The organism is Segatella copri (assembly GCF_019127135.1).
In the GTDB taxonomy this organism is placed as follows: Bacteria; Bacteroidota; Bacteroidia; order Bacteroidales; family Bacteroidaceae; genus Prevotella.
In genome coordinates this window covers 1-53,524 of record NZ_JAHOEA010000027.1, presented here as the reverse complement: position 1 = coordinate 53,524, position 53,524 = coordinate 1, and the positions used below count along the sequence as shown (strand labels likewise).

Genomic DNA, 53,524 nt, shown 5'->3' with positions numbered 1-53,524 from the left:
TCGTCATCCCCTGCCAGCAGAAACAGGCCCTCATGAAGGTTTCGTTCGTAGGCTACAAGACGATCTGCAAGCTGGTACCTATTGCCCGCATCGGAAATGTGAGGATGCAGGCGAATTCATACCTGTTGAAAGGTGTGACCGTTGAAGCCGCAAAGGTTGTAGAAAAAGTAGATAGACAAATCATCTTCCCTACAAAAGAGCAGGTGAAAACGGCTTCCAATGGTTATGATCTGTTGGACAACTTGTCTTTGCCTACCATTATCGTAAATCGAGCAGAACGCAAAGTTCTGTCATTAAAGGGCGGAGATGTGCAAATACGCATCAACGATGTCAAGGCTAGCATGCAAGATGTATTGGCTTTGCAGCCGGATGAAGTTACAAAGGTGGAATTCATCAATGTTCCAGGACTCAAATATGGAGACAGCAATCTGGATGCAGTCATCAACTACCAGGTCCGCCGACGTTATGCCGGTTATGTGGGTGGAGTTTCTACGATGCAAGGCACCAAGGCAGGTTTCAATAATAGCGACGGTTATTTCAAATACAATGTGAAGAAATCGGAATTCAGCATCAACTACAGTTTCTCCTATCGCTCGGTAGAGGAACGAAGCTATGAGAGTCTCGGTACTTATCATCTGCCCACAGGAGAAACTCTACATCGCAATTATTTAGGTTATGATTCTCCGTTCCTATACACCACCAATAATGTACAGTTGGGTTATAATCTTAGTGAGCCAGACAAATATACATTGAATGTACGGTTGAATTTCTACAATCACAACAGTCCTGTGAGAGGCATGAACCAGCTTTATCAGGAAAGCGGCAAGGCAAATCAATATCTGCAAAACAACAGAAAAATGCTGGAGCAGATTCCATCTCTGGACATTTATTATTCGCTCAACATGCCCCATGACCAGAACCTGGCTCTGAACCTGGTGGGTACTTACATCGGCACAGATTACCAGTATCGTATGAGGGAATATACGTTCAACAAATCGCCGGATGAATCTGTAAAGAACGCTCCGCTGACCGATTACAGTTATGATGCAACTGGTAGAAAGCGCTCTCTTATTGGTGAAGGAACATACAGCAAGAACTGGAAACAGATGGCTTTATCGGTAGGTGGACAATATAATATCAGCCACACAGATAACATCTATGTGGGAAGCAGTAATGCTGATACGGAATTGAAGTACAGCAATCTCTATCTTTTCACCCAGCTACAGGGACAGCAGAAGTGGTTCAGTTATCAGGTGGGAGTTGGCGCAACCAGGTCTTCCATCCATCAGGGGGAGAACGGATACAGCAAATGGCTGTTTCGACCACAGGTAACTTTACAGGCAAAGGCTAGCGACCGTCTGAGTTTTAAATGGAGCAGCAAAATCACGTCAGACATCCCAAGCCTTTCCGACTTGAGCGAGTTGCGCCAATATTCCAACAGCTTTGAGGCGCGTGACGGCAATAGCGGTCTGAAGCCATTTACCGGCTACAACAATACCTTGTCGGCTTCCTGGAACATTCCGCTGATGTCTGTGTACCTGGAGGGAAACTGGACGTATTACGACAAGCCTATAGCTACTTCTATCTTACCCGAAAAGCGGGAGGATGGCTCTTATCTCTTTGTGAGCAAACCTAAGAATCAGAAGAGTCATGATTACAAGCACCTGCTGTTGACTCCTGAAGTTCACCTCATCAAGGATCATCTGGATTTGAACCTTATGTGCGAGTATCAGAATGTTAAGACAAAGGGTTTGGATTATTCCCACGAGTTCAATTACTTCAGTTATGGAGCAGAAATTCGGTACATGACGGGCAATTGGAACATTGGCTATGGTGCCTATAAGGTGGAAAAGAGTTTTTGGGGAGAAAAGACAAACGGCGGAGAGCCGACCTCCAATCTTGCCGTAACCTACAGTTATAAGAACTGGCAGTTTGGCGTTCTCGGATTATTCGTATTCTATCCTCATGGCTGCGTGTATAAGGATGAACTTTTCAACAAGTATGTGCAGCAGAAGAACAAGGTACGCCTTGCTGACCAGGGCAACATGCTTGTCTTTGCTGCCAGCTTCAACTTCAGCCATGGCCGCAGATACCATACAGGCAGCCGTAAGCTGAACAATAGCGATAGAGATAATGGTATCAGATAGAATAGTTTTATATTTTCCTGAAATCACAAATAAGCAAAAGGCTGAACTTCCTAACCCGAAGTTCAGCCTTTTTGCATGTCATCAGTAATCCAAATACGCATTCAATCGTTTATAGACGACAAGCATCATTTTTAGGGCAATTTTGTGCTGGGACGATTACCCTTCTAAGAGAAGAAAATAATATTTCCAGTTAGGAAAATAAAAATCTCTAACTGGGAAAATATTTAGGATGAAAATGACTCAAAACAGACAGCTGAGACTCACTTTCCGGTTTTTCCGGCTCTAAATCGGGCAATAGTCTCAGTTATCCCGTTTTTACTTGCATTTTTTAGGAGAACATGATTTTGTATTTCAGCAAGGTCTAAATCTACTTTAAAGCAAAAAACAAAGCAATTTTGAGGGTTTGGGAGACCTAAAAAGAATGCTTTTGTAAAATCTTTCGAATAATCTATAGGGCTGAGACCGAAAATAAAAAACTGCGAAACCTTCATAAGTCGTTGCTTTCTAAGGAATTAGATTATCGCCTCTTTTCCTTTTACTTGCTTCCATAGTCTCAGTCTCAGAATCTCAGTTGTTTTTCAAGCACCCCCTCTTCTTCTTATATACTTATATATTATATATATAATAATATATAATTAATTAATAATCAATAAGTTATAAAGATAAAGAAAGAGAGATCGGAAGAATGGTACCCCCTTTATTTATAACTGAGACTCTGAGACTGAGACTCTCTGCTCATCCCGAACAAAAAAGCAGAAGTCTGCCAGCATCCCTGCCAGCAGACTCCTTTTCTATAAACCGAACCTAAATTTTACACTTTCTTTTTCTAGGAAATGCAATTACAATGTAAACCTAAATATAACCTATTACCTTGATGAAACTTCTAATACGCTTTTCTCTATTATAACGCTTTGCAAATGAATACCTTCTTAAGACTATTCAGCAACAGCCTGCTGCTCTACAGCCTTGTCCGCAACAGTCTGCTCTGTAGACTCCTGCTTGGCAGAATCCTCAACGCTAGCCTGAGAACTGATAGCTGTGCCTTCTACTGTTGAATCGGCTGGAGCTACTGTATCAACTGGAGCTACTTCAGAATTACCCATCATTTTGCTAGAAGCAAAAACATTACTTACTGAAACCATTACCATAGCTGCGATAGCTGCAAAAACGAACTTCTTCATAATCTTATCTTTTAAACTGTTATTACTAATATTGTTATTTACTTTCGTTGTGGATTCGTTATCGAACCCGCTATTCATTATCACAAGATGCGTGCCAGAAAATGAGCAAGCCGACTACTTCGCCTGATTATCAACTACTTATCATTTCCGTGTTAAAAACAGAGAGTGGGGAAAATGGGGAATGAGTGGGGAAAAAATCCACAAAAAAATGGGGATTCCGTTCCAGATAACTTCCATTTTCCCCAAGAAACAGTTTTGTTTCACCCCGAATCCCGGATTTCTTTATTGCTTCAGATTCATTCCCAGCCATACAAGAGAGCATGGTTATCCCAAAAGAAAGCACAAAAGCTAGAAAAATGAAACAGATATAGCCCTCAAAAACGCTCCTTTTTGGAAGATATATCCCTTTTTCAAGTTATACGGAAGATTGATGATTGCGTTAACCACTTGATAATAAACCTTTTAGAAGAAAGCAGATTAGAAAATCTTCCAGATTCCAAATCTTCCAATTATTTTTTCTGCATATCCCTCCTACCCTCCTTTTTATATATATTTATATATATTATATATATAATTAATTAATAATCAATAAGTTATATAATATAAAGAAGTAAAGAGAAAGGACAAGCGAAAGATGCATACCCTCTTAAAATTAATTGGAAGAACTGGAATCTGGAAGATTCAGCAGGTTAACTGGAACGCTAGAATTTTATTAACTATCTGATAATAAGCCTTCTAGAAGAAAAGAAAGCGTTCCAGTTCCAGGAAAATCCCCTTTTCTCTAGAAGACAAGACCTATCCATTTGCTTTTCCACTTAAATACTCTCTTCGATTATGCATGTAACTGAAACCACAAGGATTAGATAAAAAACAGATAAATTTCCTTTTCAAAAGGAAATAATTGCTGATTTCTTTCCTTTTTAGAAGGAAACTTTCTACGTTTGCAGCCGATTGTAGGAATCGACTATGATGGAATAGGCATCTCGTTCTGCGCCGTGATGATTTCCTGCAAGTTTGCCCTGCGGGAGAAGCGGAAGTGGATGCGCTTATCCATATTCCCAAAGGAAAGCAAAAAAATCCTTAAATAAAGCAACTTTTAGAATTATTTCGAAGTATAGTTAGAAATATTTTCGTATTTTTGCAAAGTATACTTTAAAATATTTCTGTATGGACAAGCAAATTATTAGAAATATCATCATCGACTATAGATAAATGCAGAGGATAACGCATAAGAGAATCAGAATTTCCTGGCTGCTGCTATTGGTTTACCTGCCGATGCTGCTGGCCGTTACGTTTCACCACCATGGTGAAGCGCAGGGAACTCATGCAGATTTCTATTGTGCCGATTGTGCCCATCATGTTCATCACGACAGCCATCTGACAGCCCTGCAGAATACCATGCACGACTGTGTGCTTTGCCAATTGCAAAGCACTCCTTATCTGGCTCCATCCCTCGTGGTTTGGGTTGCCATCGCCGTGCTCCATCTCTCCCCTCGCCGTGCCTTCTGCTCTCCTTGCCTGTGCAGGGCGAAGGGGGTAAAATCTACCCGTGCTCCACCTTATTCTCTGTTTTTATAAATAATTGAATATTAACAGAATAAGGTAACAAATAACATAATGAGAACAATATTGAAATCAATATTGCTGATGAGTCTGTGCTCATCGGCAACAGCCCCTGCTATGGCTATAAACAGAGCAAATCATGATAAGAAGGAAGCAAACATTCATGAAGAAGAGGCAAACGATTCTACCAGACACCAGCCGCTGACGGAATCGAGCGTAAAACTGAACGAAGTGGTAGTAACAGGATTGACGGGCAGCCAGAAGTTGAAACAATCGCCCGCACCTATCTCCTTTGTTTCTGCCCGCCAGCTCGAAATGCAACCTTCTACCAACATCATCGACGCCATCGCCCACCAGCCAGGCGTTTCGCAGATTACCACGGGAAGCGGAATTTCAAAGCCCGTGATCCGTGGCCTGGGCTATAACCGCGTGGTAGTGGTAAACGACGGAATCAGACAAGAAGGACAGCAATGGGGCGATGAACACGGAATAGAAATCGCCCCCGCTTCGGTTCATTCCGTAGAGATTCTGAAAGGTCCGGCAAGTCTCATGTATGGATCGGATGCGATGGCAGGCGTCCTCATCTTCCACTCCGCTCCTACCCTTGCCAAGGGCGACATGAGAGCAAATTTCTCAACGGGTTATCAAACCAACAACGGACTTTTTGATTATTCGCTCAACTTTGCCGGCAACCAGGGCGGATTTGTATGGAACACCCGCTACAGCGGAAAGATGGCGCATGCCTACAAGAATAAATACGATGGTTATGTATTCGGTTCATCACTCAGAGAGCAGGCATTCTCGCAGCTTCTAGGCTGGAACTACCGCCAGGGACATTCGCATCTCACACTCGATTATTATCATCTCACTCCGGGCATCGTAGAGGGAGAAAGAGATGAGAAAACGGGCGAACTGGAAGTTCCCGATGGCTACGATGCCAAGAGTTACGGCAAACCGATGCCTTATCAGCAGATTCATCATTACAAGGCTATACTTGATAATTCCTGGTTCCTGGGCGATGGCAATCTGAAGTTCCTCCTGGGTTATCAGCAGAACCGCCGTCAGGAGTTTGAGGAAGAAGAGAATCCAAAGGAATGCGGACTCGATTTCATGCTCCATACCACGAATTACGACCTGCATTATCTCTCGCCGGAAATGAATGGCTGGAAGTTCTCTACGGGCATCAACGGCATGTGGCAGCAGTCGGTTAATAAAGGTTCTGAATTTCTGATTCCAGCCTATCATCTCTTCGATTATGGTGTATTTGCCACGGTGAGCAAGGAGATAGGCAAACTGAACCTGAGCGGCGGCATCAGATACGATCATCGCCATCTGCACAGCGAGGCTTTGAGAGAAGAGGATGATGCAGAATCGAATGATTCTTTCCGCTTCCAGTCCTTTAAGCGCAGCTTTGAAGGAGTAACCGGAAGCATCGGATTGGCTTATGAAATCCTGCCTGATTTCAATCTGAAGCTGAACCTGGCAAGAGGATTCCGTGCTCCAAACATCAGCGAATTATCATCGAATGGTGTGCACGAGGGAACCCAGCGATACGAATTGGGAAATACCAGTCTGAAGCCAGAAAACAGCTGGCAATTCGACCTTGGTCTGGATTATTCTTCGCCTATCATTTCGGCAGAGCTCTCGCTGTTTGCCAATCGCATCAACCATTACATCTATAGCGAGAAGTTGGCAGATGAGAACGATCAGCCTGTCCTCATCGACGACACGCCAGCCTATCAGTTTACTTCGGGCGACGCCCGCATTCTGGGTGGTGAGGCGAGCATCGACATCCACCCTGTGGAGCATCTGCATATCGGCAACACCTTCTCGTATGTCAACTCGGTTCAGTTGCATCAGCCATCCGAATCAAAGTATCTGCCATTCACCCCAGCTCCTCGCTGGGTTTCGGATGTAAGGTATGAGTTTGTCTGCGACGGCAAGACTTTCGACCATCTCTTCGTAAAGCTACAGATGGATTGCAATCTCCGCCAGAACCATTATTTTGCAGCCAACGAGACGGAGACCGCTACGTCATCGTACACCTTATTAAATATGTATGCCGGTACCGATGTGAAGCTTCATGGCAAGCGCCTTCTCTCGCTCTATCTTTCGGGCGAGAACCTTACCAACCGTGCTTACCAGAACCACCTGAGCCGTCTGAAGTATCTTGACGTAAACCAGGTTACAGGCAGAAGAGGCGTTTACAATATGGGCCGCAACTTCAGCATAAAGATAGTGGTTCCGATAGAGCTGTAACTCCCCTTTTAGGATAAGCAATTCCTCATCAGGAATCAGAATTTTGAATAAACAAGTGCCGATAAGGATGCCAAAAGCTGCCGGAAAAGCCACTTTTGGCGCCATTATCGGCATTTTTTCGTCTAATTATTAGACAATCATTACCACTTTTCTATGATATTTCGTAACTTTGCACCATGATTAAGAAACAAGGAACGATATTGATTGTTGATGACAACCGCAACATTCTTACTACGGTAAGGATGCTGCTGGAACCCATATTCGATGGCATCATCACCATCGCCAACCCTAACTCCATCCCAGCCAAGCTGAGAGAGGAGCATCCCGACGTGGTGCTGCTCGACATGAACTTCTCCAGCGGAATCAATTCGGGAAACGAGGGATTGTACTGGCTCAGGGAAATCAAGAGCCTCAGCCCGAAAACCGAGGTGGTGCTCTTTACCGCCTATGCCGACATCCAACTTGCCGTAACAGGCATCAAGGAAGGTGCCGCTGACTTCATCGTGAAGCCTTTTGAAAACGAGAAGATGATCCGTACGCTGGTAGAGGCTAGGGATAAGAACAGGGCTGTGGATAACGTTATTAACAGGAATGGTGGAAAACCTGGTGGAAAAGATGCACAAAGTGCTATGTATTGGGGAGATAGCGAAGTTATGAACAATTTGAGAAGTATTGTGGAAAAAGTTGCTGCAACCGATGCAAACATCCTCATTACGGGCGAAAACGGAACAGGTAAAGAGGTGTTAGCCAACGAGATACATCGTTTATCCACAAGATGTGGGAAAAAGATGCTGCCTGTGGATATGGGAGCCATTACGGAAACCCTTTTCGAGAGCGAACTCTTCGGTCATGTGAAGGGTGCTTTTACCGATGCCAAGGTGGATAAACCGGGCAAGTTTGAGCTTGCCGACGGCAGTACCATCTTCCTGGATGAGATAGGAAACTTATCCTACGGTCTTCAGGCAAAACTCCTTACCGCCCTGCAACGCAGAAGCATCGTAAGAGTGGGCGGAAGTACGCAGATTCCCATCAACGTACGACTGGTTTGCGCCACCAACCGCAACCTGCAGCAGATGGTAAACGATGGCGAATTCAGAGAGGATCTGCTCTATCGCATCAATACCATCCATCTGGAATTGCCTGCCCTGAGACAGAGAAAATCAGACATCGTTCCGCTGGCAGAAAGATTCCTCCGTCAATATGGCGATTTATATAATAAGGTGAATCTCCGTCTTTCGGAAGAGGCTGAGAAAAAACTTACCAGTTTGCCATGGTACGGAAACATCCGTGAACTTCAGCACGCCATCGAGAAAGCCGTGATTCTATCTGATGGCGGAATGATTTCTGCCGAAGATATTGACGGCGGAAACCAGCAGAAAAGAGAGAAGCCCCTGGAAGAGGTTCAGACGCTCGACGAGATGGAGAGCCGAATGATAGAGAAAACCATCAGGGAATGTGAGGGAAACCTGTCGGTGGTAGCAGCAAGACTGGGCATTTCCCGCCAAACGCTTTATAATAAGATTAAGCGATACGGAATTTAAGTGAAGAACGAAAAGTGAAGAGTGAAGAATTCTATAGTTTTTGAGGTATGGATATTAATAAGGTGATTATTATCGTGCTTTTGCTCGTGGCTGTAGTGGGTTACATTCGCCTCTACCGCCACTATCGCCGGAATATCAAGAAGGTAACCTTCCTTTTTGATGCGATAGATAATGGGGATTTCTCCTTCAATTTTCCTACGGAGAAGAGGTTTAAGGAAGATAAGATCCTGCATCAATCCCTCAACCGAATCAAGCTCTTCCTGCAACATACGAGAGAGGAACAGATGGAGCGGGAGAAATATTACGAGCAGATTCTGAATGCGGTGGATACGGGCATCCTGGTGGTGGATAGCCACGACAACATCCTGCAGCACAACCAGGCAGCCCTCCGGCTGCTCGATACGGATGTGCTTACCCACATGAACCAGGTAAAAGGAAAACTGAAGGATGAACACCTGGCAAAGCATGAGACGCAAGCCATGCTGAAAGACAAGCACGTGCGCATCATCGCCCTGAGCGACGTGAGCCACGAGCTGAGCAACCAGGAGGTGGATTCTTGGATCAAACTGATTCGTGTGCTGACCCATGAAATCATGAATACCATCACGCCGGTTACTTCGTTGAGCGAGACTCTGCTTACCCGGGTTACAGAGGATAAAGACTTGAAGCAAGGCTTGGAAACCATCCACAAAACAGGAACCGAGCTGTTGGCTTTCGTCAACAACTATCGCCGTTTCACCCATGTTCCCCAGCCTCAGTCTGCTCTCTTCTATGTGGAACCATTCCTGGAAAGAATGGCGTTGCTCTGCAACCACGAAGTAGAGCTAGAAGTTTCTCCCAAGGATTTGTTGGTTTATGCCGATGAGAGCCTCCTCTCTCACGTGGTAACGAATCTTCTGAAGAATGCCGTAGAAGCTTTCAGGGAAAAGGAAAGAGAAGACAAGCAGGAATGCCGCTCCGCAGATTTGCAATCCGCGGCAAGCAAGAAGGCATTTATCCGTCTCAAAGCCTATGCCAACGCACAGGAATCCATCATCATCGACGTGAGCAACAACGCCGGTCTCATCCCCGAAGATGTAGCCTCCCACATTTTCATCCCGTTCTTCACCACGAAGCCGGAAGGAAGCGGAATCGGTCTCTCCCTCTCCCGCCAAATCATGCGAGTAAGCGGCGGCAGCCTCTCGCTCCATCAGGACAAGGCGCAGGGAATCACCACCTTCCGCATCATCATCCCATAACATAAGCACTAAAGCTGATTGCCCTCCGCCTCCACAATCTGTCCATCAAACAGGCGGATAGTGCGATGGGCTATCTTGGCATCATGCTCATTATGCGTTACCATGACGATGGTGGTGCCCTCGTGGTTCAGCTCGGTAAGCAGATGCATTACCTCGGCTCCATTCTTGGAATCGAGGTTACCCGTAGGCTCATCGGCAAGGATGAGCTTCGGACCAAAGACCACGGCACGGGCGATGGCTACTCGCTGTTGCTGACCACCCGAAAGCTGGTGAGGGAAGTGCTTGGCACGATGGCTGATGGCCATTCGCTTCATAATCGCCTGCACCTTTGCCTTGCGCTCCGCCTTCGGAATATTGAGGTAGGTAAGAGGAAGCTCGATGTTCTCCTCTACATTCAATTCATCTATCAGGTTGAAGCTCTGGAACACAAAACCGATTTCTCCCTTTCTCACATCCGTACGCTCCTTTTCCTTCAGGTTTGCCATCTCGTGATTACCCAGGAAATATTTTCCAGAAGTTGGGTTGTCGAGCAAACCGAGGATGTTGAGCAAGGTGGATTTGCCGCAACCGGATGGTCCCATAATGGCGACAAACTCGCCGTCTTCTACTGTGAAAGATACGTTATTTAAAGCAATCGTCTCCACATCTTCTGTGCGGAAAGACTTGCAAAGATTCTCTACTTTTATCATTTCTTCTAATGTTTAATGTTTAATTTGGGCATACGCCCTTAAATCTGTATCATCTGTGAAAATCTGTGGGAGACTTATTCATCCTTGAGATACTTCACTGGATTACTATTCGCCACCTTGTAGCAGTTGATGACGACGGAAAGCCCGATGATGACGAGCAAGATGATGGTAACGCCGATAAACAACAAAGGCGTCATCATAATCTTCTCGCTAAACGACATCAGCCATTGTCTGGCTATCAGCCAAGCCCCCAAATCGCCCACGATGATGCAAGGCAAGGCAATCTTCATAATGTCCTTCAGGAAGATGCGAAGAATATCCTTCACCTTCGCTCCGTTCACCTTCCTTATCGCAATCTCCTTGCGGCGGCGGTTCACCTCATCACTCGTATAACCCACCAATCCGAAGAGGGCGATGATCATCGTTACGATGCCGGCAACCAAGATTCCGTTGCGGAAATTAAGCTGGGAAGCATACTGTGCCTTGAACTCGGATTCATAGTCGAGTACCGTCACCTTGTTGTGAGGATACATTGACTGCACCTTATTCCTCAACTCAGTTAAGGCATCTTCCGTCAGATTATTGAACTTGACAAGCATATAAGAAGCTGTCCAAGGAGCATAGAAATATACGTATGATATATTCTTGAACTCTGCGCCCTCAGAAGTAACTGTTCCATATTTGATATTCTTGACAACACCACAAATCGTCATCGTTTCATCCTCATTACAATGTGAAGAAATCCAAATTCGTTTTCCTACAGCCCCATCTTTCCAATGTCCGAGTGTAGTTAATCTCTTAGCCAAAGCCTCATCAATAATCACTTGGCGAGAACTGTCATTACGTTCTGTAAAGAACGAACCTTGCACAAAGTCGATTCCCATCATCCTGAAATAGTTGTCATCTACTCCCCCTGCATCATGGATAAGCTGTAACGACTTTCTATCATCTGGCAACTGCACATTATTTCCACTTACTGCATAGCTTTCCAACGGAAGAGAATAAGCAGATGCTACCTCCTTCACGCCCGGCATACGCTTGATTTCGGACAAACATCGACTGCGTTGATCACCATTGATAGCATCCACATGTACGATAGCCACATTTTCATAATCGTAACCAGGATCCATATTCACCATCAAGCTATACTGACAATTGACAACAAACAGCAAACTAAAGAGTAAGCCCGAAATAACGAACTGCACACCTAAAAGAGCTAACTTCCAACGGTTACGGTTTTCATTATATCCTCGGAATGCAATGGCAACGGGAATCTTATTGTAGAGCCAACCTGGAACCAATCCACCTACCAACAATACCAATAAACAGATGGAAACCAATATCCAACTGCCACGATTGAACACCAACGTACTTATAGGGGCAGAGAGGAAATTCTCGATGGTTCCCTTGCAAAGAAACACGAGAACAGCAGCAAGGATTACCGCCAACCCCACATGCACCAAAGCCTCGGAAAAGATGATGGCATGAATATTCTTTGGTTCTGCACCATAACATTTTCGGACAGCCATCTCACGAGAGCGAGTCACGAGATTTCCTACGATGATAAGCAGATAGTTCATCACGGAAGTGAAGAGCAACACGAAAGCTATAATGCCTAAAATCCATCCCATCATCTTGATATAAGAATTCTGGGTAAACACCTCGCTGAGTATAGTAAATTCATAGTCAAGGGTGAATCCTGGCGTTTGAGTCGCCTCTGCAGTAAAATGGTCTTTCTTCATTTTTTTGATGTAAGGACGAAGTTCACTTATCTCATGTCCTTTTGCCAAACGGATGTAAGAGAAATAGTTGTCATTTCCCACCCATTGATTTCTGCCATCATAGCCCCAAAGGTCTCCTATACTGCATAAAGATACCAAAATTTGTCTGTTATGTAGAGATGCGCCCCAAGGAAAGCTCTCGAAAATGCCACCTATAGTGAATGTTTTGCCTGGATATTCAGGAATAGTAAAATGCTTGCCTACCACATTTCCTCCTATTTGCTCTGCCAATTTGGAATCAATCATGCAATATAGCGGACGAGATAAAGTTTCCTTTGCCTTTCCCATCAATATCTTTTGCGGGAAAATATCAAAGAAACAACTGTCTGCCATCAAAACGTTAGCCTCCATGCAGTTTTGATTTTCCAACTTGCATTGTTCTTTATCCATATCAACAAATCTTGTAGCAGCTTCTACCATTGGAGCATAATCCTTCACACCAGGGGCAATCGCTCCAGATGTCTGGTTAAAACTAAAAGGTTTACTACCATTGAAGCTTGGCATACTGCCCACTTCAGAAATCTGATACGTCCTTTCCCAACTAGGGAAATACGTATCGTAAGTCTGCTCGAAATAAATCTCGGCAATAATTACCGAACTGATTGCCAATCCGAGCGCCAGACACAAAATCTTCACGAAATTGTGCTGGCCCCTTCGCGGCAGATTCTTGAATGCGTTAATAATATAATTCATATCAAATATCCTGTTTCAAGGGCGTTAGCCCAATTTATCACTAATCACTACTAACTAATCATTACTAACTAATCACTACTAATTAAAAACTAATACATCATTATCCTTATAGGCCTCGTAGCCGCTAACGATAACCTGCTCGCCCGGCTCCAAGCCCTCAATTACCTCATAATACTGAGGATTCTGGCGACCGATGGTTATCTTTCGGCGATAAGCCTTCTTGCCACTCTTGTCTAATACAAAGATCCATTGACCGCCCGTTACACTATAAAACGTGCCCTTAGGGATGATTATTGCCTGCTTAGACTGGCCGAGCTGCAAATCTACATAATAAGTCTGACCGGTTCGGATGTTGCTAGGGCGAACGCCCTTAAAAATGAAGTCGATGCGGAATCTGCCATCTCTTACCTCGGGATAAACCTTGCGAACCTGCAGGAGATAATGCTTGCCGTTCTGGTCGAAGGTAGCAGTAAGTCCCGGTTTTACCCGGTCGATGTAATGCTCATCTACCTGCGCCTGCACCTTGAAATCGCTGAGGTCGTTGATGACTCCTATCTTCTGTCCGGCAGAAATGCTCTGTCCCAACTCCACATCGAGCAAACCGATTTCGCCCGAAATGGTGCTGCGGATGTTCAGCTTCTCCTTGCGCTGGCGAACCAGTTGCACATTCTTCTGCATGGCTTCCAGATTATCGCCCATCTGCTCCATCTGCGAACGGCGCAACTGGGCATCCTTCTTCAATCGCTTGCTGATGAGCGCATGCTTCTTGACGGCAAGGTCGTAATCTTCCTTTGCCTTGAGATACTCCTCGCGCGAATTGAGTTCTTCCTTGTGCAACGCCTCCTGATGCTGATAGGAACGGCGCTTGGTAATGACATCCTGCGAAAGCGAAAGTTCCTCGTTGCTATTGTTCAGACGGTCCTGCTCCATCGAAATCTGGGTGTTGCGAAGCATGTCCTGCTTTTCGGCAAGTTCGCTCTCGGCATTCAGAATCTCCAGATCGAGATTCGAATTGCTCAGTTTCACGATCACATCGCCCTTGTTCACGTGGGCGCCTTCATCCACCACTTTCTCCAGAACGATACCGCCTTCCTCGGAACTGATCTGCACCACGGAGATAGGAACCACCTGGCCATCCACCGAAACATAATCGTTGAACTGCGCCTTCTCCACGGTTCCGATGCTCAATCCCTTCCTGTCCACCTTCAGGGTGGAAGAGAAATTGCCCAATCCCAACCAAATGAGGACTGCGATCAAAACCGCTCCTCCGCCAATCCATGCCCAGTACTTGCGAGGCACGAGATATTTTTTCTTTTCTATCTTTATATCCATAATTTAAGTGAAGAGTGAAGAACGAAAAGTGAAGAATTCACTTGCATTCTCCATGTTTATTTAATTAAATTTTCTCCCTGATAATAAGCAACCAGCCTCTGTTTGATAATGAGCAGCATCTGCATCTGGAGTTCCTTGATTCTGCTTTCCAGAAGCGTCTGGGCTGCGGTATGAAGATCGAAGGTGGAAAGCATTCCTTCTTCAAACTTCCGGCTCGACATGTGATAGGCGAGCGAATCAGAGGCAACCTTCTTCTGCATCTGATGCAACTCCTTGGCGTAACCCTCTGCATCCATTACCGCCTGGGCTATCTGGTCGTGAAGCTTGCGACGGGTTTCCTCCAGATTCACCTGCGCCAGTTGCCAGTCGTTGCGTGCCTTCTTCACGCTGTGCCATCGGTCGCTATTATAAATAGGTATGGAAAGGGTCAACGCGAGGTATTCGCCCTGGTTGTTGCGAAACTGCGAGGCAAAACCATCGTATTGCCCTTTCTGAGAGAGATTCTTATAATAGTTGGTAGAAATGCCGCCACCGAGAGAGAGTGATGGCAGCAATCTGCCTTTTGCTATCTTGTAATCATACCGTGCCCGCTCCACTTCGTATTCTGCCGACTTTAAATCGGGAGAGATATTCTGAAAGCCCTGGAAAATGGCTTCGGAATTTGTATAAGAAGCTGAAACCTCTTTATTTTCTGCCTTTAGCTTCAGATTCCGCTCTTCAACTATCTGGATTTTCAGTTCTTCATCCACCGGAAAATTCATCGCGGATTTCAAGGCGAGCAGACTCTGTTTTGCCACATTCTCCTGATGAGTAAGATTGTATTCATCTTCTGCCACCTGCGATTCCATCTGCACCACATCCGGGCGCCCCTTCTCGCCCAGTTCATACAGGCGCTTCATCTTATCCAGCATCCGCTTGCTTTCGTTCAGTTTCTCGCTTGCTATCTGAATGCTTGCCTCAGCATAGGCAGCATCCACATATTTCTGCATCACGTCGATGGCTCTATCGTCCTGAATCTTCTGCATCGCCGTGGCAGAATAATCCCGACTCAGCTTAGCCTGCTTCAAGGCGTTGATGGTGGCGAAACCATCGAAGACATTCAGTTCGGCATAAAGCTGATAGTAGTTGTTGAATGTCGTTACATTATTATAAGTATTGGTTTCCGGGTCGATGTTTCGTCCCCAGGCATACTGTCCCTGCACGCCTCCCGATACAGTTGGCAGGAATCCTGCCACAGCATGCTGGTAATCCTGCTTGCGTTGGCGGGCGTTTACCACCTCACGCTTCACCTCCGTGGCGTGCTCCACGGCGTATTTCATGCAGTCGTCAAGGCTCCAGCTCTGTGCCGAGACGCCAGCCGCCCAGACCAGCCACCCTATCAATATTCCTATTCTTTTCATAATCTTCTTCATTTTGGTATGATTAGGACAAGAGCCGTGCCAAAATAGAACTTCTCCTGATAATCAAGCACTTAGACAAAAGCCCTTATCAAGCAAGCTGTCTAATAATTAGACACAGCCGTCTAATTGTTGGACAGAGTTTTGTAAGAAAAAGACAAAAAAGTTTGGTATTTCCAAAAAAATGCAGTATCTTTGCCATCATAAAATAAACAACGAAACGAGATAAAAATTATGATGACAATCGAAGAATACAGAGCAGCCATCTTGCAGGCTTTGCTCGAAACTAAGAACGAGGACGGCACTCCAGCCATTACTCCAAAGGAAGCACAGGAAGCACTCAACGGATTTACCGACGATGAGTTGCAAGACGGAATCCTATGGAATTCGCCCGAAGACGTGGCAGCTATTATCCTCGAGGGGTAATTCACGGAAGCAAAATCCAACATCAAGAAATGAAGTTAAATCCAACTATCAAATGATACGAAAAGGAGTAGAGACTTATTCATGGTCTTTGCTCCTTTTTCGCTTTTTCTATCTACTTTTTTCGTTTTTAGTTCCGTTTCTCTTTCCTTTCTTCCTAGAATCCTCTTATAAAAAGCCTCCTTCAAAAGCCTTGTAAGACTTCTTTTCTGTTGCAAAAGCAATAAAAAACTAAAGAATGCGACAAAAAACAAAAGAATGTGCTAACTTTTCTTTCACAATTCAATTATTATTTGTAAATTTGCAGCCGCATAAACGGAAAGGGAACTTGCAAATCCCTCTTCAATCAGTTTAGAAAGATAATTTTACCGGTAAAAAAGATATATTAAATAATGAAGATAGAAAACGAAATCATCAGCTCTGTCATCGCCGCGGTGAAGGAGCTTTATGGTCAGGACGTGCCAGAGAAGATGGTAGCCCTGCAGAAGACCAAGAGTAATTTCGAAGGTAACCTTACCCTCGTCGTATTCCCATTCCTCAAGATGTCAAAGAAAAAACCTGAGGATACAGCACAGGAAATCGGCGAATACCTGAAGAAAAACTGCGCTAATGTTATCGCAGACTTCAACGTGGTAAAGGGTTTCCTCAACCTTTCTATCGCTCCTGCCGCTTGGGTAGGACTCTTGAACACCATCAACGCTGACCCTAAGTTTGGCGAGAAGCCAGTTACAGAGAACAGCCCGCTCGTCATGATCGAGTACTCTTCTCCTAACACCAACAAGCCTCTCCACCTCGGTCACGTCCGCAACAACCTCCTCGGCTGGTCTCTGGCTCAGATTATGGAGGCTAACGGCAACAAGGTAATCAAGACAAACATCGTTAACGACCGTGGTATCCACATCTGCAAGTCTATGCTCGCCTGGCTCAAATGGGGCAATGGCGAAACTCCTGAAACTTCTGGCAAGAAGGGCGACCACCTCATCGGCGACTACTATGTAGCCTTCGACAAGCACTATCGTGAGGAAATCGCAGAACTCAAGGCTCAGTATATGAAGGATGGCATGGACGAGGAAGCTGCCACAGAGAAAGCTAAGGTAGAGGCTCCGCTGATTAAGGAGGCTCACGAAATGCTCGTGAAGTGGGAGAACAACGACCCTGAGGTTCGCGCTCTCTGGCAGAAGATGAACAGCTGGGTTTACGCTGGCTTCGATGAGACTTACAAGATGATGGGTGTAAGTTTCGACAAGATATATTATGAGTCAAATACTTACCTCGAGGGTAAGAAAAAGGTAGAAGAAGGATTGGAGAAGGGTCTCTTCTTCCGCAAGGATGACAACTCTGTTTGGGCTGACCTCACCAACGAGGGTCTCGACCAGAAGCTCCTGCTCCGTTCTGACGGTACTTCTGTTTACATGACTCAGGACATCGGTACTGCCGATCTCCGCTTCAAGGACTTCCCTATCGACAAGATGATCTACGTAGTAGGTAACGAGCAGAACTACCACTTCCAGGTGCTCTCTATCCTGCTCGACCGTCTCGGTTTCAAGTGGGGCAAGGACTTGGTTCACTTCTCTTACGGAATGGTAGAGTTGCCTAACGGTAAGATGAAGAGCCGCGAGGGAACCGTAGTAGATGCTGATGACCTGATGGCAGAGATGATCAAGGACGCTCGCCAGACAAGCGATGAGCTCGGCAAGTTCAAGGACATGAGCGAGGAAGAGCGCCAGGAGATTTCACGCATCGTGGGTCTCGGAGCGTTGAAGTACTTCATCCTCAAGGTAGATGCCCGCAAGAACATGCTCTTCAATCCAGAAGAGAGTATCGACTTCAACGGCAACACAGGTCCTTTCATCCAGTATACCTACGCTCGTATCCGCAGCATCATGCGCAAGGCAGCAGCCGAGGGCATCGAAATTCCTGCAGAGTTGGGTGCAGATGCTCCTATCAACGAGAAGGAGATCGACCTCATCCAGAAGATGAACGACTTTGCTACAGCTGTAGCTGATGCCGGCAACAACTACAACCCTGGCGGTATCGCTAACTACTGCTATGAGTTGACCAAGGAGTTCAACCAGTTCTATCACGACTACAGCATCCTGAATGCAGAGAGCGAGGCTGAGAAGATTACCCGTCTGGTTCTTGCAGCCAACGTGGCTAAGATTCTGAAGAACGGTATGTCTCTGCTCGGCATCGAGGTTCCAGAAAGAATGTAATATATACATAAGATATAATAACCTACAATTTAAAAATAAAAAAATATTGACTATTTGACATAATGAGCATGGCCCTGGAGCTCGACTCCAAGGTGCATGCTCATTTCAGTTTTAGCCAATCCTTTTTGTTTTCCAACCCCAAAAAGAAAAAAGATGAATAAAATGCCCGTAAATCCTCCTTCATGGAGAAACGATACCGTTTTGCCTCTACCCAACGAGGTAAGAGCCAACGCTTGGGCTGTGGATGCCGCCTGTTCCGGCAATCCCGGTCCGATGGAATACCAATGCATCGACCTTCAGACCGGTGCCCAGGTTTTCCACTATGGTCCTATCCACGGCACCAACAACATCGGTGAGTTTCTCGCCATCGTCCATGCCCTCGCCCTGATGCAGCAGAAGGGCATTACCGACAAGATAATTTATAGCGACAGCGTGAATGCCCAGCTATGGGTAAGCAAGAAACAATGCAAGACCAAACTGGAGCGCACTCCCCAGACCGAACAGCTCTACCAGGTCATCGCCCGAGCCGAAAACTGGCTCCGCACCCACCCCATCAACATACCTATTATAAAATGGGAGACGAAGAAATGGGGCGAGATTCCAGCCGATTTCGGAAGAAAGGGATAAAAAGGACATTTTTATGTGCCTTTCCCGAAATAATGCCCGCAAAAGCTTGCAATTTCAGATATTTTGTTTAATTTTGCAGCTATTATCGTATTAAACATACATAATCGCAAGAATGGAAATAGAAAAAGAAACAATATTATTAATGTCGAAAGGAGACAAGAAAGCATACGAAACGATGTTCCGCAGGTTCTATCCTAAGGTACACCGTTTTGTGGCCATGCTCTTGAAAAACGAAGATGATGCTGATGACGTCAGCCAGCTCATCTTCTTAAAGGTATGGAACAAACGCGAGAAGTTTGCCGATATCCAGGACTTCGATTCCTACCTCTTTATTTTGGCAAAATATACTGTCATCAACTATATTTCCTCCAAGCACATCATCCCAATAGATATTGACAGTCTGCCAGACAGATACGCCAACGAATCTTCGCCACATGACGATGTGGTGGCAAAGGATACCCAACTGCTCATCGACATGGTGGTAGAAAGCATGCCGCAACAACGCCAGCAGATTTATCGCATGAGCCGCGAACAGCATCTCAAGAACGAAGAGATAGCCCAGCGCCTGGGTATTCAGAAGAAAACGGTAGAAAATCATCTTAACCTAGCTCTTAAAGAAATTAAAAAAGCCTTATATTTGATGATTTTGTTACCTTGCCATTGGGTGTAACACCATTGAAACATGTCTTAAAAATAAATGAAGTTTTTATTATGGCAACAAAGATAAGGGATATCATAGATTATTATAGCGGGCACAATGTGCCGGATGAAATAAAAGAAAGGGTATTAGATAGGATTTCCAATACACAAGACGATAAAGAGGCGAACGAGGCATTTAGAGAATTATGGGACAAGGCTGATTCAGCCTATATGGAAGAAGAAGAAATTTCTGCTGCATACAACCGCCTCTTCGAAACAGAAGAAACAAGAGAAATAAAAAAGAAAAAATCGCTTCGAATCTTCAACTTTGCCAAACTGGCTGCCGTCTTCGTACCGCTGCTGATGCTGATTGTATTCGGCAAGCTCTACGTCCAGATGAACAACCAACTCAAGGATGCAAAACTGGCAACCATGCTCCAGGAGCATACCATCAACGAAGAGAGCAAAGTCATCGCCTTGGCAGACGGAACGAAAGTAAGACTCAGCCAGAGTTCCGTACTCCTCTATCCTTCCTCTTTCAAGGGAGCAGAAGAACGCAAGGTTTTCCTGTCGGGAGAGGCATTCTTCGACATCAGGCATGATGATGCACAGCCGTTCCACGTCAGCACTCCTCATTTCGAGATTACCGACTTGGGCACCTCTTTTACGGTTTCATCTTATTCAAATACAGATGAAGTATCTGCCACACTCAAAACCGGCAAGATTGAACTCCGCATCATAGGTCAGGAAAACAAGGTCTACAACATGAAGCCTAACGACCAGTTAGTATATAATGTAAAGACCAAGGCTGTAAACCTCCGCAAGGTTTCGGCCGAAGAAGATGGTACAAGCTGGCGCAACAAGGAGATTGACCTGAACGATGTAACGCTGGCAGAAGCTGGTAAGATTCTGGGTAATGCATACGGAGTGAAATTCATCTTCCGTTCAAAGATTCACCAGAACACGAAGGTTACAGTTCATTTCAACCGTGGCGAGACCCTCTCGGGAGCCATGTCTGTCCTGAAGAACCTGGTTCCTGGTCTGGAATATGAAGTGAAGAAAGATGAAGTAATCATCAGGTAGGCATATATTATAATAGGTAAACAAAAGGCGCATTATGTAAAAATGATGCGCCTTTTTTCATAAAAGAGTATCTCTGCACGGGATATGAAAACAGAAATAATAACATAAACGGGAAATATCATGATAAAGAATTTGATTTTTGATTTTGGAAAAGTACTCGTAGATTACGAATACTTTGAAACGCTTGACCAGATTTTCAAAACCCACGAACAGGCTGAAGAATTCTATCATCTCCTGATAGACGGCAAGTGGAACGAGAATATGGATCGCGGAGATTCTTTCGAAGAAACCTTCTGCAAGATGCAGCAGATCATGCCGCAATATAAGGAAGAAATAGCAACCGTAGCCCAGCGCTTTAACGAATTTGTAAGGGGCGAGAAGGAAGGAATGCGCACCTTGCTGACCCAGTTGAAGGCAGAAGGCTACCACCTTTACGGACTTTCCAACTGGTGTACCAAGGTTCACGAAACGATGGCCCAATATCCCATCTTCCAACTTCTGGAAGGACAGGTGATTTCTTCAGAAGAGAAAATCATCAAACCCGATAGGGCTATTTATGAAAGAATCTGCCAGAAATACAATCTGAAACCGGAAGAATGCCTTTTTGCTGACGACAGGATAGAGAATGTAGAAGCCGCCCAGCGTTTCGGAATGCAGGCCATCTGCTTTGAGGATGCAGAGCAGTACGAGCGGGAATTGAGAAAAATTCTGTCTGAGGAAAGAACGAAGTAAGTTCTGATTATCAAAAGCATTACTGCTATTTCCATACCCAAAGCATTACTTTTTAAAAAAAATCAAGGCTCTAAATTAGTAGCAAGAAATGCTAATTTAGAGCCTTCATCTTATGTATTTATAATTTCCAAAAGAAGAATTTTATAGGGTGTTTGCGAACACAAGATATTTTTTTTCAGAAAAACTTCATTTTAACAGTTTTGTAATTGGGTGTAACTCTCTTTCCCGTTGTCTTCAAGACGTAACAAGCAAATTATTATTAACTTAAAAAGATAAAGTATGAATCTTAAACGAATCTCTGCGTCATGCTTCTGTTTGCTCCTGGCAGGCCAGATGACCCTTTCGGCTCAGAACGTCAGCTTCAGCTCAAACAAGGTAACGCTTAAGTCAGCTTTTGAGAAGATTGAAAAGGAATCTAAGTACAAGATTGCCTACAACTCCTCACAGTTGAATGCTAACCGTTCGGTTACATTAACCAAGAAAAGTGATGATGTCTTTGGTATGTTGAACCAATTGCTCAAAGGTACTAATTTTACCTATGAGATGGAAGGCAACTACATCGTCATCAAGCCTCAGCAAAAAGCTAAATCTCAGGCTCATGGCAAGAAAATCAAGGTACGTGGTGTAGTGAAAGACGAAACTGGCGAGCCAGTTATCGGCGCTACCGTCATGGAGAAGGGTACCACCACCAATGGTGTTGTAACCGATTTTGACGGCAACTATACCATCGAGATTCCTGCCGACGGTATGTTGGCAGTATCATACATTGGCTGCAAGGACCAGGACATCAAGGTGAATGGTCGCGAAGTAATCAATGTAAACCTGGCAGATGATAATAAGGTATTGGAAGAAGTTGTGGTTGTAGGTTACGGCGTGCAGAAGAAGCGCGACGTATCTACCGCTGTGTCTTCTGTCAAGGCAGAGGCTCTTGCCAACAATCCTTCTACCGACTTCCGTCAGGCCTTGGCAGGTAAGATGCCTGGTGTACAGGTAACTGTACCTAGCGGAGACCCAGAGGGTAGCGTAAGCATTCGCGTTCGTGGTGTAAGTACCGTCAACGCCGGTAGCGACCCTCTCTATGTAGTAGATGGTGTTCCTATGGAGCGTGGTTTTGCCAACCTGAACACCAACGATATTGAGTCTGTTGAAGTTTTGAAGGATGCTTCTGCAGCAGCTATCTATGGTAGCCGTGGTTCTAATGGTGTAGTTCTCGTTACAACCAAGAAGGGTACCTCTGACAAGCTCTCTGTTTCTTACGATGGTTATGTAGGTGTGCAGAACGTATCAAAGAAACTCGATATGATGAACGCTTACGAATATGCAGAATTCGTAAAGGATGCACGTAACAACGCATATCTTTCTAAAGTTCCTGGTGCATCTGCAAGTGACCCAAACAGCGTACGCCCTAAAGGTTACATGCAGATTGCAACCGATTTGTTCCCATATCTGGAGGGTGTTAAGGGCTTGACAGATACAGACTGGCAGGATGCTATCTTCCGCACAGCGATGACTACCGGACACAACATTTCACTTTCAGGTAAGTCTAACAGCGTCAACTATTTCGTATCAGGCAACTATATGAAGAAGGAAGGTACTATTATCGGTTCTGACTTCGAGAAGTTTGGTGCCCGCATGAATCTCTCAGGTCAGCACAAGCGCTTGAAGTTCGGTGTTAACTTCGCTCCTTCTTATTCTGTTTCTAATACAGTAGATGCATCTGGTGCAGGTGGTATTGTTCAATCAGCTTTGATGATGCCTCCAACCTTCCCTGTATACAACGCAGACGGTTCATATAACTTCCAGGGTAATGGATATTGGCGAATTGGTACAGACTATGAGCACAACGAGGTGATGAACCCTGTTGCGATGGCTCGCTTGCAGTCTAATGTTACCGACCGCATGTCTATTACAGGTAAGGCTTATGCAGAATTGGAACTGATAAAGGGGCTTTCCTATAAGTTGTCTTTGGGTGGTGATTATTATGGTGCTCATAATGATAAATATCGCCAGTCTGGTTTGCCTTTGAAGGGAAAGGACTACTATGATTCTCCTTCAAACCCAACAGGTTACAGCTCTTCCAGTTTCTTTTTTAACTGGTTGGTTGAAAATCAGTTGACTTACACAACAACAATCAATAAGAAGCACAACATTACAGCCATACTTGTACAGTCTGCTCAGAAAGAAACCAAGAAGACCGACAACGTAACAGCAACCGATTACCCTAATGATTACATCCAGACCGTAAATGGCGGTACGGTAACCAAGGGTGGTTCTGACAAGACACAATGGTCTATTGCTTCTTACCTGGCTCGTGTTCAGTACAACTACGAAGGACGCTACATGCTTTCTGCAGCCATCCGTACTGATGGTTCTTCACGTTTCGGTAAGAACAACCGTTGGGGTTACTTCCCATCAGCCTCAGCAGCTTGGCGTATCAGCGACGAAAAGTTCTTCAAGAACATAAAGGAGTTGTCTTTCGTTAATGATATGAAGATTCGTGCCAGCTATGGTGTAACCGGTAACTTTGAGATTGGTAACTACGACCATTTGGCAACCATGTCAACAGACAATTACATCTTAGGTACCAATGGAGGTTTGTTGCATTATGGTTATAAACCAGACAACATCAAGCGCGATGACCTGAGCTGGGAGAAGAACCAGATGATCAACGCCGGTATCGACCTTCAGATGTTTGACGGCTACATTGGATTCTCTGTAGACTATTACAATACCAACACTTCAAACATGTTGCTTTATGTACCAGTACCTCTGTTGACAGGTTACAGCACCTCACTTCAGAATCTGGGTAAGGTAAACAACCGCGGTTGGGAATTAGCTTTGACATCACAGCATACATTTGCTAATGGCTTCGGCTATTCATTTAATGCCAACTATGCCAAGAACACCAATGAAGTGAAAGAGTTAGGTCCTGGTAATGCGCCTATCATTTCTTCGGGTAGTGTAGGACACGCATATTATATTACAGAGGTAGGAAAGCCTATCGGTAACTATTACCTCCTGGTACAGGACGGCATCTTTGCTACAGAAGAAGACTTGAAAAAGTATCCTCACTTCGACAACACAGAAGTAGGTGACTTCAGATTCGTTGATGTTGACGGAGACGGCAAGTTGGATTTGGATAAAGACCGTACAATCTGCGGCAACTACATGCCTAAGTTCACATACGGCTTCGGCGGTAAGCTCTGGTATGCAGGTTTCGATATGGACTTCAACTTCCAGGGTGTATATGGCAACAAGATTCTGAACTTGAACAAGCGCTACCTCGACAATATGGAGGGTAACACCAATGGTACCAAGATTGCTCTCGACCGTTGGAAGAGTCCTGAGAATCCAGGCAGCGGTTCGGTAAATAAGGCAAACCGTAAGCAGACAGGTTACAACAGCCGTACTTCTACCTGGCACTTGGAGAGCGGTTCATACCTCCGTCTCCAGAACCTGTCATTAGGTTATACTTTGCCTCGTGCACTTACTCAGAAGTTTAAGGTTGAGAAGATGAGAGTTTATGTTTCTGGACAGAACCTCTTCACTATTACCAACTACAGCGGCTACAACCCAGAGGTAAATGCCCGTCCTTCCAAGAACCTGACTCCAGGTGAGGACTATGGTACTTATCCTTTGGCAAGAACATATATGTTTGGTTTGAATCTCACATTATAAAGAATATAGCGACATGAAAAAGATATTAGTATTAGCATCATTGGCAACCCTGCTCATGACCTCTTGCGGAGACAGCTTCTTCGATTTGGAACCAGCAAGCAGCGTAACCATTGACAAAGTATATAAGACTGCGAGCGATTATAATGTAGCAGTTATCGGCTGCTACGCAAAATTGCAGTCACAGGTGAATTTCTATACAGAATGCTGCGAGTATCGTAGTGACAATCTTTCTTTGGGCGCCCCAACAGCAGGTACCCAGGACCGTTACGATATCGACCATTTCACAGAGAAACCATCTAATGGAATCCTCAGTTCTTACTGGGCGAACTTCAACAACAACGTTTATCGTTGTAATCTCTTGCTCGACCAGATTGATGGTGCAAACTTTGCAGAAAACCTGAAGAAGCAGTACAAGGGCGAAGCGATGTTTATCAGAGCTTTGAACTATTTTAACATGTACCGCATTTGGGGTGGCGTTCCTGCTACCAAGCATGTAGTAAGTGCTGCGGAGGCTCTGAAAGTTGCGAGATATTCTGATGAGCAGATGTTCGATTTGATTGCCGGAGATTTGAAGGAGATTGTTGACAACAACTATCTTCCAGAAACTTACTCTTCTGCAGATATGGGTAGAGCTACCTCTGGTGCTGCCAAAGCTTTGCTCGGTAAGGTGTATCTTACTTTCCACAAATGGACTGAGGCTAAAGACATTCTTTCTCAGTTAATCGGAAAATATCAGTTGGTAAGCCCTATCGCCCAAGTCTTCGATGTGGATAACAAGAATAATAATGAGATTATCTTCGCCGTACATTTCAACAAGGAAATAGAGGGAGAGGGACATAGTTACTGGTACAATCTCACCAACGCATCTGATGATACCAACCAGACAAGTTCTCTGCTCAACACATTCCCTACAGGTGATGATCGCAAAGACCTCATAACATACGTACAGGTTGAGAAAAACGTTCGTTTGATGAATAAATTCTATGATACAAAGAGCCCTACCTTCAAGACTGTAGGTAATGATCAGATCCTTCTTCGCTACGCAGATGTTCTTCTGATGTATGCAGAAGCGCTCAACGAGATTCAGTATGATGCATCTGAGGGTTCACTTGCCCTGAAGTATCTCAACGCCGTAAGACAGAGAGCTGGCATTTCTAATCTGACTGTAAAACAGTTGCCTACACAGGAGAAGTTCCGCAAGGGCATCTTGGTTGAACGCCAGAGAGAATTCCCTTATGAGGGTCAGCGCTGGTTCGACTTGGTAAGAATGGGATTTGCAAAGAGCGTGATGGCTGAGAATGGTGTTGAAATCAAAGATTATCAATTACTCTTCCCTATTCCTCAGCAGGAGATTGAAAAGGTAGGCGACAAGTCTATCCTCTGGCAGAACCCTGGATATGACAACAATTAATAAACGGTTAAAACATGAAAAAGATTATATATTTGCTGTCTTTAGTGACAGTTTTTATTCTCGGTTCTTGTAGCGATGATCTTCCAAAAGCAAGTTGGGACATTTGCCAGGTAGGTACTTTGAACGCTACGGCACAAGATGAGAAGGTATTGTTGGAATGGGCTCCTATGCAGGGAGCCAACCCAACAGGTTATTTGGTCAATTGGACACCGGAAGTTGCTACATACGAAGGTGGTTCTGTAGAGTTGGATGCAAAGACTACCTCATATACTATAACAGGTTTGGTTAACAAGGTTACTTATACCATCACCATCCAGGCCATCTATGGCAACCAGCGTTCTATGATTTCTACAACAAAGGCAAGACCTGTTTCTGATACAGAGCCTTTCAAGGTTTGGTCTACAGATATGCCTAACGGTGGTATGGTGAAGACTGCAAATGCAGTATTCTCTTCAGACGGAAATACATTCTACTTGCCTTCTGCAGGTGCTACGGGTGATGTTACTGCTTTTGATGCGATGACTGGTACTGTGAAATGGACCGCTTCCATCCCTAAGACTACTTATGGTGGTGGTGTAGCAGTAGGCAAAGACGGTACTTTGTATCAGGGTGCTCGCAACGCAACCTTGTATGCTATCAATAGCGATGGAACACAGAAGTGGACATACGCTACAGGAGCTGCCAACAAGAATCTGGACTGTTTCCCTGCTGTAACTGCTGACGGACAGACAGTTTATATCCTTGATGGCGACAACATTCTCCATTCTATCAATACAGCTACTGGTGTTAAGAACTGGTCAGTTAAACTGGCTGGTACAAAGAACAAGGCTGGAGCTGTAGCTATAGACAAGACAGGCAATATCTATGTAGGTACACGTACTACTATTTATGGTTTCAAGGCCGATGGCACTCAACTTTGGAAGGTAGCCGGTAAGGTAACCGAAATCGGTTCTTTCGCTTTGGATGGCGAAACTCTTTATGCTGCCCAGATTGGTGGTGCAGGTTTGCTGGCTTTGAACACAGCAGATGGTTCTACCAAGTGGAACGTTGAAGCTGCGGGTGATATCTATGCTCCTATTGTTGACAAGAGCGGCAATATCTACTTTACAGACAAGGGTGGCAAGGCTCTCAACTCTGTAGATAAGGCTGGACAGTTGAAGTGGAAGTTTACTATTGATGCTGCTCCTACTTATTGCTTCCCTGTTCTCGACGATAAGGGAACTGTTTATTTCGGTAGCGGCGCCGGTCGCATCTACGCAGTAAACAGCGCTAATGGCGAGGAACTTTGGCACATGGACTCAGAAGGTACAGATAATAATGCCAAGATTATGTCTGGTATGACTATCGGCGAGAACCAGATGCTCTATGTTTCTTATATCGGCGGTAATGTTGCTGCTATTAAGATCTTTGCCGGCCCGGAGAAATCTACATGGAGCTGCAGAGGTGGTAATATTCATGGTACAAACCAATATTAATATTTGAATCAGTATGAAAAAGATATATTTATTCATCGCATTATTCGCTTGCGCCCTCTGCTCTTGTGGAAGTGACGAAGATGGAATGACTTATGCGCAGCCTGTCGAAATAGGTGAAACTACCGACATGAAGACTGCAAAAGAGGTGGCTGAAGCTTTGTGGGCTACTACTCCATTACAGCAGCAACCTCTCAATGCGGAAAGATCTGAAGTTCTAAAGAAGATACAGAAGATGGCAGACGACTGCACTTCTGATTTCTTTGAAAGCTACATTGCTTCTTTGGACCAGTCTGCTGAAATGAGAGAAAAGTACGACCCTATGCTGGCGTTCTACCGTTTGTCTCTGGATCATGTAATTAATGCCATCAAGACGACTACCGTTGAGAATGGTACTACATGCATCTGGCAGCTCTACAATATGGGTTACATCGTAAAGACTCCTACCACTTGCTTTGGTATTGACATCAACCATCGCTGGGCAGAGAAACTGGAGCCTTACCTGGATTTCCTCTGTGTTACTCACAAACACCAAGATCACTACAACACAGCTCTCATCAACGCGATGCTGAATGCAGGAAAGCCTGTTTATTCTAACTGGATAAAGGGTGGCTATACTTCTAAGGTAAATACCGATTACCAGTTTAATAACATCAAGATTCATGTGTCTATTACAGACCATAACAACTCTGGCTTATCAAACTTCGTTTCTGTATTTACTTTTGAATGTGGCGATGATAGTGGCAACTTCACAATGCTCCATACTGGCGACTCAAACTTCAAGGCTGCTCAGTATACCAACATTCTGCCACACGTTAATGTTTTGATTCCTCGCTACGCACCTAATGCGCTTACCGAGAACAACATTATCGGTACTGGTGCCGGTCAGACAAAACCTGACTATGTATTGCTCTCACACATTCTGGAACTTTCTCACGAAAGCGAGGAAGAATCTAGATGGAGTTTGAATTCTGCCTTAGAAAGAGCCAGCAAGCTTAACTGCGAGAACTCTGTTGTTCCTTTCTGGGGAGAAAAGTTAGTTTGGAAAGACGGTAAATTGAATTAAAATGAAGAAGATTTATATTTTATCTTTGTTGTGCATGCTCACTTCGGTGAGCTTTGCACAAAGCAATCTGAAAGAGATTCTTAAGAATTTCAACAAGCCAGCAAAAGAAAATGTTATGGTCGTTTCTCATCGTGGAGACTGGCGTAATGCTCCTGAAAACTCTATTCAGGCATTCCAGAACTGTATCGACATGGGTGTTGATATGGTTGAGTTGGACTTGAAGAAGACAAAGGATGGCGTTCTGGTTCTGATGCACGACAAGAAGATTGACCGAACCATGAATGGTAAGGGATTCCCAGAGAATTATACTCTTGATTCTTTGAAGATGCTCCGTCTGAAGAATGGTGTAGGATGCAAGACCCGCCATCAGATTCCAACATTCCGTGAGGTAATGGAACTCTGCAAAGGCAAAATCATGGTGAATGTTGACAAGGGCTACGACTACTTCGACGATGCCATGAAGGTTTTGAAGGAGACTGGTACTGTTGACCAATGCATCATCAAGGCTGAACTTCCTTACGAGGTGGTAAAGGCTGAGCATGGTGATGTTCTCGACAAGATGATTTTCATGCCTGTAGTTAACCTCGGTAAGCCTGGCGCAGAAGAGGTAATCGACGGTTACATCAAGAACATGAAGCCAAAGGCTTACGAATTGGTATTCAAGACTGATGATGCCAACACTCGCCGCCTGATTAAGAAAGTACGTGATAGTGGAGCAAGAGTTTTCATCAACACACTTTGGCCTGAGCTTTGCGGTGGACATGATGATGATCGCGCCGTAGAACTCAAACAGCCAGAAGAGAGCTGGGGATGGATTGTCGGTCAGGGAGCTAAACTTATCCAAACAGACAGACCTGCCTTGCTTCTTGATTACTTAAGAGCCAAGAAACTTCATAAATAAAATTCAATAGGTTTCGCTATATATTAATATTTAAGAAGGTTGTTGGTTTTAAGAAACGTTGTGCATGCTTACGGTGGTAAGTCATGCACAACACTCAATAAACATCTCCTTAAATTATGTACGAGAACACAAACTTCATAAATAACAACTAAGGATTATATGTTTAAGAAAATAATAGACTTCTATAAGGTTTCGGAACCGATTCCGGCTAAAGCCTCAACACCTGAGGAAAACGAAAGAAAACTGAAACGTCTGCAATGGGCTACTTTCCTTTCTGCTACCATAGGATATGGTACATATTATGTGTGCCGACTCAGCCTGAACGTAATCAAAAAACCGATTGTAGATAATGGCGTATTCTCTGAAACTGAGCTCGGTATCATCGGCTCTGTCTTGTTCTTCACTTACGCTATCGGTAAGTTTACCAACGGCTTCCTTGCTGACCGAAGCAATATCAAGCGACTGATGTCTACCGGTCTGCTCGTTACAGCCTTGGTGAATCTGGCTTTGGGCTTTACTAATTCCTTCATTCTCTTTGCAGTTTTGTGGGGATTGAGCGGTTGGTTCCAGTCAATGGGAGCAGCCTCTTGCGTAGTAGGTCTTTCCCGCTGGTTTAACGATAAGAACCGAGGAACGTTCTACGGATTCTGGAGTGCGAGCCATAATATTGGTGAGGCGATGACCTTCATCTTTGTGGCTTCCATCGTGAGTGCCTTCGGATGGCAATATGGTTTTATCGGAGCTGCGATAGTAGGTTTGGCGGGCGTAGTCCTGCTCCTTACTTTCTTCCACGATACACCTGCCAGCAAGGGTGTTACCCTGCCGGGTATCAAGGTAGAGGAAAAGAAACAGGATACGGAATCTTACAACAAGGCACAGAGTGCGGTTTTGAAGAATCCACTCATCTGGATTCTGGCCTTAAGTAGTGCTTTCATGTATATCAGCCGCTATGCTGTTAACAGCTGGGGTATCTTCTATCTTGAGAACGAGAAGGGATATACTACGATTGATGCCAGCTTCATCATCTCTATCAACTCTATCCTGGGTATTGTGGGAACCGTATCATCCGGACTGGTATCTGATAAGATTTTCAAAGGCAACCGTTATCTGCCAGCCGTTATCTTCGGCTTGCTGAATGCGTTGGCGCTCTGTCTGTTCCTGCTGATTCCGGGCCATCATCTCTGGGTTGATGCTACGGCGATGGTACTGTTCGGTTTGAGCATCGGCGTGTTACTTTGCTTCCTCGGTGGTTTGATGGCGGTAGATATTGCGCCTAAGAATGCATCGGGTGCTGCTCTTGGCATTGTCGGCGTAGCGAGTTATGTGGGTGCCGGCATCCAGGATATCATGAGCGGTCTGCTCATCGAGGGCAACAAGCATCTGGTAAATGGCGTAGAGACTTACGACTTTACCTACATCAATTATTTCTGGATTGGTGCAGCCCTGATGTCAGTCTTAATGACTTGCATCGTCTGGAAGGCGAAACCAAAGGCTGTTTAAGAAATAAACGAAGCTATCATCAAAATACTCTTCACTCTTCACCTTTCGGCCGGAAGCCCCTGTGTTTATCGGCATTCCGAAGGGTGAAGAGTTGTTTTTATCTCTTCACCCACTCTTCACCACTCTTCACCTTCAGGAACGGAAACAGATGCAAAAGACAGATAGGAGGATTGCAAATCAGCCAGAACTGAAGGGTGAAGAGTGGTGAAGAGTAGGTGAAGAGTGCCCGAATACTCTTCACTCCTCGGAATGCCGATAAACACAGGGGATTCGGGGCTTTTGGTGAAGAGTGAAGAGTATTTGACAGGATGCCTATACGAAAAAAAAAAAAAGGAGTTTTCGATAACTGTTCCAGTAAAACAGCCGACTAGCCACTCATGCGCTAGTCGGCTGTTTGCGTTTTATTGGCTGTTCCCGACAAACAGCTAACCTAATAATCGGGCATAATAAAACGAATATAGCTGCGATAACAATCGTAAGTACTTTCATCGACCATCGTAAGTACTTTCATCGGCCATCGAAGCTACTTGCACTAGATTTTCTAATAATCCTCCATATAGCCCTTGGTAAACATATCGTAGGACAGGGCTTCCAGTTCTGAGAGCGTCATCTGCTCTACCGAATGCTCTATCTTACGTATCAGTTCGTCTCGCTTGAAATCATCGTCATCGCTCAGGCGCGATGTAAATCTGTTACTCATTTTCTTTACTTTGAACTTTGAATGTTGAACTTTGAACTTTATGATTAGCTTTATTGCTCCTATAAAGCTACTGGCGCTCATAGGTATTGATAACGTTTCCATCAAACGCCTCATGGCTGATTAACCGGACGTTATGAGGAAGCATAGGCGCTGGTGTTCCGGCAGTTACCACGTTTTCCACAGATGTGGATAACAACGTTTCTGCCCTGATTTCATCCCAAAGTCCGGCATCGAGGAATGCCTGATGGGTGATGGCGCCTCCCTCTACTATCAGCGACTGCACCTTATTATTATATAAGTACTGCATGATTTGCTGCAACACTTCCGTCTTGCCCCGTGAGAAATCCAGACCTTCGAAACAAGGATGATGGCGGTCGATGACCAGGCGCATCGGGTCCTTGCCGCTCCAATCTCTAACGTTGAGCTGACTGTGGTCGCGCTCATCGGTTACGCGGCCTATGAGGATGGCATCGTTCTCAGCACGCAACTTGTGGGAGAGCATCTTGGTGAAAGGCGAGGAAATAGCCATACCCCTACCCCCGTTGTCAAGAAAGCCATTCGCGGTCTGCGCCCATTTCAGGATGATGTAAGGACGCTGATGGGTGTTGAAGGTGATGAAGCGCTTGTTGAGTTCGAGACATTCCGCCTCCAGAACGCCTACTGTTACTTCGATGCCTGCCTCGCGAATCTTGCGGATACCGCGGCCCTGAACCTTGGCAAAGGGATCTACGCAGCCGCAAACGCATCGCTTTACTCCTTTTCTTACTATCAAATCGGCGCAAGGCGGCGTCTTGCCGTAATGAGAGCAGGGTTCGAGACTCACATAGATGGTAGCTTGGCTTAATAGATGCTCATCCTCGGGCTTAACAGATGCAAAGGCGTTGACTTCAGCATGCCCTTCTCCGCATCTTACATGATAGCCTTCGCCGATGATTCTGCCATCCCCACTCACGATAACGGCTCCCACCATCGGATTGGGTTTGGCATTCTCTCTTCCGTTTTTCGCCAGCTGCAGACAGCGGCGCATAAACATTTCGTCTATCTTATTCTGTTCCATTTTTTCTACAATTAGGGTTGTCTTAATAAAAAAGCCATATACAAAGGAATGGTAAGAAGTTGGTTGCTCCTACCCACATTATAATCGCCTAGTTTAATGGCATGAAATACATGATATTTGTCGGGATTGGCAAGAATAGTCTTCGTACTCTTGGTATTTCCATCCTTGGCCTTCACCTCCACCAATACACATTCTCCCTTGTAACGTATCACAAAATCAACTTCCAATCCGGAGTCCTTACGGAAATAATACAGTTTTCTCTTCATCTTCGTAAAGATGTCTGCTATCAGATTTTCAAAGATAGCACCTTTATAACCATAAAGATTACCCTGCAAAATATCAAATTGCGTACCATCTTCCAACATAGACACGAACAGACCAGTATCTACCATATAAACTTTGAATGCATCCTGCATAGCATTTCCATCCAAAGGCAACTCAGTAATATTAAGGTTGCGGCAACGGGTGATGATACCTGCATCTTCTATCCATTGAAGACTACCCTGATATTGAGAAGCTTTGCTGTTCTTACGCACAACGGCATATTGAAACTTTTTATTTTCCTTACTCAGTTGAAGAGGAATCGATTCAAAACATTCTCTGATTCTAGATTTGTCTGCTTCGTCTGCATATTTTACCATGTCATCCTCGTATCCCGCAATGATATTGCGTTGTTCTTCCAAAACTTTTCCCAAATCATGATATTGAAGAAACAGATTTACAGCTGCAGGCATTCCTCCTACAACAGTATATTGCAGGATCAACTGCCGGAAACGCAAATGTAAAGCATCAGGAACAGGCATCTCATTTTCAAAGCATTCTTTCACCTTATCAATAACAGGCTCCGTGATACCATTCGCCCATAGAAACTCCTCAAAATCCAAAGGATACATATCTACAATCTTCTCATATCCTACAGGAATTGAGTTTTTATATGTTTCACCAGCATCTTTACCGGCCCGAGTACCATACCCTCTCACTCCCAACAAGGATCCTGTGGCAATCACATCATACCGCCCATCCATCTGGAAAAATTTCAAAGCAGTACGAGCAGCAGGACATTCCTGTATCTCATCCAATATCAAACAGGTTTGCTTTGGCAGAAATACACTTCCCGGAATCATCGCAGAAATATTGATGACCATATCATCTACTACTTTTGATCCCTCGAAAGCTAGAGCATAATCTGAGTTGAGCATGAAGTTAAGATAAACCACATGCTGATATTTTTCGTGCGCAAATTTCATCACGCTGAAAGTTTTACCACATTGCCTACAACCTTTTATGACAATGGGCTTATGGTTTTCCTCTTGTTTCCAAGTTAAGAGAACATCTTCAATCTTTCTTTTTAGCATAAGCACCTTTCTATTAGAGTATTACAAAGACTCAAGACTATTTTTCAAGGGACTTTTCAGAACCTCGCGCCTATTTTCCAAGGGACTTTTCTCGAGTTCACGCCTATTTTCCAAGGGACTTTCGTGGGCAAAGATAATAAAATAAAGGTATCTTTGTATAAGAAAAAGGTGTTTCTTACGATAATTTAACACAGAAATAAGATAAGTAAATCAAGAAAAGCGTATCTTTGCGGTATGAAAACGTATCAACAACTTTGGCAATCCATTACCCCTCTATATGAGGCGGGCGAAGCACAGGCTATCGTCCGCACCGTGCTCGATGTGAAGTACGGAATGACGCTGACCGACATAATCTGCGGCAAAGTTAATGAATTATCTGCAGATGAAGAAAGAAAACTGGAAGAAATTATCAGAAGATTGCAAAAAGGCGAACCTGTACAGTATGTTCTGGGCGAAGCTGACTTTGCAGGAAGAACCTTCCATGTAGAGCCGGGCGTACTGATTCCGAGACCCGAAACGGCGGAACTCTGCGAGTGGATAGAAAAAGATGCGACTGAAAACAAAGGGATTACGGAAGGAGAGAATGAAGAAAATACCATCCGCATCCTGGACATCTGTACGGGTTCGGGCTGCATCGCCATTACGCTGGGACTGGACATCGGCGGCTCGGAGGTTACGGGTTGGGATATTTCGGAAGATGCCTTGAAGATAGCACAGGGAAATGTTGAGCTACTGAATGCCGGTAACGTAAAAATAGAAAATCAGGATGCCCTGAAGTTGGCGGAAACATCGGATGCCGGAAGATGGAACATCATCGTGAGCAATCCCCCGTATATCTGCGAAAAGGAGAAAGCGGATATGGAGAAGAATGTGTTGGAACACGAACCCGGAATCGCCCTCTTCGTGCCCGATGAAGAGCCTCTGAAGTTCTACAGAGCCATCGCCGAATATGCCTCTTCAGCCCTCAAATCCGGAGGTGCATTATACTTCGAAATCAATCCTATCTACGAAAAAGAAACAAGGGAAATGCTGGAAGGATTGGGGTTTAAAGCTATTGATACAAAGGAAGATGCCTTCGGAAAGCAGAGAATGATGCGAGCCGGCAAATCATAAAGTTCAATGTTCAAATCTCAAAGTTCAAAGTAAAATCATCATGTTCAAATCTCAAAGTTCAAAGTATAAAAAGCCGATGACCGAGCAGCAGGCGCTCCTGAAGCTCACCACCCTCTGCACCCAAGCCGAACATTGCTCGCAAGAGATGATCGACAAGATGAAGAAGTGGGAACTGCCCGAAGATGCCATCGCCAGAAACATGGAATTCCTGACCGAGAAGAAATTCATCGACGACGAACGTTTCGCACGCTTCTTTATCAACGACAAGATAAAATACAACAAGTGGGGACGCCGGAAGGTGGAACAGGCGCTGTGGATGAAACATATTCCGAAGGACATCTCCGACCCTATCTTCGAAGAGATTGAAGACGACCTGTATATGGAAACCCTCCTGCCCCTGATGAAAAACAAATATAAAACCATCAAGGCAAAGAACGACTATGAACGCTCGATGAAACTCATCCGCTTTGCCCTGGGAAGAGGATACAGCATGGAGGTTATCCACAAATGCATCGACCGGATGAAGGAAGAAGATCTGGGAGACATCGATTTCGAAGAGGAATTCTAAAGCAAAGCATCAAGTTCAATATCCAAACCTCAAAATTAAGAGTAAAGCCATGCCTACCAGCCTGTTAAGAGACATATTAGATTTATTCTTCCCCCGAACCTGCGCCATTTGCGGAAATGTGCTCGCTGGCGGGGAGGAGATGATATGCGTAAAATGTCTGTTCCGCATGCCGAGAACCGATACCTGGGAACAGCCCTACGACAACGAGATGGCAAAACTCTTCTGGCATCTGATTCCCATCGAACGCTGCTGCGCTCTCTTCCATCATATCAGCCATGCCACATCGGCTAGAGCCGTCTACCAGCTGAAATACATGCATCATCCTGAAATGGGAATCTATCTGGGCAGAATGCTGGCAAAGAAGGGGTTAAGCATTCAGTTCTTCGACGGAATAGACGCCATCATCCCCATCCCGCTCACCCGAAAACGAGAGAAAGAACGCGGCTATAACCAGAGCCTTCTCATCGCTAAAGGCATCCAGCAACTCACCCATCTGACCATCATCAAGGATGCCGTAAGAAGAAAAAAGTTTAGCGAAAGCCAAACCCACAAGAACCGGCAGGAAAGACTGGAAAACGTGAGCCAGGTTTTTGAAGCCGCAGCAACCTATCATGACGGGCAGGGCGAGCACCCCATCACGCAACTTGAGGGCAAACATATCCTCATCATCGACGACGTATGCACCACCGGAGCCACCATCATCTCCTGTGCGGAAACCCTGATAAAAGCAGCCGGAAAGATGAAGATAAGCGTGCTGACTGTAGGTTTCGCACACGACTAAAGGTTCTTTTTGCCGAGAGTTAAAACATTTTAACCCTAAATATAGCCGCCGTGTGCAAAAATCATTGTACCTTTGCAAAATAATTAATAATAATTTAATCCTTTAAAGATTATGGACAAACTGAAGAAAGAATTCGCATCTAAGTTATTGAAAGTAAAGGCTATCAAGTTGCAGCCTAATGATCCATTCACATGGGCTTCTGGCTGGAAGTCACCATTCTATTGCGATAACCGCAAGACTCTCTCATTCCCAGAACTCCGCAATTATGTAAAGCTTGAGCTCGTTCACGCTATCCTGGAGCAGTTCCCAGAGGCTGATGCTGTAGCCGGAGTAGCTACTGGTGCCATCGCGCAGGGTGCTTTGGTTGCTGACGAACTGAACATGCCTTTCGTATACGTTCGTTCTAAACCAAAGGATCACGGTATGCAGAACCTCATCGAAGGTCAGCTCGACCCTAAGGCTAAGGTTGTGGTAGTAGAAGACTTGATTTCTACCGGCGGCAGCTCTCTCAAGGCAGTAGAGGCTCTCCGCAAGAACGGCAACGAGATTGTGGGCATGGTAGCTAGCTACACCTATGGTTTCCCTATCGCCGAGAAGGCTTTTGCTGATGCTAACGTAAAGCTGGTTACTCTGACCGACTATGAGCACGTAGTGGCAGAGGCTCTGGAGACTGGCTATATCAAGCAGGAAGACGTAGAGCTGCTCCACGAGTGGCGCAAGGACCCAGCTAACTGGAAGAAGTAATCAAGCTGACCCATCAATAATGAGTACAAGTACATTCGAAAGTAATATCAAACAGATTCCTCACAAGCAGGAATCTGTTTACCGTACATTGAGCGATCTGAACAACCTGCAGATGCTCAAAGACCGCTTCGAGCAGGTGAAAGACCAGATTCCTGAGGACAAGAGAAAGGAAATGGAAAAGCTGAAGGACCTCAAGTTTGATAGCGACAGCATCTCTATCACAGCACCTATGGTGGGTGAAATCAAGATGCGCATCATCGACCGCGAGGAGCCTAAGACCATCAAGTTTGAAACAGAAAACAGCCCTGTTCCTTTCAACTTCTGGATTCAGCTGCTCCCTACCAGCGAGTTCTCATGCAAAATGAAACTCACCATCAAGGCAGAACTTAACATGTTTATCAAGGGTATGGTGAAGAAGCCATTGCAGGAAGGCATCGAAAAGATTGCTGATGCGCTTGCGATGATTCCTTACCAGGATTAATAAATAAAGAAATTATGGCACATAAACTTTGGGAAAAGAACTTCGAAGTAAACAAGGAAATTGAAAGATTCACCGTAGGAAGAGACCGCGAACTCGACCTCTATCTCGCCAAGTATGACGTGCTGGGCAGTATGGCACACATCACCATGCTCGAAAGCATCGGACTCCTGGAGAAAGATGAACTCACCCAGCTCCTTGCCGAACTGAAAAACATCTACGCCATCGCCGACAAGGGCGAATTCGTAATAGAAGACGGCGTGGAAGACGTTCATTCCCAGGTAGAACTGATGCTCACCCAGAAACTGGGCGACATGGGCAAGAAGATTCATTCGGGTAGATCACGCAACGACCAGGTTCTCGTAGACCTCAAACTCTTCACCCGTCATGAGTTGAAGGAGATTGTGGATGCCGTGAAGATTCTCTTCGACGAGCTGATTCAGAAGAGCAACCAGTATAAGGACGTGCTGATGCCGGGCTACACCCATCTGCAGGTGGCTATGCCTTCATCATTCGGTCTCTGGTTTGGCGCTTATGCCGAAGGACTTGCCGATGACATGCTCTTCCTTCAGGCTGCTTACCGCATGACCAACCGCAACCCATTGGGTAGCGCTGCCGGCTATGGAAGTTCATTCCCATTGAACCGCACCATGACCACCGAACTTCTCGGTTTCGACAGCATGGACTATAATGTGGTTTATGCACAGATGGGCAGAGGAAAGATGGAGCGCAACGTGGCTTTCGCCATGGCTACCGTGGCAGGAACTTTGGCAAAGATGGCTTTCGACGCCTGCATGTTCAACTGCCAGAACTTCGGTTTCGTGAAATTGCCTAAGGAGTGCACCACCGGTTCGAGCATCATGCCACACAAGAAGAATCCAGACGTATTCGAGTTGATTCGCGCCAAGAGCAACAAGCTCCAGAGCCTTCCACAGCAGGTAATGCTCATCATGAACAACCTGCCAGTAGGCTATTTCCGCGATCTCCAGATTATCAAGGAAATGTTCCTCCCTGCCTTCGACGAGTTGAAGGACTGTCTGCAGATGGCTGCCTACATCATCAACAAGATGGAGGTAAACGAGCATATTCTTGACGATCCTCGCTACGACCCTATGTTCTCAGTAGAAGAAGTGAACCAGCTTGCAGCCAACGGCATGCCATTCCGCGATGCTTACAAGAAGGTAGGACTGGAAATCGAGGCTGGCGAATTCAAGCCAAACAAGGATATTCATCATACTCACGAAGGCAGCATCGGCAATCTCTGCAACGACAAGATTCAGGCGCTGATGGAGCAGACCCTCTCTGAGTTCCACTTCGAGCGCATGGAGAATGCCGAGAAGAATCTTCTGAAATAAAGACTGAAAGGTTTCTGCATGAAGAATAGCATATATAATAAGGTATATATATATAATAAGGTGAAGAGCATGGTTGGAATAGCTATGCTCTTACTTTGTTCGTGCAATGCAGAAAACAGTATCAGCACCAAATATCCCTGCCAGTTCTATTTCAAATCGCAATACCATCCGGGCACAAGTCTGGAAACAGCCCTCAACGGAACGGGCGTCTACACGATGGTTAGCGCCAAAAAGGTGAATGGAGCCTGGAATATCTATTCTACATTAAACGATGGGAAAAACCAGACGGAAACCATCATCCTCTCTACAGCCAAGGAGAATTATGCCAACTATACCTATCTGGGAGCGGGCAACGACCCTAAAGATGCCAGGAAGAATGGCTTCATCATGGGACTTACAAACTTCAGCGGACCTGTAGCCTGGGACCGCCAATGCCCCAACTGTCTGGAACAATATGGCGGCACCAACTATCCGCTGGAATGGACCGGCAACCGCCAATCGGTAATTTGCGACAAATGCAAACGCATCTACAGCCTGGAAAACGGAACCATCACAAGCGGCGGAAAGAGCAAAAGCGACAAGCCGCTGATGCAATATCGGGTAACCTACGGCGGCAAAGGAACCGATATATACGTGGGAAACTAAGCAGAAACAGAGGGCAAACGAAAAAAATGGCAATTTCTTGTCTTAAAAAATGTAAATCGTTTGGATATTTAAAGAAATAGCATTACCTTTGCACCCACATAACGCGGAAATAGCTCAGTTGGTAGAGCACAACCTTGCCAAGGTTGGGGTCGCGGGTCCGAGTCCCGTTTTCCGCTCAACTCTTAACGTTTACCATGCCGCAATGGTGGAATTGGTAGACACGAGGGACTTAAAATCCCTTGGCCAGTAATGGCTGTGCGGGTTCGAGTCCCGCTCGCGGCACCTTAAAGTTTTTCCTTATGAAAAAATTTGCTTACATCCTCATTTTATTCATTACGCTGGTCTTAACATCATGTGGTGTTAGCAGTGGGCATTTCAAGTTTGAAGGCAAATTTCTCAATATGAATCAAGGCGAGTTTTATGTATACAGTCCTGACGGGGGCTTCGAAGGCGTTGACACCATCAAGGTAGAAGGCGGCCGTTTTACTTTCGAAACCGAATGTAAGGAAGATTTTACCATCATGCTTGTTTTCCCTAATTTCTCTGAGCAGCCTATCTTCGCAAAATCGGGCAAATCAGTAGAAATCAAGGCAGATGCTTCGCACCTTAAGGAAATGGAGGTAAGCGGAACCGAGGATAACGAACTGATGACAAAATTCCGCCAGAACATCCTGAAAGATACGCCACCTGAGGCTAAAAAGCATGCTGAAGACTTCGTCAGAGAACATCCGAATTCTGTGTGCAGCATCTATCTGATCAGAAAATACTTCATCACTTCTACACAACCTGATTACCGCAAGGCGCTCTCACTCATCAATATCGTTGAGAAAGAACAGCCTAAAAACGGACAGTTGGCTAAGATGAAGCAATTGGCAGAAACCATGAAGAATGTAGGCACCGGTGCAACCCTGCCTTCATTTACAGCATACGATATCAACGGAAAACTCGTTTCCAGTACAGAAATGAGCAGCGCTCCGGTTGCCGTACTCTACACCTGGGCTACCTATAACTATGACAGCCAGGACATGCAGCGCGAACTGAAGAGCCGTCAGAAGAAATCGAACGGCAAGCTCAAGCTGATGGCTTTCTGTCTGGATGCCAGCAAGAGCGAATGCAAGAACAACATCAAGCGCGACTCTATCACATGCCCTATCATCTGCAACGGCGAAATGCTGGAAGACAAGACCTTGAAGATGTTGGGATTGGGAAACCTTCCTGACAACATCATACTTCAAAATGGTAAAATCATCGCCCGAGGCATGAAAAAGCAAGAGCTTTACAATAAGCTCGACCAACTGCTAAAATAAATACTTTCGAGCTAGTCAAAAACCCATAAAAAGCACGCCTATATGTTAGTAAAGACATATTGTGCAGCAGTTAACGGACTAGAAGTAACTACTGTAACCGTAGAAGTAAGCCTCAACAGAGGCGTCATGTACCACCTCACAGGCTTAGGCGACGAGGCGGTCAAGGAGAGCCGTAACCGAATTTCAGCAGCTCTCCAGTATAGCGGCTTCAAATTTCCGATAGCCGACATCACCATCAATCTGGCTCCAGCTGACCTCCGGAAAGAGGGCAGCAGTTTCGACTTGCCGCTTGCAATCGGACTTCTAGGCGCTAACAACAACATTCCAGAAGATCATCTGAAAGAGTACATGATGGTAGGCGAGCTGAGCCTTGACGGTACGCTCCAGCCTATCAAAGGTGCCCTGCCGATAGCTATCAGAGCCAGAGCAGAGCACTTTAAGGGACTGATTGTGCCGGAACAGAACGCTCGGGAAGCGGCTGTCGTAAACAATCTTGAGGTTTACGGCATGAAAACGCTTTTCGAAGTCATACAATTCATGAGCGACAGAAGCAATCCTTCCCCTACCATTGTTGACACCCGCAAGGAATTCTACGAAAACCAGGCACATTGTGAATACGATTATTCCGACGTCCGCGGTCAGGAGAACGTGAAAAGAGCGCTCGAAGTGGCTGCGGCTGGCGGACACAACCTGATTATGGTAGGTCCTCCAGGTTCCGGAAAGTCGATGATGGCAAAACGTTTGCCGTCCATCCTCCCCCCTCTCACGCTCTCTGAGAGTCTGGAAACAACACAGATTCACTCCATTGCAGGCAAACTGGGCAAGAATGTATCACTCATTTCCCAACGCCCGTTCCGGTCTCCTCACCATACCATCTCTCAAGTGGCTCTGGTAGGCGGTGGAACATCACCACAACCGGGAGAAATATCGCTCGCCCATAATGGCGTTCTGTTCTGCGATGAACTTCCGGAGTTCAACAAAACCACCCTGGAAGTACTCCGCCAGCCATTGGAAGACCGCCACATCAACATCAGCAGAGCAAAATATTCTACAGATTATCCTTGTTCATTCATGTTTGTGGCAAGTATGAACCCTTGTCCATGCGGATATTATGGTGATCCGACACATCGCTGTGTCTGCACGCCAGGCCAGATTCAAAGATACATGAACAAGATTTCGGGTCCGTTACTCGATCGCATCGACATCCAATGCGAAATCAGTCCCGTTCCTTTCCAGGACATATCGAAGGCAGCACCAGGTGAGCCAAGTGCCAAGATCAGAGAAAGAGTCATCAAGGCAAGAGAAGTTCAAGCCGAAAGATTCAAAGATTATAAAGGCATCCATTGCAACGCCCAGATGACAGAAAGAATGATTCATCAGTTTGCCGAACCCGATGAACAAGGCATAGAACTGCTCCGAATGGCTATGGAGAAGCTTTCGTTGTCAGCAAGAGCTTACAACAGAATCCTGAAAGTGGCACGAACCATTGCTGATTTGGCAGGAAGTGAACAGATTAAGCCTGACCATATAGCAGAAGCCGTGGGATACAGAACCCTCGACAGAGGCGATTGGGCAGAAAGAGGACATATATAATAAGGATAAAATCTGATTTTTCCTATCCTTCTCTCTAAAAAGTTGGATTTATAAAGAAAAAAAGGGAGAAAAAAAGAAGAATAGCCATTCTAAAACAATTACAATTCTGTTTTAGAATGGCAATTTTCTTTTGTTACTACAAAAATATTACCCCATAAACTCAAAAATACTATTAAAATCGGACAAAGACGAATACTAAAATCGTCCAATAAAGGGTAAATTCTGTTCTCTATGGTGGAATATTTGATTTAAATTAGCTTTTAAAGTTATGAAAATCACTAATTCTAATAAAAATTACCCCATACAGGATAAAAAAATGCATTACCTTTGCAAACGTAAAAAGAACGCTAGCACAACGCTAGTTCAATTATTAACAACAAAACTATTAAAATTATGGATTGCATTTTTAAAATTACAGACGCAGTAAAGAAGATTGGTTTCGTAATTCTTCTTGCAGAGTTGGCCGTTATCGCCTATATGAACGTAATGTAAGAAATCTCTCTATAGATAAAAATATATAAGGAGGACGTTTTCTACATACTAAGGTAATTAGATTGTAAAAGGTCAACAACATAAGTTGTCAGAACGAATAATCGTTCTTAGAAAGGTAAATGATAATGTTAGGTACAATCCTATCAGGGAGGAGTCTGAAGGAAATGTACAAGATTTGAGGCTCTTGCAGAGATGCAAAGAGCCTTTTTTCGTATCCAGTCCTCCCCTTTCCCTTACCATAAAAAACTAAAGAACCCAGCTTTTTTACACCTTATTATATATAAAAGTAAGAAAAAGCGACGAGAATCCTTTCTTATCTCCAACATTTTTTGTAATTTTGCAGCCAAATAACAAAAATATATTAGCTAATATGGAACAAAAGAACTTTAAACGTACTACCGTGACTGCGGCTTTGCCTTATGCCAACGGTGGTGTGCACATCGGTCACCTGGCAGGTGTATACGTGCCAGCCGATATCTATGTTCGCTATCTCCGCCTCAAGAAGCAAGATGTTGTCTTCATCGGCGGTAGCGATGAGCATGGTGTACCTGTTACTATCCGTGCCAAGAAAGAAGGAATTACCGTACAGGAGGTGGTTGACCGCTATCATAACCTCATCAAGAAGAGTTTCGAGGACTTCGGTATCTCTTTTGATATTTACAGCCGTACCACTTCGCCTACTCACAATAAGTTTGCTTCAGACTTCTTCCGCACACTCTATGACAAGGGCGTATTGGAAGAAAAGGTAGAGGAGCAGTTCTGCGACGAGGTAACAGGCGAATTCCTTACCGACCGTAATATCGTAGGTACTTGCCCTCGCTGTGGTGCAGAGGGTGCTTATGGCGACCAATGCGAGAAATGTGGTGCTACCCTCTCTCCTGAGGAACTCATCAACCCTACCAACAAGAATAACCCTGGTCATGGTCTCGTAAAGAAGCCTACCAAGAACTGGTATCTTCCATTGAACAAGTATCAGGATTGGTTGAAGAAGTGGATTCTGGAAGGCCACAAAGAGTGGCGTACCAATGTTTACGGCCAATGCAAGAGCTGGTTGGATATGGATCTTCAGCCACGTGCGATGACACGCGACTTGGATTGGGGTATTCCTGTTCCAGTAGAGGGTGCAGATGGAAAGGTGCTCTACGTTTGGTTCGATGCACCTATCGGCTACATTTCTAATACCAAGGAACTCTGCGATGCTCATCCAGAAAAGTGGGGAACATGGCAGAAGTGGTGGCAGGATCCAGAAACTCGTCTTGTTCACTTCATCGGTAAGGACAATATCGTGTTCCACTGCATCATCTTCCCTACTATGCTGAAGGCTCACGGCGACTATATCTTGCCAGACAACGTACCAGCCAACGAGTTCCTGAACCTGGAGGATGATAAGATTTCAACATCCCGCAACTGGGCTGTATGGTTGCACGAGTATCTCGTAGATTTGCCAGGCAAGCAGGATGTATTGCGCTATGTATTGACAGCCAATGCGCCTGAGACCAAGGACAACAACTTTACCTGGAAGGATTTCCAGGAGCGCAACAACTCTGAGTTGGTTGCCGTTTACGGTAACTTCGTTAACCGTGCCCTCCAGCTCACCAAGAAGTATTGGGGCGGCGTAGTTCCTGCCTGTGGTGAATTGCAGGAGGTAGATGAGAAGGCTATCGCTGAGTTTAAGGACGTGAAGGAGAAGGTAGAGCAGTATCTCAACGTATTCAAGTTCCGCGAGGCTCAGAAAGAGGCTATGAACCTGGCTCGTATCGGTAACCGATACATCACAGAGTGTGAGCCTTGGAAGGTTTGGAAGACCGATCCTAAGCGTGTGGAGACCATCCTGAACATCTCCCTGCAGTTGGTTGCCAACCTCGCTATCGCCTTCGAGCCATTCTTGCCATTCTCTTCTGAGAAGCTCCGCAAGATGATCAATATGCCTAACTTCGAGTGGACTCAGCTCGGCAGCACAGATTTGCTCAAGGCTGGTACCCAGCTCGGTGAGCCTGAATTGCTCTTCGAGAAGATTGAGGATGAGGTTATCGAAAGACAGCTCCAGAAGCTCGCTGACACCAAGAAGGCTAACGAGGAAGCTTCTTATCAGGCTGCTCCTATCAAGCCAGAGGTTAGCTTCGATGATTTCGAGAAACTCGATATCCGCGTAGGTCACATTCTGAACTGCGAGAAGGTAAAGAAGTCTAAGAAACTCCTGAAGTTCACCATCGACGATGGTTCTGGCGTAGAGCGCACCATCTGCTCAGGTATCGCAGCCTACTACGAACCAGAGCAGCTGATCGGCAAGGACGTATTGTTCGTAGCCAACTTTGCTCCTCGCAAGATGATGGGCATCGAGAGCCAGGGTATGATTCTGAGTGCAGTCAACTTCGACGGCTCATTGAACGTAACTTCTCTCCTTGGCAAGGTTAAGCCAGGAAGTCAGGTTGGATAAAGAATCATAGAATCATCTGATTATCAGATAAGGTAAAAGCCTCAAATCCTTTGCGGATTTGAGGCTTTTCTTATTTCTATCCAAATATTCTTTTATAATGTAAAACGATAACCCACGGTAAAGGTCAGAGCCTTGTTCTTACAGTTATCCCAATCACCCTTGCTAGCCTTCGTCAGGCTCACGTTGTAACGGGCATCCAGAATCACATTCATATATTCATAGCTCAAGCCCAGAGGAATGGCTACATCCACCTTCTTGGCAGGCCAAAGAGCTTCGGTTTCATGCATATTCTTGTATGTAATAGACCCGTTCTTGTCCTTCTGAAGGTCGGTTTCCTCTCTTTTAACCTTGCCGTCACCACAAAGGAATCCCACCTGAACGCCTGCATTCACCGACAAGCCCTCTACAAGATAGGCTTTCAGCATGAGCGGTACCTGGATATAATCGAGGTTCACATGATGATTCTTAATACCTGTATATTCCCCTTTTTCAGCATTCTCAGTCAACTCACAGTCAGGGAAGCGCATACCCTGTCGGGCATAATAAGCACCCAGCGTAATACCCAGGCTCTTATTTATGCGATATTCCACATCTGCGCCACCCATGAATCCTGCCTGATACTTAGACTCTAGCGAGGTTCCATCCAAAGTTTCCAGAGTCAACCCGCTCCAGTTAGCCAGAGTTACACCGATACGGGGAATTACCGAGAATCTGCCTACCGGATTCTCCACTTCTTGTGCCTTTGCTCCCACAACAGCAAGCAGCAGCACCATCATTATAACTATTTTCTTTTTCATTTCCACAACAGTTTGTATATCATAATAACAAGGAACAAGGGATAATATTGCATCCTACAGCCATTTTTCTCCATGAAAGACCTGTTCTCGTAAAGTGTTATACAATGTCACTCGTTTAAACAGTAACAAAAAGCAATATTTACCCTTCTACTATCTTCCATTCACCAATGGTTCGCTTCTGGCTGTCGTAGTTGATTCCTACTTTTACCATTCGTTTGCCGTCAGCTGAATAAGGAATGAGATAGCCTTTGTCATCAATCTGTTTCAAAGCTTCCTCAGCCGTCTTATCAAACTTCAATTCCATCACATAGATTGTATCCGGCATGTGAAGAACGGCATCTGCTCTGCCAATTGCACTATCCTCCTCCACCAAGATGTAAGCACCCATCAAATTAAAAATGAGATAAAAGACCGTTTGGAAGTCCTTCTCGTTCTTGTTGGCAAGTCGATTGGAGATACTGGCGAGATAAGCCTGCATTTTCTGCAAAGCACCATCCATATTATTGTTATATAGTTGCTCCAAAAAGTCGAAGATGAAACTATTATTGTTCAACGATATTGGAGAGAGATAGTTAGGAGCCAAGGAACGAACCATCCCTACACGCACTTCCTTGTTTGGATAATCCAGCTGATAGCTCTGCAAGATAGGGTTATACTTCTTGATGGTGAGATATCCACTCTGATAAAGCAATGGTAAAGCAGAAGTCATCTGCTCAGGAGAGACATCGAAATCATCCACCCCTACGGATTTCTGTTCTATATCCATCACCCCCACATGATGTTTGCGTAAAGTGTTGATAATGTATGCAGGAGTACCTGAACTAAACCAATAAGCTGCTATTTCCTTACTTCTCAACGCTTTAACCAGACTAAACGGATTAAACACATCTTCTGATTTTTTACTGAAATGATAACCATCATAATATGAACTCAACTCGGCAACCGTTTCATCAAAAGTTTTTCCCAAAGACTTGGCTAGCAACTCAACATCAGGCTTCATCACCGTCAGTAGTTCTGTCTTGCTGATACCACAGATAGCAGAATACTGATCGAACATGCTGATATTATCCAAATTATTGATCTCGCTAAAGATACTCAACTGAGAGAACTTGGTGATACCCGTGATAAAGGTAAATTCCAGCCAAGGGTCGAGATATTTCAATGGGCTATAGAACTTCCTCATAACCAAGCGCAATGGCATCAAACTTTCCTTCTCATGCACGACATCCAAGAGAGGAGCATCATATTCGTCTATCAAAACGACCACCTTTTGCCCCGTCTTCTTATAGGCACGCTTTACCAAAGACTGCAAACGCTGGCTCGGCTGCACCGCCAATTCGTCACGTCCATAGACCTGCTCGTATTCTGAAAGCATGTAGCCCAGCATCTCTTCTAACCCTTCGGGTGTCTGATTTTTGGCAGTACTCATGTCGAAGTGAAGAACAGGACGTTTCACCCATTCTTTCTCATATTCGCCAAGTGCCAAACCATCAAACAGTTCCTTCCTGCCCTCATAATATGCCTGGAGCGTAGAGACAAAAAGCGACTTACCGAATCGTCTTGGACGACTCAGAAACACATATTTAGAACCATTACGCAAGAAATCGACAATATACCTTGTCTTATCTACGTACACATAATTACCCTCTCGTATATCAGAGAACGTTTGCATTCCTACTGGGTATTTTCTTATCTCTTCCATAGCCATATTACTTTAGACGGTGCGAAGTTACGAATAAAATATCAGATACGCAAATAAAAAGACAAAAAAAAGAGAGGCGAGCTTCACAGCCAGCCTCTCCCGAGAGATTTATAGAAAATGCCACTCATGGCATTCCTATATCGTTGATTAAAAATATTATCTTATTAAAATATTCCATTACAGCGATTACTCACCGTAACCCGTATTCTGCTTGATGTTAGGGTTGGCGTTGATCTCTGCCTGCGGAATGGCAGCAATAGCCTTGAAGTAATCACGGTCGAAAGACTGAGCATCCTTGCTCAATGTCTTGTGCCAACCCTTATCAGCTTCACTTGTATAACGGGTGATAGTCTCGTTATTACGCAAAGCATCAAAGTAACGCTGTCCCTCGCCAATCAACTCCTTACGACGCTCAATCAAGATACGCTCAAGTGTGATGTTATCCACTGTAGCCAAAGAAGCCACTGTTGTGGTACGATTCTTTACCAAATCATTCAGATACTCTACAGCCTTAGTCTTGTCATTATTTCTAAATGCACACTCTGCAGCTGTCAAGTAAACCTCAGAAAGACGGATAATTGGAACGATAGTAACATTACGAAGATTACCACCTTGACCACGCAACTTGTTCAGATATACCTTGTTGGTACCATAAGTTGCCACCTCTTTGGCTGCAGTTGCAGGCAAGAACATCTCGTTACGAACATCTTCTGGGTCTGAAGTAAGCATGTCAACAAACTTCTTAGTAGCAACCATTTCCTTGTAGCCCTCACGCTGCTGAAGGTTACCGATACCATTCAAGTCATTGCTGTCTGTAGAACCTGCCACATTGAGACGGAACAAGAACTCACTCTCATTAGGAGTTGAAGCATCCCATGCCTTGAAGTATTGGTCACGAGTCCACAACGCTGCGCCAGAATTCTTGATAATATCCTCAGCAACAGACAAGGCGTTAGCATAATCACCCATATTCAAATAAACACGAGAAAGGATTGCCTTTGCTCCCCAAACGCTTACATAACCTGGTTCTGTCTCTGTAGCAAGAGCATTAGAGCTGATAGCCTCAGTCAAATCCTTCACTACTTGGGTGTAAACCTCAGCAACAGTGCTACGAGCAGGTTTTGCATTAGACTCCAGCACTCCTGTTACCAATGGTACACCAAGAGATGCACCCTGATCCTCTGTATATGGCTTACCATAGATACGAACAAGGTCAAAATGAGCAAGGGCACGGAGTACCTTTGCCTCTGCCGCATACTGGTCGATAGTAGCCTTAGCCTCTGCTGCATCGCTCAAAGCACCACCTTCTGCAGCAGCGATGATACGATTAGCACGGCCAATAACAATATATGGTGATTTCCAAGTTACGTTACTGGAAGAAGTACTTGATGAAAACTCAGATGCAGTCTGATAGTTCATGTCATAGTAGAAACTTGCACGGTTAGAACCACCAAGATTATTATACTGATAATCATCACCTGCATGAACATCACCATAAACGAAGAATTGCTGACCATAGTAATCTACCAAGTTGCTGTTTCCCTTCAAAGCCGCGTACATACCCGTTCTCGCAGCAGCCAAGTCTGAACTGCTGGTCAAGGCTGCATCGGCATCTGTACCATCAGAAGGAGCTACGTCCAACCAATCATTGACGCAAGATGACAGGCTGGCTGCCAAAATAGCGCAGCCCATTACCTTATATATTGATTTTAATACTTTCATTGTATTTCGTTCTTTTATAAATTAGAAACTAAGTTCGATACCAAATGTATAAGTTCTCAAAGCTGGCATTTCGAATGTACACAAGCCATCCACTGGTGTCTCTGGATCAACAAAAAGATCCTTAGACTTCCAGGTCAACAAGTTGTTGGCAGAGAAATATACACGAGCCTTGCTCAAGCCAAGGTTGCTGATCCACTCCTTTGGTGCTGAGAAACCTAAGGTAAGGTTCTTCAAGCGAAGATAATCGTTAGGCATCAACCAACGAGAAGACAACACACCCTTACCATAACCAGCCTGGAACTTAGGCAACTTAGCATTATCGCCTGGCTTCTGCCACATATCCTCCAACTTATAGTAAGAAGGGATTGCTCCATAGAGGGCGTATGTACCACCATTATCGTGCAACCAAGTAGCAGCATCGTAAGAGTCACCGCCCAACTTATAGGTCAAAGTAAAGTTGAAGTCGATAAACTTCCACTTGATGAAGTTAGACAAACCGCCCTCAAGTGCTGGCTCATGATGACCAACAATAGTCTTGTTTGCCTCAGCTACATTAGTAGTGGTCTTGCGAGCATTCTCAGTTCCATCATTGATGTAATAGCTCTCCAAACCTGTCTCAGGGTCAACACCTGCATACTCATACATATAGTAAGAATAGTAAGGCTTACCTACCTGATGAATCATGGCACCGCTGATAATCTTGTCATCATCACCTGTCAACTCTGTTACCTTGTTGGAGTTATGACCAAAGTTCAGAGAAGTAGTCCAAAGGAAGTCCTTCTTCTGAATGTTGGTAGAAGAAATGGTCACCTCAATACCTTGGTTACGCATAGAACCTACATTCTGAGCCATGGTAGCCAACAGAGAAGATTCATCATAGTAACCTGGAATCATAGAGATAGGACGGTTCATAATCAAATTGGATGTATTACGAACGTAGTAATCCAATGTTACAGAGATACGGTTGAGGAATGTCAAGTCAAGACCAAAGTTCCAAGCCTTGTTCTGCTCCCACTTCAAGTCCTTGTTGGCTACACCAATGATACCCATACCATTGCTACCATTGTAGTACTCACCATACTTATAAAGGTTCATGTAACTATACAAGCCAGATGGAAGAGTTCCGTTCACACCATAAGATACACGAATCTTACCATCGCTCAATATATCCTTGATAGAATCCATGAACTTTTCTGCACCAAAGCGCCAAGCACCAGATACAGACCAGAACGAACCCCAACGATTCTCACGTGCCATACGAGAACTACCATCACGACGATAGCTTACACCAGCATAATACAAATCGTTATAGTTGTAGTTGACACGACCCAAGAAAGAAGTCATCTTTGAGTCATACTTGTAACTCTGCATAGAGGTATCGCCAGAGTTAGCGAACTCATACAAGTTACCAGGGAAGTCTGTACCGGAAGCGTATGAGTTGTTGTTATGCCATGCCTCTGTCTCGAAACCAAGCAAAGCATCCACATTGTGGGCACCAAAAGACTTATTGTATGTCAACTGTGTCTGAGTGTTCATGGTTGTCCACTCATTGTAAGTACGCTGCATCACACCATTTGAGCCAGAACCATTACCACAGAATTTGTCCCAAAGCACATCCTCGGTAGAGTTGATGTAGTCGTAAGCTACCTTCTCACGCAACTTCAAGTTGTCCCAAATGTTCCATTCGAGAGCCAAGGTGCTGTAAGAACGTGTCGTGTTGGTTCTATCAGACATGTGCTGGTTCTCATAAATAGGGTTATAACTATTGTTATAAGCACCATCAGTCTTTGTCAGCAAATTACCATTCTTGTCATAGATAGCATTAGAAGGGCCGAGGAACCATACTGCACTTGAGACGGCACCAGCAAAAGAAGCGCCACCATCCATGGCAGAGTTCTGATGCATAGATGAAATCATTGTGCTAGCATCCAACTTGAACTTACCAAAACGATGGGAAACGTTTACATTACCTGTCATACGTTCCAAGCCTGAACGGTCAACAATACCATTCTGATTTGCATATGACAAAGATGCATAGAACTTGGTCTTATCATTACCACCAGTTACACTTGCCTGATAGTTCTGGCTAGAACCATTTTTGAAGAGAGCGTCACGCCAATTAGCCCAGCCATTCTCTGGTTTTGCTGCATAATCATCAATATTAGCATCAGCAAATGCTGCAGCCGAAGCATCGGTTGTACCATCAACATTATCAAAAGCATAGTTTTTCAAACCTTGATAAATCAAGGCACGACGAGAATCACCATCCAACGTTGGACGATAGTTGATAGCCATGTTAGAGAATCCCCAGTCGCTACGGAAATCAACCTGGGTCTTACCTGCACTACCACTCTTAGTTGTAATGACAAGCACACCATTGGCTGCACGAGAACCATACAAAGAGGCTGCGGCAGCATCCTTGATAACAGTGATAGATTCGATATCGTTGCTGTTCAATGTAGAAAGTGCATTGGTACCAGAACCATTGTAACCAGCTTGTGTGGAACCATCATTGAAACCACTCAAGTTACCAGAGTTCACAGGAGTACCATCAATCACAATCAATGGATCGTTACCTGCATTGATAGAACCCATACCACGAATACGGATATAGTTCATTGCACCTGGCTGGCCAGAGAAAGAAGAAATAGAAACTCCTGGGATATTACCAGAAAGCTTATCTTCAACAGAAAGTGAAGGAACATCACTCAACTTAGCTGTTGACATGGAAGCAGCAGCACCTGTAAATGAGGATTTCTTGAAGTTACCATAACCTGTAACAATCACCTCATCCAAGGATTTGTTGTCAGAAGTCAAAACAATCTTCATATTAGAACTTGCTTTGACAGTTTGTGGATTCATACCTATATAGGTAATCTCCAACTTGGAGCCGGCTGGAACATTCAAACTGAAGTTTCCATCGACGTCCGTAACAGTACCCGTATTAGTACCAGCTACTTTGATTGATGCGCCAATAACAGGCTCACCATCCTCTGAAGCTACTACCTTACCGGTAACAGACGATTGGGCAAAGGCTACTCCACAACTGAAAATTGCCCCCCCCAGCCCGTCCGAGAACGGCCGTTTTGGGGTGTATCACATAGGGTAGAAC

At 44.9% G+C, this 53,524-nt stretch carries 40 protein-coding genes and 2 tRNA genes; 29 read left to right on the top strand and 13 right to left on the bottom strand.

The features are described from left to right. A partial coding sequence (locus KSW37_RS08725; RefSeq protein WP_217314097.1) for a TonB-dependent receptor occupies positions 1–2,147 on the top strand: 2,147 nt, incomplete at its 5' end. Positions 2,148–3,082: 935 nt separating this feature from the next. Here the strand turns inward: KSW37_RS08725 and KSW37_RS08720 are convergent. Further along, positions 3,083–3,328 (bottom strand): hypothetical protein, encoded by a 246-nt coding sequence (locus KSW37_RS08720; protein ID WP_117727369.1) that lies wholly within the window; start codon positions 3,326–3,328, stop codon positions 3,083–3,085. A gap of 1,212 nt (positions 3,329–4,540) precedes the next feature. On the opposite strand from KSW37_RS08720, the gene KSW37_RS08715 reads away from it, so the two are divergent. The 4 genes from KSW37_RS08715 (at position 4,541) to KSW37_RS08700 (ending at position 9,929) form a co-directional block, all read left to right on the top strand. Further along, on the top strand, positions 4,541–4,906 hold the full coding sequence (locus KSW37_RS08715; protein ID WP_217314096.1) for a hypothetical protein: 366 nt from the start codon (positions 4,541–4,543) through the stop codon (positions 4,904–4,906). Between the two features lie 39 nt (positions 4,907–4,945). After that, positions 4,946–7,150 carry a TonB-dependent receptor gene (locus tag KSW37_RS08710; RefSeq protein WP_217314095.1) on the top strand — a complete coding sequence of 735 codons (2,205 nt, stop codon included), beginning with the start codon at positions 4,946–4,948 and terminating at the stop codon, positions 7,148–7,150. A gap of 176 nt (positions 7,151–7,326) precedes the next feature. Then, a complete protein-coding gene (locus tag KSW37_RS08705; RefSeq protein WP_217314094.1) occupies positions 7,327–8,691 on the top strand; it encodes a sigma-54-dependent transcriptional regulator in 1,365 nt (454 codons plus the stop codon). A gap of 47 nt (positions 8,692–8,738) precedes the next feature. Then, positions 8,739–9,929, top strand: coding sequence for a sensor histidine kinase (locus KSW37_RS08700; RefSeq protein ID WP_217314093.1), 1,191 nt, complete (start codon positions 8,739–8,741; stop codon positions 9,927–9,929). Positions 9,930–9,937: 8 nt separating this feature from the next. Here KSW37_RS08700 and KSW37_RS08695 read toward each other — a convergent pair whose 3' ends face one another. The 4 genes from KSW37_RS08695 to KSW37_RS08680 form a co-directional block, all read right to left on the bottom strand. Further along, positions 9,938–10,618 carry an ABC transporter ATP-binding protein gene (locus tag KSW37_RS08695; protein ID WP_217743442.1) on the bottom strand — a complete coding sequence of 227 codons (681 nt, stop codon included), beginning with the start codon at positions 10,616–10,618 and terminating at the stop codon, positions 9,938–9,940. A 74-nt stretch (positions 10,619–10,692) separates the two neighbouring features. Beyond that, positions 10,693–13,092 carry an ABC transporter permease gene (locus KSW37_RS08690; protein WP_217743441.1) on the bottom strand — a complete coding sequence of 800 codons (2,400 nt, stop codon included), beginning with the start codon at positions 13,090–13,092 and terminating at the stop codon, positions 10,693–10,695. A gap of 78 nt (positions 13,093–13,170) precedes the next feature. Next, positions 13,171–14,424: an efflux RND transporter periplasmic adaptor subunit gene (locus tag KSW37_RS08685; protein WP_217314090.1), complete on the bottom strand. Its 1,254-nt coding sequence runs from the start codon at positions 14,422–14,424 to the stop codon at positions 13,171–13,173. Between the two features lie 56 nt (positions 14,425–14,480). Then, on the bottom strand, positions 14,481–15,824 hold the full coding sequence (locus KSW37_RS08680; RefSeq protein ID WP_254368595.1) for a TolC family protein: 1,344 nt from the start codon (positions 15,822–15,824) through the stop codon (positions 14,481–14,483). A 231-nt stretch (positions 15,825–16,055) separates the two neighbouring features. On the opposite strand from KSW37_RS08680, the gene KSW37_RS08675 reads away from it, so the two are divergent. The 12 genes from KSW37_RS08675 to KSW37_RS08620 all read left to right on the top strand — a co-directional run bounded on the left by KSW37_RS08675 (position 16,056) and on the right by KSW37_RS08620 (position 31,566). Further along, entirely contained in the window at positions 16,056–16,247 is a 192-nt protein-coding gene (locus KSW37_RS08675) for a hypothetical protein (RefSeq protein ID WP_217314088.1), read from the top strand. A 389-nt stretch (positions 16,248–16,636) separates the two neighbouring features. After that, positions 16,637–18,457 (top strand): arginine--tRNA ligase, encoded by a 1,821-nt coding sequence (gene argS, locus KSW37_RS08670; protein ID WP_217314087.1) that lies wholly within the window; start codon positions 16,637–16,639, stop codon positions 18,455–18,457. 153 nt (positions 18,458–18,610) lie between these two features. Continuing rightward, positions 18,611–19,084 carry an RNase H family protein gene (locus tag KSW37_RS08665; RefSeq protein WP_117727337.1) on the top strand — a complete coding sequence of 158 codons (474 nt, stop codon included), beginning with the start codon at positions 18,611–18,613 and terminating at the stop codon, positions 19,082–19,084. A gap of 112 nt (positions 19,085–19,196) precedes the next feature. Further along, positions 19,197–19,754 (top strand): RNA polymerase sigma-70 factor, encoded by a 558-nt coding sequence (locus KSW37_RS08660; protein ID WP_217314086.1) that lies wholly within the window; start codon positions 19,197–19,199, stop codon positions 19,752–19,754. A 41-nt stretch (positions 19,755–19,795) separates the two neighbouring features. After that, positions 19,796–20,806: a FecR family protein gene (locus tag KSW37_RS08655; protein WP_217314085.1), complete on the top strand. Its 1,011-nt coding sequence runs from the start codon at positions 19,796–19,798 to the stop codon at positions 20,804–20,806. 120 nt (positions 20,807–20,926) lie between these two features. Continuing rightward, entirely contained in the window at positions 20,927–21,538 is a 612-nt protein-coding gene (locus tag KSW37_RS08650) for an HAD family hydrolase (protein WP_217314084.1), read from the top strand. Between the two features lie 279 nt (positions 21,539–21,817). After that, the gene (locus KSW37_RS08645; protein ID WP_437183118.1) at positions 21,818–25,216 is read left to right on the top strand and encodes a TonB-dependent receptor; all 3,399 of its coding nucleotides are present in this window, start codon (positions 21,818–21,820) and stop codon (positions 25,214–25,216) included. Between the two features lie 13 nt (positions 25,217–25,229). Next, positions 25,230–26,627, top strand: coding sequence for a RagB/SusD family nutrient uptake outer membrane protein (locus KSW37_RS08640; RefSeq protein ID WP_217314083.1), 1,398 nt, complete (start codon positions 25,230–25,232; stop codon positions 26,625–26,627). A gap of 14 nt (positions 26,628–26,641) precedes the next feature. Further along, positions 26,642–28,102: an outer membrane protein assembly factor BamB family protein gene (locus KSW37_RS08635; protein WP_217314082.1), complete on the top strand. Its 1,461-nt coding sequence runs from the start codon at positions 26,642–26,644 to the stop codon at positions 28,100–28,102. 13 nt (positions 28,103–28,115) lie between these two features. Further along, entirely contained in the window at positions 28,116–29,165 is a 1,050-nt protein-coding gene (locus KSW37_RS08630; protein ID WP_118065170.1) for a hypothetical protein, read from the top strand. Between the two features lies 1 nt (position 29,166). Then, the gene (locus KSW37_RS08625) at positions 29,167–30,066 is read left to right on the top strand and encodes a glycerophosphodiester phosphodiesterase family protein (RefSeq protein ID WP_153086216.1); all 900 of its coding nucleotides are present in this window, start codon (positions 29,167–29,169) and stop codon (positions 30,064–30,066) included. Between the two features lie 159 nt (positions 30,067–30,225). Then, positions 30,226–31,566, top strand: coding sequence for an MFS transporter (locus KSW37_RS08620; RefSeq protein ID WP_217314081.1), 1,341 nt, complete (start codon positions 30,226–30,228; stop codon positions 31,564–31,566). 97 nt (positions 31,567–31,663) lie between these two features. Here KSW37_RS08620 and KSW37_RS08615 read toward each other — a convergent pair whose 3' ends face one another. From KSW37_RS08615 to KSW37_RS08600, 4 genes are all read right to left on the bottom strand, one after another. After that, positions 31,664–31,807: a hypothetical protein gene (locus tag KSW37_RS08615; protein WP_217314080.1), complete on the bottom strand. Its 144-nt coding sequence runs from the start codon at positions 31,805–31,807 to the stop codon at positions 31,664–31,666. A gap of 300 nt (positions 31,808–32,107) precedes the next feature. Beyond that, complete coding sequence (locus KSW37_RS08610; RefSeq protein ID WP_022121547.1) at positions 32,108–32,266, bottom strand: hypothetical protein; 159 nt, start codon at positions 32,264–32,266, stop codon at positions 32,108–32,110. Positions 32,267–32,333: 67 nt separating this feature from the next. Continuing rightward, a complete protein-coding gene (gene ribD / locus KSW37_RS08605) occupies positions 32,334–33,323 on the bottom strand; it encodes a bifunctional diaminohydroxyphosphoribosylaminopyrimidine deaminase/5-amino-6-(5-phosphoribosylamino)uracil reductase RibD (protein WP_217314079.1) in 990 nt (329 codons plus the stop codon). Between the two features lie 11 nt (positions 33,324–33,334). After that, a complete protein-coding gene (locus KSW37_RS08600) occupies positions 33,335–34,678 on the bottom strand; it encodes an ATP-binding protein (RefSeq protein ID WP_217314078.1) in 1,344 nt (447 codons plus the stop codon). 234 nt (positions 34,679–34,912) lie between these two features. On the opposite strand from KSW37_RS08600, the gene prmC reads away from it, so the two are divergent. The 12 genes from prmC (at position 34,913) to metG (ending at position 46,191) form a co-directional block, all read left to right on the top strand. Continuing rightward, positions 34,913–35,791, top strand: coding sequence for a peptide chain release factor N(5)-glutamine methyltransferase (prmC, locus tag KSW37_RS08595; RefSeq protein WP_217314077.1), 879 nt, complete (start codon positions 34,913–34,915; stop codon positions 35,789–35,791). A gap of 40 nt (positions 35,792–35,831) precedes the next feature. Further along, complete coding sequence (locus tag KSW37_RS08590) at positions 35,832–36,359, top strand: regulatory protein RecX (protein ID WP_181975270.1); 528 nt, start codon at positions 35,832–35,834, stop codon at positions 36,357–36,359. A gap of 139 nt (positions 36,360–36,498) precedes the next feature. Beyond that, positions 36,499–37,140 (top strand): ComF family protein, encoded by a 642-nt coding sequence (locus tag KSW37_RS08585; RefSeq protein ID WP_254368594.1) that lies wholly within the window; start codon positions 36,499–36,501, stop codon positions 37,138–37,140. 111 nt (positions 37,141–37,251) lie between these two features. After that, positions 37,252–37,884: an orotate phosphoribosyltransferase gene (pyrE, locus tag KSW37_RS08580; RefSeq protein ID WP_006848066.1), complete on the top strand. Its 633-nt coding sequence runs from the start codon at positions 37,252–37,254 to the stop codon at positions 37,882–37,884. Between the two features lie 19 nt (positions 37,885–37,903). Continuing rightward, positions 37,904–38,365 carry an SRPBCC family protein gene (locus KSW37_RS08575; protein WP_118081288.1) on the top strand — a complete coding sequence of 154 codons (462 nt, stop codon included), beginning with the start codon at positions 37,904–37,906 and terminating at the stop codon, positions 38,363–38,365. Positions 38,366–38,379: 14 nt separating this feature from the next. Further along, positions 38,380–39,717: an argininosuccinate lyase gene (gene argH / locus KSW37_RS08570; RefSeq protein ID WP_217314075.1), complete on the top strand. Its 1,338-nt coding sequence runs from the start codon at positions 38,380–38,382 to the stop codon at positions 39,715–39,717. Between the two features lie 18 nt (positions 39,718–39,735). After that, the gene (locus tag KSW37_RS08565; protein WP_217314074.1) at positions 39,736–40,362 is read left to right on the top strand and encodes a hypothetical protein; all 627 of its coding nucleotides are present in this window, start codon (positions 39,736–39,738) and stop codon (positions 40,360–40,362) included. Positions 40,363–40,465: 103 nt separating this feature from the next. Next, positions 40,466–40,538, top strand: a tRNA-Gly gene (locus KSW37_RS08560). A 20-nt stretch (positions 40,539–40,558) separates the two neighbouring features. Continuing rightward, positions 40,559–40,644: transfer RNA gene (locus KSW37_RS08555), tRNA-Leu, on the top strand. A gap of 17 nt (positions 40,645–40,661) precedes the next feature. Continuing rightward, complete coding sequence (locus tag KSW37_RS08550) at positions 40,662–41,669, top strand: DUF4369 domain-containing protein (protein WP_217314073.1); 1,008 nt, start codon at positions 40,662–40,664, stop codon at positions 41,667–41,669. Positions 41,670–41,711: 42 nt separating this feature from the next. Further along, positions 41,712–43,262 carry a YifB family Mg chelatase-like AAA ATPase gene (locus KSW37_RS08545; RefSeq protein WP_217314072.1) on the top strand — a complete coding sequence of 517 codons (1,551 nt, stop codon included), beginning with the start codon at positions 41,712–41,714 and terminating at the stop codon, positions 43,260–43,262. 862 nt (positions 43,263–44,124) lie between these two features. After that, the gene (gene metG / locus KSW37_RS08540; RefSeq protein ID WP_006848073.1) at positions 44,125–46,191 is read left to right on the top strand and encodes a methionine--tRNA ligase; all 2,067 of its coding nucleotides are present in this window, start codon (positions 44,125–44,127) and stop codon (positions 46,189–46,191) included. 92 nt (positions 46,192–46,283) lie between these two features. On the opposite strand, the gene KSW37_RS08535 is transcribed toward metG, so the two are convergent. The 4 genes from KSW37_RS08535 to KSW37_RS08520 form a co-directional block, all read right to left on the bottom strand. After that, positions 46,284–46,988, bottom strand: a complete 705-nt coding sequence (locus KSW37_RS08535; RefSeq protein WP_217314071.1) for a porin family protein — start codon at positions 46,986–46,988, stop codon at positions 46,284–46,286. A 139-nt stretch (positions 46,989–47,127) separates the two neighbouring features. Next, positions 47,128–48,690 (bottom strand): ATP-binding protein, encoded by a 1,563-nt coding sequence (locus KSW37_RS08530; RefSeq protein WP_217314070.1) that lies wholly within the window; start codon positions 48,688–48,690, stop codon positions 47,128–47,130. 186 nt (positions 48,691–48,876) lie between these two features. Then, positions 48,877–50,412, bottom strand: coding sequence for a RagB/SusD family nutrient uptake outer membrane protein (locus tag KSW37_RS08525; RefSeq protein ID WP_217314069.1), 1,536 nt, complete (start codon positions 50,410–50,412; stop codon positions 48,877–48,879). 21 nt (positions 50,413–50,433) lie between these two features. Beyond that, complete coding sequence (locus tag KSW37_RS08520) at positions 50,434–53,478, bottom strand: SusC/RagA family TonB-linked outer membrane protein (RefSeq protein WP_217314098.1); 3,045 nt, start codon at positions 53,476–53,478, stop codon at positions 50,434–50,436. Between the last annotated feature and the right edge of the window lie 46 nt (positions 53,479–53,524).

Coding starts and splice junctions, on each gene's coding strand:
- KSW37_RS08600 (WP_217314078.1), bottom strand. CDS start 34,678: ATGCTAAAAAGAAAGATTGAAGATGTTCTCTTAACTTGGAAACAAGAG.
- KSW37_RS08525 (WP_217314069.1), bottom strand. CDS start 50,412: ATGAAAGTATTAAAATCAATATATAAGGTAATGGGCTGCGCTATTTTG.
- KSW37_RS08530 (WP_217314070.1), bottom strand. CDS start 48,690: ATGGAAGAGATAAGAAAATACCCAGTAGGAATGCAAACGTTCTCTGAT.
- argS (WP_217314087.1), top strand. CDS start 16,637: ATGAAGATAGAAAACGAAATCATCAGCTCTGTCATCGCCGCGGTGAAG.
- KSW37_RS08700 (WP_217314093.1), top strand. CDS start 8,739: ATGGATATTAATAAGGTGATTATTATCGTGCTTTTGCTCGTGGCTGTA.
- KSW37_RS08585 (WP_254368594.1), top strand. CDS start 36,499: ATGATATGCGTAAAATGTCTGTTCCGCATGCCGAGAACCGATACCTGG.
- KSW37_RS08590 (WP_181975270.1), top strand. CDS start 35,832: ATGTTCAAATCTCAAAGTTCAAAGTATAAAAAGCCGATGACCGAGCAG.
- KSW37_RS08680 (WP_254368595.1), bottom strand. CDS start 15,824: ATGAAAAGAATAGGAATATTGATAGGGTGGCTGGTCTGGGCGGCTGGC.
- KSW37_RS08675 (WP_217314088.1), top strand. CDS start 16,056: ATGATGACAATCGAAGAATACAGAGCAGCCATCTTGCAGGCTTTGCTC.
- KSW37_RS08620 (WP_217314081.1), top strand. CDS start 30,226: ATGTTTAAGAAAATAATAGACTTCTATAAGGTTTCGGAACCGATTCCG.
- KSW37_RS08660 (WP_217314086.1), top strand. CDS start 19,197: ATGGAAATAGAAAAAGAAACAATATTATTAATGTCGAAAGGAGACAAG.
- KSW37_RS08545 (WP_217314072.1), top strand. CDS start 41,712: ATGTTAGTAAAGACATATTGTGCAGCAGTTAACGGACTAGAAGTAACT.
- KSW37_RS08655 (WP_217314085.1), top strand. CDS start 19,796: ATGGCAACAAAGATAAGGGATATCATAGATTATTATAGCGGGCACAAT.
- KSW37_RS08550 (WP_217314073.1), top strand. CDS start 40,662: ATGAAAAAATTTGCTTACATCCTCATTTTATTCATTACGCTGGTCTTA.
- KSW37_RS08690 (WP_217743441.1), bottom strand. CDS start 13,092: ATGAATTATATTATTAACGCATTCAAGAATCTGCCGCGAAGGGGCCAG.
- KSW37_RS08635 (WP_217314082.1), top strand. CDS start 26,642: ATGAAAAAGATTATATATTTGCTGTCTTTAGTGACAGTTTTTATTCTC.
- metG (WP_006848073.1), top strand. CDS start 44,125: ATGGAACAAAAGAACTTTAAACGTACTACCGTGACTGCGGCTTTGCCT.
- KSW37_RS08720 (WP_117727369.1), bottom strand. CDS start 3,328: ATGAAGAAGTTCGTTTTTGCAGCTATCGCAGCTATGGTAATGGTTTCA.
- KSW37_RS08645 (WP_437183118.1), top strand. CDS start 21,818: ATGAATCTTAAACGAATCTCTGCGTCATGCTTCTGTTTGCTCCTGGCA.
- KSW37_RS08705 (WP_217314094.1), top strand. CDS start 7,327: ATGATTAAGAAACAAGGAACGATATTGATTGTTGATGACAACCGCAAC.
- KSW37_RS08575 (WP_118081288.1), top strand. CDS start 37,904: ATGAGTACAAGTACATTCGAAAGTAATATCAAACAGATTCCTCACAAG.
- prmC (WP_217314077.1), top strand. CDS start 34,913: ATGAAAACGTATCAACAACTTTGGCAATCCATTACCCCTCTATATGAG.
- pyrE (WP_006848066.1), top strand. CDS start 37,252: ATGGACAAACTGAAGAAAGAATTCGCATCTAAGTTATTGAAAGTAAAG.
- argH (WP_217314075.1), top strand. CDS start 38,380: ATGGCACATAAACTTTGGGAAAAGAACTTCGAAGTAAACAAGGAAATT.
- KSW37_RS08535 (WP_217314071.1), bottom strand. CDS start 46,988: ATGAAAAAGAAAATAGTTATAATGATGGTGCTGCTGCTTGCTGTTGTG.
- KSW37_RS08625 (WP_153086216.1), top strand. CDS start 29,167: ATGAAGAAGATTTATATTTTATCTTTGTTGTGCATGCTCACTTCGGTG.
- ribD (WP_217314079.1), bottom strand. CDS start 33,323: ATGGAACAGAATAAGATAGACGAAATGTTTATGCGCCGCTGTCTGCAG.
- KSW37_RS08715 (WP_217314096.1), top strand. CDS start 4,541: ATGCAGAGGATAACGCATAAGAGAATCAGAATTTCCTGGCTGCTGCTA.
- KSW37_RS08685 (WP_217314090.1), bottom strand. CDS start 14,424: ATGGATATAAAGATAGAAAAGAAAAAATATCTCGTGCCTCGCAAGTAC.
- KSW37_RS08650 (WP_217314084.1), top strand. CDS start 20,927: ATGATAAAGAATTTGATTTTTGATTTTGGAAAAGTACTCGTAGATTAC.
- KSW37_RS08695 (WP_217743442.1), bottom strand. CDS start 10,618: ATGATAAAAGTAGAGAATCTTTGCAAGTCTTTCCGCACAGAAGATGTG.
- KSW37_RS08665 (WP_117727337.1), top strand. CDS start 18,611: ATGAATAAAATGCCCGTAAATCCTCCTTCATGGAGAAACGATACCGTT.
- KSW37_RS08640 (WP_217314083.1), top strand. CDS start 25,230: ATGAAAAAGATATTAGTATTAGCATCATTGGCAACCCTGCTCATGACC.
- KSW37_RS08565 (WP_217314074.1), top strand. CDS start 39,736: ATGAAGAATAGCATATATAATAAGGTATATATATATAATAAGGTGAAG.
- KSW37_RS08630 (WP_118065170.1), top strand. CDS start 28,116: ATGAAAAAGATATATTTATTCATCGCATTATTCGCTTGCGCCCTCTGC.
- KSW37_RS08610 (WP_022121547.1), bottom strand. CDS start 32,266: ATGAGTAACAGATTTACATCGCGCCTGAGCGATGACGATGATTTCAAG.
- KSW37_RS08710 (WP_217314095.1), top strand. CDS start 4,946: ATGAGAACAATATTGAAATCAATATTGCTGATGAGTCTGTGCTCATCG.